The organism is uncultured Bacteroides sp. (assembly GCF_905207245.1).
Lineage (GTDB): Bacteria > Bacteroidota > Bacteroidia > Bacteroidales > Bacteroidaceae > Bacteroides.
The window spans coordinates 1-57,671 of the sequence record NZ_CAJLKP010000020.1; the positions used below are offsets into that span (position 1 = coordinate 1).

43 protein-coding genes and 2 pseudogenes are annotated in these 57,671 nt (G+C 45.7%); 15 read left to right on the top strand and 30 right to left on the bottom strand.

Translation table 11 applies throughout. The annotated features are described in order from the left end of the window. Nucleotides 1-111 precede the first annotated feature (111 nt). Nucleotides 112-1,284 (top strand): glycosyltransferase, encoded by a 1,173-nt coding sequence (locus QZ135_RS08335; protein WP_294607786.1) that lies wholly within the window; start codon nt 112-114, stop codon nt 1,282-1,284. Between the two features lie 131 nt (nt 1,285-1,415). Here the strand turns inward: QZ135_RS08335 and QZ135_RS08340 are convergent, their stop codons facing one another. Both QZ135_RS08340 and QZ135_RS08345 read right to left on the bottom strand, forming a co-directional pair. Next, nucleotides 1,416-2,660 carry an ABC transporter permease gene (locus QZ135_RS08340; protein ID WP_294607788.1) on the bottom strand — a complete coding sequence of 415 codons (1,245 nt, stop codon included), beginning with the start codon at nt 2,658-2,660 and terminating at the stop codon, nt 1,416-1,418. 96 nt (nt 2,661-2,756) lie between these two features. After that, nucleotides 2,757-3,956, bottom strand: coding sequence for a pyridoxal phosphate-dependent aminotransferase (locus QZ135_RS08345; RefSeq protein ID WP_294607791.1), 1,200 nt, complete (start codon nt 3,954-3,956; stop codon nt 2,757-2,759). Nucleotides 3,957-4,180: 224 nt separating this feature from the next. On the opposite strand from QZ135_RS08345, the gene QZ135_RS08350 reads away from it, so the two are divergent. Next, nucleotides 4,181-5,416 (top strand): fucose isomerase, encoded by a 1,236-nt coding sequence (locus tag QZ135_RS08350; protein WP_294607793.1) that lies wholly within the window; start codon nt 4,181-4,183, stop codon nt 5,414-5,416. 5 nt (nt 5,417-5,421) lie between these two features. Here QZ135_RS08350 and QZ135_RS08355 read toward each other — a convergent pair whose 3' ends face one another. The 19 genes from QZ135_RS08355 to QZ135_RS08445 form a co-directional block, all read right to left on the bottom strand. Further along, complete coding sequence (locus QZ135_RS08355; RefSeq protein ID WP_294607796.1) at nt 5,422-8,037, bottom strand: ATP-binding protein; 2,616 nt, start codon at nt 8,035-8,037, stop codon at nt 5,422-5,424. Nucleotides 8,038-8,128: 91 nt separating this feature from the next. Next, complete coding sequence (locus tag QZ135_RS08360) at nt 8,129-9,442, bottom strand: FtsX-like permease family protein (protein WP_294607799.1); 1,314 nt, start codon at nt 9,440-9,442, stop codon at nt 8,129-8,131. A gap of 33 nt (nt 9,443-9,475) precedes the next feature. Then, a complete protein-coding gene (locus QZ135_RS08365; RefSeq protein WP_294607801.1) occupies nt 9,476-10,714 on the bottom strand; it encodes an ABC transporter permease in 1,239 nt (412 codons plus the stop codon). 26 nt (nt 10,715-10,740) lie between these two features. Further along, nucleotides 10,741-12,015: an ABC transporter permease gene (locus tag QZ135_RS08370; protein WP_294607804.1), complete on the bottom strand. Its 1,275-nt coding sequence runs from the start codon at nt 12,013-12,015 to the stop codon at nt 10,741-10,743. Nucleotides 12,016-12,017: 2 nt separating this feature from the next. Next, on the bottom strand, nt 12,018-13,298 hold the full coding sequence (locus QZ135_RS08375; protein WP_294607806.1) for an ABC transporter permease: 1,281 nt from the start codon (nt 13,296-13,298) through the stop codon (nt 12,018-12,020). Between the two features lie 23 nt (nt 13,299-13,321). Further along, nucleotides 13,322-14,560: an FtsX-like permease family protein gene (locus QZ135_RS08380; RefSeq protein ID WP_294607808.1), complete on the bottom strand. Its 1,239-nt coding sequence runs from the start codon at nt 14,558-14,560 to the stop codon at nt 13,322-13,324. Between the two features lie 33 nt (nt 14,561-14,593). Then, complete coding sequence (locus tag QZ135_RS08385) at nt 14,594-15,886, bottom strand: ABC transporter permease (RefSeq protein WP_294607810.1); 1,293 nt, start codon at nt 15,884-15,886, stop codon at nt 14,594-14,596. A 31-nt stretch (nt 15,887-15,917) separates the two neighbouring features. Then, entirely contained in the window at nt 15,918-16,550 is a 633-nt protein-coding gene (locus tag QZ135_RS08390; protein ID WP_294607812.1) for a DUF2807 domain-containing protein, read from the bottom strand. Between the two features lie 26 nt (nt 16,551-16,576). Then, nucleotides 16,577-17,839, bottom strand: coding sequence for an FtsX-like permease family protein (locus QZ135_RS08395; protein WP_294607815.1), 1,263 nt, complete (start codon nt 17,837-17,839; stop codon nt 16,577-16,579). A gap of 14 nt (nt 17,840-17,853) precedes the next feature. Further along, a complete protein-coding gene (locus QZ135_RS08400) occupies nt 17,854-19,128 on the bottom strand; it encodes an ABC transporter permease (RefSeq protein ID WP_294607916.1) in 1,275 nt (424 codons plus the stop codon). A gap of 51 nt (nt 19,129-19,179) precedes the next feature. Continuing rightward, complete coding sequence (locus QZ135_RS08405) at nt 19,180-19,845, bottom strand: ABC transporter ATP-binding protein (protein WP_009132126.1); 666 nt, start codon at nt 19,843-19,845, stop codon at nt 19,180-19,182. Nucleotides 19,846-20,019: 174 nt separating this feature from the next. Then, on the bottom strand, nt 20,020-21,306 hold the full coding sequence (locus tag QZ135_RS08410; RefSeq protein ID WP_294607816.1) for an FtsX-like permease family protein: 1,287 nt from the start codon (nt 21,304-21,306) through the stop codon (nt 20,020-20,022). A gap of 6 nt (nt 21,307-21,312) precedes the next feature. Further along, nucleotides 21,313-22,602: an ABC transporter permease gene (locus QZ135_RS08415; protein WP_294607818.1), complete on the bottom strand. Its 1,290-nt coding sequence runs from the start codon at nt 22,600-22,602 to the stop codon at nt 21,313-21,315. Nucleotides 22,603-22,620: 18 nt separating this feature from the next. Then, nucleotides 22,621-23,916, bottom strand: coding sequence for an FtsX-like permease family protein (locus QZ135_RS08420; protein ID WP_294607820.1), 1,296 nt, complete (start codon nt 23,914-23,916; stop codon nt 22,621-22,623). A gap of 5 nt (nt 23,917-23,921) precedes the next feature. After that, entirely contained in the window at nt 23,922-25,238 is a 1,317-nt protein-coding gene (locus tag QZ135_RS08425; RefSeq protein ID WP_294607823.1) for an ABC transporter permease, read from the bottom strand. Between the two features lie 21 nt (nt 25,239-25,259). Then, entirely contained in the window at nt 25,260-26,519 is a 1,260-nt protein-coding gene (locus QZ135_RS08430; protein ID WP_294607826.1) for an FtsX-like permease family protein, read from the bottom strand. 3 nt (nt 26,520-26,522) lie between these two features. Beyond that, nucleotides 26,523-27,794 (bottom strand): ABC transporter permease, encoded by a 1,272-nt coding sequence (locus QZ135_RS08435; protein WP_294607828.1) that lies wholly within the window; start codon nt 27,792-27,794, stop codon nt 26,523-26,525. Between the two features lie 60 nt (nt 27,795-27,854). After that, complete coding sequence (locus tag QZ135_RS08440) at nt 27,855-29,102, bottom strand: HlyD family efflux transporter periplasmic adaptor subunit (protein ID WP_138292479.1); 1,248 nt, start codon at nt 29,100-29,102, stop codon at nt 27,855-27,857. Between the two features lie 668 nt (nt 29,103-29,770). Next, nucleotides 29,771-30,697, bottom strand: coding sequence for a glucosaminidase domain-containing protein (locus QZ135_RS08445; RefSeq protein WP_294607834.1), 927 nt, complete (start codon nt 30,695-30,697; stop codon nt 29,771-29,773). A gap of 99 nt (nt 30,698-30,796) precedes the next feature. Between QZ135_RS08445 and cdd the strand changes: the two genes are divergently transcribed. The 8 genes and pseudogenes from cdd to nudC all read left to right on the top strand — a co-directional run bounded on the left by cdd (nt 30,797) and on the right by nudC (nt 39,938). Then, nucleotides 30,797-31,276: a cytidine deaminase gene (cdd, locus tag QZ135_RS08450; RefSeq protein ID WP_294607837.1), complete on the top strand. Its 480-nt coding sequence runs from the start codon at nt 30,797-30,799 to the stop codon at nt 31,274-31,276. Between the two features lie 265 nt (nt 31,277-31,541). Further along, complete coding sequence (locus QZ135_RS08455; RefSeq protein WP_294607839.1) at nt 31,542-33,173, top strand: ABC-F family ATP-binding cassette domain-containing protein; 1,632 nt, start codon at nt 31,542-31,544, stop codon at nt 33,171-33,173. Nucleotides 33,174-33,221: 48 nt separating this feature from the next. Next, nucleotides 33,222-35,555 (top strand): carboxypeptidase-like regulatory domain-containing protein, encoded by a 2,334-nt coding sequence (locus tag QZ135_RS08460; RefSeq protein WP_294607842.1) that lies wholly within the window; start codon nt 33,222-33,224, stop codon nt 35,553-35,555. Nucleotides 35,556-35,621: 66 nt separating this feature from the next. Next, entirely contained in the window at nt 35,622-36,782 is a 1,161-nt protein-coding gene (locus QZ135_RS08465) for a histidine kinase (protein WP_294607844.1), read from the top strand. Further along, complete coding sequence (locus QZ135_RS08470) at nt 36,779-37,831, top strand: histidine kinase (protein ID WP_294607845.1); 1,053 nt, start codon at nt 36,779-36,781, stop codon at nt 37,829-37,831. The genes QZ135_RS08465 and QZ135_RS08470 overlap by 4 nt, the downstream gene beginning before the upstream one ends. Then, on the top strand, nt 37,828-38,550 hold the full coding sequence (locus tag QZ135_RS08475; RefSeq protein ID WP_294607847.1) for a LytTR family DNA-binding domain-containing protein: 723 nt from the start codon (nt 37,828-37,830) through the stop codon (nt 38,548-38,550). The genes QZ135_RS08470 and QZ135_RS08475 overlap by 4 nt, the downstream gene beginning before the upstream one ends. Nucleotides 38,551-38,720: 170 nt before the next feature. After that, nucleotides 38,721-39,059 (top strand): annotated as a pseudogene (locus QZ135_RS24910) (GNAT family N-acetyltransferase); the annotation flags it as partial. Between the two features lie 69 nt (nt 39,060-39,128). Next, nucleotides 39,129-39,938, top strand: a complete 810-nt coding sequence (gene nudC, locus QZ135_RS08480; RefSeq protein ID WP_294607919.1) for an NAD(+) diphosphatase — start codon at nt 39,129-39,131, stop codon at nt 39,936-39,938. Nucleotides 39,939-40,127: 189 nt separating this feature from the next. Here nudC and QZ135_RS08485 read toward each other — a convergent pair whose 3' ends face one another. From QZ135_RS08485 to QZ135_RS08510, 6 genes are all read right to left on the bottom strand, one after another. Beyond that, complete coding sequence (locus QZ135_RS08485) at nt 40,128-41,561, bottom strand: basic amino acid/polyamine antiporter (RefSeq protein ID WP_294607849.1); 1,434 nt, start codon at nt 41,559-41,561, stop codon at nt 40,128-40,130. Between the two features lie 5 nt (nt 41,562-41,566). Then, nucleotides 41,567-42,196, bottom strand: a complete 630-nt coding sequence (locus QZ135_RS08490; protein WP_294607851.1) for a pyruvoyl-dependent arginine decarboxylase — start codon at nt 42,194-42,196, stop codon at nt 41,567-41,569. A 41-nt stretch (nt 42,197-42,237) separates the two neighbouring features. Then, nucleotides 42,238-43,137 carry a histidine decarboxylase, pyruvoyl type gene (locus QZ135_RS08495; protein WP_294607854.1) on the bottom strand — a complete coding sequence of 300 codons (900 nt, stop codon included), beginning with the start codon at nt 43,135-43,137 and terminating at the stop codon, nt 42,238-42,240. Nucleotides 43,138-43,326: 189 nt separating this feature from the next. Beyond that, entirely contained in the window at nt 43,327-45,069 is a 1,743-nt protein-coding gene (locus tag QZ135_RS08500) for a phospho-sugar mutase (RefSeq protein ID WP_294607856.1), read from the bottom strand. 169 nt (nt 45,070-45,238) lie between these two features. Continuing rightward, entirely contained in the window at nt 45,239-46,882 is a 1,644-nt protein-coding gene (locus QZ135_RS08505; RefSeq protein WP_294607861.1) for a C69 family dipeptidase, read from the bottom strand. 170 nt (nt 46,883-47,052) lie between these two features. Then, nucleotides 47,053-48,663, bottom strand: a complete 1,611-nt coding sequence (locus tag QZ135_RS08510) for a M23 family metallopeptidase (protein ID WP_294607922.1) — start codon at nt 48,661-48,663, stop codon at nt 47,053-47,055. A gap of 201 nt (nt 48,664-48,864) precedes the next feature. Between QZ135_RS08510 and QZ135_RS08515 the strand changes: the two genes are divergently transcribed. Both QZ135_RS08515 and ald read left to right on the top strand, forming a co-directional pair. Beyond that, nucleotides 48,865-49,035, top strand: a complete 171-nt coding sequence (locus QZ135_RS08515; RefSeq protein ID WP_294607863.1) for a hypothetical protein — start codon at nt 48,865-48,867, stop codon at nt 49,033-49,035. A gap of 184 nt (nt 49,036-49,219) precedes the next feature. Continuing rightward, complete coding sequence (gene ald / locus QZ135_RS08520; RefSeq protein WP_044270181.1) at nt 49,220-50,326, top strand: alanine dehydrogenase; 1,107 nt, start codon at nt 49,220-49,222, stop codon at nt 50,324-50,326. A gap of 105 nt (nt 50,327-50,431) precedes the next feature. Here ald and QZ135_RS08525 read toward each other — a convergent pair. Both QZ135_RS08525 and QZ135_RS08530 read right to left on the bottom strand, forming a co-directional pair. Continuing rightward, nucleotides 50,432-50,626: pseudogene (locus tag QZ135_RS08525) on the bottom strand (LytTR family DNA-binding domain-containing protein); the annotation flags it as partial. Between the two features lie 99 nt (nt 50,627-50,725). Further along, complete coding sequence (locus QZ135_RS08530; protein ID WP_294607866.1) at nt 50,726-51,967, bottom strand: MFS transporter; 1,242 nt, start codon at nt 51,965-51,967, stop codon at nt 50,726-50,728. A gap of 216 nt (nt 51,968-52,183) precedes the next feature. Between QZ135_RS08530 and QZ135_RS08535 the strand changes: the two genes are divergently transcribed. Together QZ135_RS08535 and glsA are read left to right on the top strand one after the other, a co-directional pair. Next, the gene (locus QZ135_RS08535) at nt 52,184-53,620 is read left to right on the top strand and encodes a glutamate decarboxylase (RefSeq protein ID WP_294607868.1); all 1,437 of its coding nucleotides are present in this window, start codon (nt 52,184-52,186) and stop codon (nt 53,618-53,620) included. A gap of 143 nt (nt 53,621-53,763) precedes the next feature. Next, nucleotides 53,764-54,729, top strand: a complete 966-nt coding sequence (gene glsA, locus QZ135_RS08540; RefSeq protein ID WP_294607869.1) for a glutaminase A — start codon at nt 53,764-53,766, stop codon at nt 54,727-54,729. Between the two features lie 149 nt (nt 54,730-54,878). Here the strand turns inward: glsA and QZ135_RS08545 are convergent, their stop codons facing one another. After that, the gene (locus tag QZ135_RS08545) at nt 54,879-55,595 is read right to left on the bottom strand and encodes a potassium channel family protein (RefSeq protein WP_294607872.1); all 717 of its coding nucleotides are present in this window, start codon (nt 55,593-55,595) and stop codon (nt 54,879-54,881) included. Between the two features lie 179 nt (nt 55,596-55,774). Between QZ135_RS08545 and gadC the strand changes: the two genes are divergently transcribed. Next, a complete protein-coding gene (gene gadC, locus QZ135_RS08550; RefSeq protein ID WP_294607875.1) occupies nt 55,775-57,370 on the top strand; it encodes a putative glutamine/gamma-aminobutyrate antiporter GadC in 1,596 nt (531 codons plus the stop codon). The last annotated feature ends 301 nt before the right edge of the window (nt 57,371-57,671 follow it).

Genomic DNA, 57,671 nt, shown 5'->3' on the forward strand with positions numbered 1-57,671 from the left:
TGTAGCTCGTCACTTATCGCGCTTCGCGCGATAAATTATCATTTATCAAACTTATTCTTGATAATCATATTTTTTGCGTACATTTGCAACACAAAAACGTCATACGACCACATGGAAGCATTAACATTCAATACTACAGAACAGGCGCTACTTGCTGCTGTCGGTATTCTTTTCATCATCCAACTCCTCTATTACTTTTGTCTTTACAACCGTATACATACCCGTAGCCGTGCCGTAAAGCGAAGTGATATACATTTTTCACAGGAGCTGTTACCTTTATCGGTCATTATTTATGCCCGCGAAGAAGTAGAAAATCTGCGTCGTAACCTGACCGCAGTGCTGGAACAGGATTATCCGCAATTTGAAGTCATTGTCATCAACGACGGCAATATCGATGAAAGCGAGGATTATCTGACCTTACAGGGAGAAAAATATCCGAACCTCTATCACAGTTTCGTTCCAAACTCTTCCCGCTACATCAGCCGTAAAAAGCTGGCTGTAACCCTTGGCGTAAAGGCAAGCAAATATGACTGGCTTGTGTTTACCGAAGCAAACTGCCTGCCCGAAAGCAATCAATGGCTGCGCACAATGGCGCGTAACTTCACTTCACGTGCACAAATTGTATTGGGCTACAGCGGATATGAACGTGGCAAGGGTTGGCTGCATAAACGGGTATCTTTCGATAATCTATTTAATTCCATGCGCTATCTGGGCTACGCACTCGCCGGAAAGCCTTACATAGGCATCGGACGTAATATGGCATACCGCAAAGAACTGTTCTATGCTCAGAAAGGGTTCTCAGCGCATCTCAACCTACAGCGTGGAGATGATGACCTGTTTATCAATAAGACCGCCACGGCGGAGAATACCCGTGTAGAAACGGATGCAAATGCAGTTGTACGGGTGCAACCTGTTAATCGCGCCAAAGACTGGCGCGAAGAAAAAATCAATTATACAGTAACAGCACATTTCTACAAGGGGATACAACGTTATCTATCGGGATTTGAAACTACTTCCCGCTTATTATTTCATGCTGCATGGATAGCTACGCTGGTAATAGGAATATTGAATTTCCACTGGCTGGTGGCAGGCATTGCATTCCTGATATTCGCCCTGCGATATACAATGCAAGCCCTCATCATTAATAAAACGGCAAAAGATTTGGGAGAAAAGCGCCGCTACTACTTCACGCTTCCGGTATTCGATATATTGCAACCAATGCAATCTCTCCGCTGGAAGTCCCATTGCTTGTTTAGAAAGAGAAACAACTTTCTAAGGAAATAACAGCTTTCCCAATGCCACACTTGAATAAAACAAATGCCACACTTCACGGAAGATAAAGTGTGGCATTTGTTTTATTCAAGTGTGGCATTTCAGTTGTTGAAGTGTGGCATTGGGAACAACGAAGTGAGGCATTATTCGTATCTCATTGAATTGGCCGGATGAATGCGTGTAATGAGATAAGAAGGTCCTAAAAGCATCAGAACCGACGCCAGCAAAGTGCCGATATTCAATAAGAGGAAAAGCAAGATATTGAAAGACACCGGAACGGTATCCATATAATACGTCTCAGGGTTGAGTTTGAAGATACCAAACCACTTCTGCAAGAAATAGAAAGCCAGTCCGATGGCATTGCCCCACAACATTCCTTTGCCGATAAGGAAAACAGAGAACCAAAGAAATACTTTGCGAATGGTAGTATTGTTTGCACCAAGAGATTTCAATACGCCAATCATAGAGGTACGCTCAATGATGATTATCAACAAACCGGATACCATAGTGAAACCTGCCACACCGACCATCAAAATCAATATGACCCAGATATTCACATCCAGAATGCTAAGCCAAGCAAATATCTGCGGATTAAGATCTTCGATATTACGCACACAGTAGTCTTCTCCGTATTTATCGGTTATTTCGTTCATATCGACCGCAATCTGATAGGTTGTTGCTTCCAAAGCGTCATAATCATATATCTGTAGTTCTGCGCCGCTTACCTGTTCCGGCTCCCAATTATTAAGACGGTTCACGAGGTATAAGTCAGTCAGAAGGAAAAGATTATCGTATTCAGAGAAGTTAGTCTGATAGATGCCTACAATTTGCAAACGGCGTGCACGGATATCATCCTGTATATAATAGGTATCTATTTTATCCCCTAATTTCAGTCTCAGCTTCGTAGCAAGCGCTTTGGAGATTATCACGCGATTGGAAGAGGCCGTATCACTGAACTGAGGCAATTCACCTTCTATCAGATGTTCACGGAAGAAAGTAGGGTCAAACTCAGGCCCCACACCTTTCAGCACCATACCTTGAAAGTCCTCTGCAGTCTTTATCATTCCCGGTTTGGTAGAATAGCGCTGTACATGCTTCACTTCAGGATAGCTGGAAAGAACGGAAACAATACTGTCATTCACTACCACAGGACGCGTCTCATAAGAACGGGCCGCATCCGAATTGGTAATCTGAATATCCGAACCGAAACCTACGACTTTACCACGCACTTCACTCTTAAACCCGACTATCACCGACACCGTGATAATCATCACTGCCAAACCGATAGCAACACCTATCAGGGCAATGAGTACGGCAGGACGGGAAACTTGCTTTCCGGGCTCCGAATTGCGATAGATACGAAGGGCGATAAAGCGGGATAGATTCATGCTTATTATTTTTTTAGAGACGGATTACGTGGTGGTTATACGCTGATAAATACTGTGTAATCCGTGTAATCCGTGAAATCCGTCTCTAATTCAATATTACTCAGTACGTCCGGGATACGCTTCCAAAGCCTTTGACAGGACAAAGAGAGCACGGGTTAAATCCTCCTTCTTCAGCACATACGCTATGCGAACTTCGTTGCAGCCGGAACCGGGGGTAGTATAGAAACCGGAAGCAGGTGCCATGAATACGGTTTGTCCTTCGTACTCAAAGTCGGAAAGACACCAGGCACAGAACTTATCGGAATCATCCACAGGAAGTTTTGCAACTGTGTAGAAAGCTCCCATAGGAATAGGTGAATATACACCGGGAATGCGATTCAGCCCGTCTATCAGGCATTTACGGCGCTCTACATATTCGTCATAGGTATCGCGTAAGTAATCTTCATCAGCATCCAGAGAAGCTTCGGCAGCAATCTGCCCAATCAAAGGAGGGCTGAGACGTGCCTGGCAGAATTTCATCACAGCACTACGGATTTCCGCATTCTTCGTTATCAAAGCACCGATGCGGATACCGCACTCAGAGTAACGCTTGGATACGGAATCAATCAGCACCACATTATCTTCTATGCCTTCCAGATGACAGGCAGAGATATAGGGGGAACCCGTATAGATGAACTCACGATAAACCTCATCGGAGAAAAGGAACAGGTCATACTTCTTAACCAAATCACGTATCTGGTTCATCTCACGACGAGTATAGAGATAGCCCGTAGGGTTATTGGGATTACAGATAAGAATAGCCCTGGTGCGCTCATTAATCAGTTCTTCAAACTTCTCTACTTTAGGAAGCGAAAAGCCTTCTTCTATTGTAGTAGCGATAGTACGGATTTTAGCACCGGCAGAAATGGCGAATGCCATATAGTTAGCATAAGCCGGTTCGGGCACGATAATTTCATCACCCGGGTTCAGGCAAGCCAGAAAAGAGAACAACACAGCCTCCGAGCCGCCGGACGTAATGATAATATCGTCCGCCGTCAGTTTGATATTGAACTTATCATAATAGCCTACCAATTTTTCGCGGTAACTGCGGTATCCTGCACTGGGACTATACTCCAGTACTTTACGGTCGATGTTGCGTATTGCGTCAATCGCGACTTGCGGCGTGGGCAGGTCGGGCTGTCCGATATTCAGGTGAAATACATGTACTCCCCGTTGTTTTGCTGCATCAGCCAGAGGAGCCAGCTTTCTGATAGGAGATGCGGGCATCTCCATCCCACGGATAGATATTGTTGGCATGTCTAAGAAATTACAATTTGACAAATTACAGTTAACGATTGATGATATACTTTCATATCTATGCAATCAGAGGTGCAAAAGTAACACTTTTATTGATACAAAGGGAAAGCATTGGCAAAAAAGTTTAAAAACACTATCTATGACTTAAAAGATAGTGGTGGTTTCAAAAGAAATTGTACCTTTGAATATCGTAAATCGTTAAATCGTAAACCGTATATACTAGCATGGTACTAAACCTGATAACCTTCGCATCGTTGCTTCACAAGCAAGCATCCGTTCTTGGTTCCCATGAACTAATCCTAAACGAACTGGAGAAATATTTTACTGTAAACCTTGTGTATTATCAAGACATAGACAAACTCACCAAAGATGATTTCTGTCTGCTCTTTATTGCCACAGGTGGTGTGGAGCGATTGGTTATCCAGCGTTTTGAATCTCTCCCCCGCCCTGCCATACTGCTGGCGGACGGCATGCAAAATTCACTTGCTTCTGCTCTCGAAATCTCATCCTGGCTACGCGGCCGGGGCATGAAAAGCGAGATTCTGCATGGAGAACTACCCGAAATTATCAAACGTATCTTTGTTTTGTACAGCAATTTTAAAGCCCAACGGACACTATCAGGATTACGCATCGGCGTGATAGGTGCTCCTTCTTCATGGTTGGTTGCCAGTAATGTGGATTATCTCCTGTCTAAACGCCGTTGGGGAATTGAATACACGGATATTCCTCTGGAACGTGTTTATGAGCATTATAATCAAATAACAGACGATGAAGTGGGCGAAGCTTGCGCCACTTTTGCAGGCAAAGCACTGGCTTGCCGTGAAGCGACACCGGAAGATCTGATAAAGGCTATGCGGTTGTATCGCGCCATAAAAAAAATTGTAGACGAAGAGAAGCTAAGTGCCGTCACCCTGAGTTGCTTCAAGATGATAGAGCAAACCGGAACCACCGGCTGCCTTGCCCTAGCTTTATTGAATGATGAAGGCATCATAGCAGGGTGTGAAGGTGACCTGCAATCGGTATTCACCCAACTTGCCATAAAAGTACTGACTCGACAACCGTCTTTCATGGCGAACCCATCCATGATAAATGCCCGTACCAATGAAATAATACTGGCTCATTGCACCATCGGCATCGCACAGACCGAGCAATATATCATCCGTAGTCACTTTGAAACAGAAATGGGTATCGGTATCCAGGGCATTTTACCTACAGGGCACGTCACGGTTGTAAAATGTGGCGGTGAATGTCTGGACGAGTATTATCTAAGTACAGGCACATTGACGGAAAATACCAATTACATCAATATGTGCCGCACGCAGGTACGCATCAAGATGGATACACCGGCAGAGTATTTCCTCAAGAATCCATTAGGAAACCACCACGTGTTGGTACATGGAAATTACAAGGTATTGCTGGATGAATTCTTGCAGGCAAATGGATGTAAACGAATAGAATAAGGAGCTTACTCATTACTATCCGGCACGCGCACTGTAAAGCGGGTGCCTTTCCCCAATTCAGAAGTTACTGCTATCTTACCACAGAAACGTTCTACGATGGTCTGGCAGATACTCAGTCCCAAACCGGCACCTTGAGTAAAGCTGTCTACCTTATAGAAACGTTCGAATATACGTTGCTGGTTTTCTTCTGAGATACCGCTTCCGGTGTCTTCCACAAAGAAAACAGTATAACCTGGTTCATCCGTCAGATAGCCAAAAGTAATAGAACCATGGGTAGTAAACTTCTTGGCATTGTTGATGAAGTTATTAATCACCTGCTTCAGGCGGACAGAGTCTGTGATTATTGATTTACTTTCGTTTTCAGGAACTTTCATAACCAACTCCACTCCTTCGGGCATACTCAACCGTTGAGAATCGTATATTTGCTGCATAATAAAGTTCAGATTATATCCTGCAAAGCGAAAATCCATTGAACCGGACTCAATGCGCGACAGGTCGAGTATATCATTAATCAGCGCAAGTAAAAGGGTGCAATTGATATTGATAGTATCTACAAACTGTTTTACTTCTTCAGGAGTGAATGCATCTATATCCTTTAGCAAATCGGAAAAGCCGACGATGGCATTTAAAGGAGTGCGTATCTCGTGGCTCATGTTAGCCAGGAAAGCTGACTTTAATGTATCGGCCTGCAAAGCACGGTCACGGGCAGCTATCAGTTCTTCTTCCGTATTCTTATAACGTTGGATGCTCTGGCAAACACCCAATACCATATAAGGTGCTTCCGGACTCAAACCATTATAGGAAGTACTGCGGAATTCCCACCATTCATATTTTCCTTCCGCATTACGCATACGGAAATTCATACGGGTATCCAACTCATCTCCTTTAAGAATAACATTGAAATGTTCCTGTGTCTGTTCCAAATCCTCCGGATAGATGAGAAGCTCCAGTTCCTTCCGGAGAATAGTGAGCTTGCCCGGAAGTCCGAAATGGTCGAGCAACGCACCGGCAAAATGGAAGCTGGCTGTACGTATGTCATACTGCCAAGGGTATACGGAACTTGCATCGATTGCCAGATCAAAGAAGCGCTTATGCATTTCTTCCTCGGATATATTACGGCAGCAAATGGCCATACCTGTCATTTTATTCTTCGAATAGACAGGTACCACTTCACCGGAAACAGGAAAATAGGTTCCTTTGTGAATCTCCTGCATGAAAGCTTTCGCCGGAATAGGGATTACACGACGCTCAGTCCTCACCTGTTTCAACAAAGAGGATAGAATGTTTTCTCCATTACAAAAGATATGAAAAATAGAACCTGCCATCTGGCCTTCATAATACCGAGCCGTATGAACCTCCGGATCAAGCTCCAGCATAAGCATCAAAGCACGGTTAACGAAGTGTATGCGAAAATCAGTATCATAAGTTATCAATCCGTCACGGATGGAGCAGAAGATATTATCGAACTCATCACGTTGTTCCACCAAACGGTTCTGAATAAGCAAACGTGTTTGCGCATGCATACGACGTCGAGACTCATGGCGGTTAAGACGGTAAAGCCAGATGACCAAAAAGATCAATGCTCCCACGATGACAGAATAAAAAAGGATGAACCACCCACGGTAGCGTTCCATCAAAGGGGCATTCAAGATAATACCATTATCACCCACTTTATCAGCGTTTACCCTGAAAAACTCTAATTGTTTATAGTCATAAAGTATCTTACCTGATAAATCTGAAATTCCCACTACGGAAGGCATGGCTCCCTGCAACACTTGTGCAGCACATCGTCCGGCGGCATATGTACTTTCATAAGGCGCCATATCATGAACACCGAACACTCCGTTTGTCAAGGCAAGGCTTTGTCCCGCAAAAACCGGAGCTTTAGAGTTCTTTCCTATAAAAGAGAGAAAAGGAGTCCATTTGGGAGCAACGACAATACGGTTATAGGCATTATATTCATAGCAAATGGAGGAAATGACAGGATTAGGAGCTTGTGCTTGCACATTCATAGTTTTTAATGTGTACTCAGGATGTTTTTGCTGATAACCGGCCCAGACACGCTCAAATTCAGCAACTCCCTTGAGGCTCAAAAGACTGCTGTCTGAAACGCAAACAACCTCTGTGCGGTGTGGGAATATACGACGGGCGTTTTCAAGCAAATATTCGAAATCAATTTTAGAGGTATATCCACACACATTAGGCAAACTCGATATCAGTTTATCGTTAGGATACTTTATACCCGATATGACCACCGGCAACTTATAAGGCAAAGAGTCGCCACAATGCATCAAGGTATAGAAGGCTTCATCACTTGCTGTAATAATAAGGTCAGTGTTTCGCTGACGTGCCCGTTCACAAATACGTCGCATAATGACACACTCGGAAGCAAATGTCCAGTAGTCCGCATCCAAATACTCGGCAGTGACTTTCGCTTTCACACCTCCACGTGCCAGTCCATCGCGCACTCCTTCGGTCAAATCATTGTTCCAGGGCGTACGGTGATTATATGATTGGATGAAAAGGACGTTATATGTACGTTCTGCGGCTGAAAAGTGTCCGGCAAACACAATGCAGGGAAACAGGCTGATTAACATAACGAGGAGTAAGCGTCTCTTCATATCTGAATTTTCTTCTGTTTGAATAAATGTGCTTTTTCCTCGCAAATATACGCATTATATTGAAATACAGAACAGAATGTGCCTTTTCTTTTTACTCATCATGCAAAGCCTCGGCCGGATGTACCCGCATTGCCCGTGTAGCCGGGAACCAAACGCCAACTATCACCATCAACCCCATGAGGAAAAAAGTAGATAATGAAACAATGGCAAAGCGAACTCCCGTAGCATCAGCCTGTTCGGTCATCGTGGCTTCTGCCATCACCAGGTTAGCACAGATAATCAGAGCCGGAATAGCAGCCAGAACCAATAATAATAGTCCTTCGCCCAACAATTGTCCAAATATCTTCAGACGGCTGCTTCCCATCGCCATTCGTAAAGCAATCTCGCTGCGGCGGTGGCGCGTACGGAACCAGAAAGTTCCCATCAATCCTACAAAAACATTGAAACTGAAGAAAACAGCAATGAGCTGTGCACTACGGATATATGGGGTAATACCTTCGGCAGCGTCACGCTCAGCTTTCTGCTCATCATAGCTGCGGACTTCAAACAGGTAGAACGGAGCAATCTGCAACTGAGGTGTCATATCACGAAAGAAACGGGTGGCAAAATCGTCTGTGTCTGCTTCGGGACGCACGCGAATGGAAAGAAGGGGAAGAGCTTGCATCCGGTAAAACCAGTCCGGCATAGGGGCTAGAATGAAAGGTTCGTAACGGGCATAATCATCGCTTTTCTGATGGCTGCATACGGCAACCACCCGGTAGCGAAGACTGCTGCCGGAATAATAATCAAAGAATTCCTGCCCCAGCACTCCTTTGTCGGTATGGAAAAGACTGTCTGCCATGTCCGGTGTGATGACGGCAGGCAATGGAGTGTCAGCAGGATTCCACTCGTCCGAAGCAAAGGGCAGTGATGAACCGGAAGAGTACTCGAAGGCATCCATATTCCCGGCGAACTTACCGATGCCTTTTTCTATCGGAATACGCATCACTTTGAAATATTCAGGAGACACATAACGAATATTGGCCTCCATCACACTAACGCTATCCACGGTATATCCTTGGAATACAGTATTCCGGGTATAAGCATCGGAACCCAGCCAGATACTGGCGCTTTCTATGCCCGGATATTGTTTGATCCGGCGGAAAAGTTCTTCCATTGGCTTAAACCAGAAATCTTGCAAGCTGTCTTCGGACGAACAGAGCACAAGCTGCTTGGGGTTGGTGGAAAGATGGAGCTTGTATACATGTTCCATATCATAACCTTTGGACTGTTTTTCGGCGTAAGTAAAGCCGTAGAGCATATCAAGGCAATACCACAGCAACACGAACACGATTAAGAGTTCGGCAAAGAGCCAACCGTTTGCACGACGCTGGTTCCAGATTTGCGTCAGAATGGATTTTATCATAAAGAGTTTTATTTAGTTCAGGGTTTCATATTATTATTCTCCGCTGATGACTTCCGCTATCGGTCGACGAGTAGCATTCCATGCCGGAATGAATACGGACAGCAAATTGAAAAGCAAGCACACACCCACTGCGCTCAGGAGCACCGTAGGACGAAGGAAGAGCCAGATGCTGACTTCAAAGTTACCTTCCGTGTAGCCACCTGCCAACATCCAGTCTTTGCCCAGCCACAACAGCAGACATGACAACAAGAAGCCCAGCAATGCACCAATGAACGCCAGCAACATATTCTCAAGAAGCAATTGTCCTATCAAAGTAGAACGGCTGGCACCGTAAGCTTTACGTACTGCAAGTTCGGACAGGCGACGGGACATTTGTGAAGAAATCAATCCGCTGACGTTGATAGCCGGCACAATGAGCAGGATTAATCCCAGAATGATACACGTTACAACAGGGCTCAGAAAATCATCACGGAAGAACTGACGCTCCGTATAAGTGCTCAGGTCAGGAAGCGTTAATTCATATTCAGTAAGCGAAGCATTCAAACGGTCGAGCGAGCTTTCTATCTGCAACTTCATCTCTGCGGGGCTGACATCGGGCTTACACAATACCATCGCTTCAAAACCACCGCGCAAACCTTCACTTCCCCAGTCCGGATCCTTAGTATAGTAGGGTGTCCAGACTTCACCATAGGCAAAGGTGAAAAGCGAACTGACATCTTCGGTGACGCCCACTACACGTTTGGGGTAGAAGCCCACGAAGTAGTTCTTACCCAACGCTTCTTCCGCCGAACCGAAGGCTTCACGCGCCAGACGTTCAGCGATGACAACCACATCGGCACAAGCATCAAATTCCTGCTGGTCGAAAGGACGGCCTGCAAGAAAACGAATATCATACAGACGCCAGAAATTCAGATCGACACGTCTTCTTTGGCAACGGCGACCTTTCTCGGGTGAAACCCCGCAATATTCCATAGGAGAATTCCCCATATAGGTGACCAGTTCCGCGCCGGGCAAATCGCCGAAAACGCGACTGGCAGCCTGATAGGACATACCTGTGTTTGAATTACTATGATCGGCCTTGCGGAAGCTGTAGCCATAGGAGGAATAGACCATACGGTCGCGATGCGACTCAGGACGGATATTGGCTGTCTGGATGTCATAGACCATGTAAACCACCATGACAAAAGCAATGCTAACTGTTGTACCGATGATGGAAACAGCACTGAAAAAGGGATTTTGCCGTATAAGTGCAAGTATTTGTCTGAAGATCATAAGTATATCGTTTTATGAAAATAATACTACTCGTCGTGCAACGCCTCGGCAGGCTGTAATTGCATGGCTTTATAGGCGGGATACCAGATGCCGACAACAATCATCAGCGCCATTAGTAGCCAGGTAAGTACTGCTGCAATCAGGAACCGGTCGACAGTGAACTGCATTTTGCTAATGTCTACCAACTCGGCAATACCCACATTGAAAGCAATCAGCAGAGCAGGAATGGCAGCAACCGATAATAGCAACAGCCCCTCACCCATCAGGCGTAAGAACACACCGCGGCGGCTGGAGCCCATCGCCATGCGCAACGCCACTTCACGGCGCCGGTGTTGTGTACGGAACCAGAAAGTACCGATGACACCCAGAAATATATTCAGCATCAGGAAGAAGAGGATGCAAAGTTGAGTCTTCACCTCGTTCACATCTTCAAGCTCCCGGACATAACGGATGTCACTGAAAGGAAGCGCATCGAGCAAGTATACATTGCCTATCCGGTAGAGACGGTCGGCGTCCTCCATCAGCGCATCAATGAAATCATGGTCCGCATCGGGTGAAACGCGCAGGCTGACCTGGACGTAACGCACATTGCCCAAATCATTAACAAGAGCATCCCTATTCAGACTACGACCGATAAACGCCCCACCCCACTCACTCGACGTTTCAAAGTGGGAACTACGTACAGGAGCGGCAATGGCGGCAATGCGCCGATGATAACCACGGTCGGGATAGGTCAAAGAAACTTCCTTGTTGAGCAAGGAACGGGCATCATACATATTCAGTTCAGAATATCTGTCAGTGACATTGGAAGTGACAACCAGAGTCTGATCGGAAGTAGCGGCAGCGAGTTTATCCGCATCCCCACCATCAACAGTGTGATAACGGAAAACACGATAGAAATCCGGGTCAGACCAAACCTGGTGGGCAGTGACACATATAGTATCCTGTAGATAAAAATATGCTCCACTACTCCCTTCATTATATGGGAAGCAGTTTTGTGAGACAGTAACACCTTCCACACCGGGACGGTGACGTAAACGTTCAGTAATCTCAAGCAGGGCATCTACATCGTCTTCGGCTGTCAGAGCCGGATCGTATAATGCAGATTTAGGAGTCAGGCTATTGAAAGACAGATTGTAGCAATGTTCCGTATCGAACCCCATCGGAGCGTGATAGACACGTGCAGTGACCGTAACCCAGTCAACAATATACCACAGCACTGCAAAAACCAACAGTAACTCTACGAGCAGGAAAAGATTGCTCCGCCATTCATTCTTTATTTGTGTCAGCAAGTTCTTCATATCTATCTTTGATTAATAGCGTCAGTAATATTCATCCGTGAAGCACGCCATGCAGGAATACCTGCGGAAAGTATATTCATCAGAAGGCAGAATGCAAATGCTGCAATAAAAGCCCACGGTGACAGCAACATCCCCGGTGTCAGTGCAGTCTCGCCACTCAGGGAGGCGTTCATCGAATTACTGAAAAGGAAACCGTTCAGCACAAAAGTAGCCACGTAACTCAGTGCCAAGCCAACAATACCTGCCAGCAACGTCAACACCAGATTCTCAAAAAAGACCTGACGCATCAATTCGCCGCCTGTAGCGCCGAAAGCCTTACGCACTCCAATTTCAGCCATACGGCGACGCATGCGCGAAAGAGTCATACCGGACAGGTTAATCGCCGGAACAAGAAGCAGAATGATAACAACAATAGCATAACGCAGCATCACTCCCGAAACATCAGGTTCTGCATACCAACGGCGATAAAGATAAGCCAGTTGCGTATCGGGCTGTCCGCGATAAAAGACTTCGACATCTTGCAATCCGTCATTATACTTTTTACGCAATAACTCCGTTTCTTCACGAATCGCATCAAAGTCCGCAGATGAACGGGCAAGGATAATGGCATGCATGGGTCCCATTGTATCATTCTGCCAAGACATAGCTTCCGCACCCGCAGCAGTATAAGGCACCCATATCTGTGCATAAGCAGCCGTAGCAAGCATAGAGACATCAGCAACCACTCCGGCAACGGTATAGTCGACATAATTCAATTGCACAGTACGCCCCACTGCATCGGTAGTACCAAACAGCCTGCGGGCAGTGGTGGCATCCAGTACAGCACGCGGTAATCCGGCATCACAGTCAGCCTTGGTAAACGGCGCGCCACTCAGGAAACGAAAACTGAAAATCGTCCAGAATGATTCATCGGTTTGCACCATATCTGCCGTTGCCTTCGGTCCAGAAGGGACAGAAGCACGAACTTTATCAACACCACTGGCCAAAGTTACAGCTTCGGGCGTGGTCAATGCACGGAAACATTCGCGACCCGTACGCACGGACATGGAAGAATTAGCGGACTCATTATCTGATTTGCCTTTTTGTTTCACAGACATATAAGGAACATAAAGTGTACGTGAGCGATTCACTTCAGGTTCACAATCCACGAGCCGCACCTGGAAAGTAATGACAAGCACCATAATCATGCAGATTGCCATTGCCGTACCTAACACAGACACCCAGGTAATGATAGGGTTCTCGCGCAAATGGTAGAATGCCTGAAGAAAATAGAGTCGTATCATAATATTTCGTTTTATCTTAAAACTTATTCGTCATGCAAGGCTTCAGCCGGCTGTACCTTCATTGCCTTGCGTGCCGGAATACCGATGCCGATGGTAATCATCACTGCCATCAATACAAAACTAATACCCGCACAGAGCAATAACCGATCCCATTCCAGCGTCGTACCGTTACGCCACGAATTCAATTCCATGTGTGCCAGATTCCAATCAATAACCAGAGCAATAGGCGTAACAACCGCCAACAGCAACAAGCCTTCACTAAGTAGTCGGCTGAAGATGGCACGATCTGTTGCCCCGTGCGCTTTATGCAATGCAATCTCCGAACGGCGTTGCTGCGTACGGAACCAGAATGTTCCAAGCAAACCGAGGAAGATATTCAGCAGCAGAAATCCCATACCCATCACATAGTTGCGGATATTATTGGTCCATGCCTGCTGGAAATTGCGGCGTATATCGTGGAAGGAACGAATTTCCGAAATAAAGAGATTACCTACACGGAACTGGCTTTCGCTATCTTTCTTTAATTTCGTAATAAAATCGTCATCCTGCCCTTCGCGGACACGGACACAAAGTTCCAGACCTACATAGTAGAAGGACTGCTTAGCCAGGAAGCAATAGGAATAACGAGCTTGGTCGTAGTCATGATAGCGTACATCCTGCAAGGCAGCTCCCAGTTGATACGTTTTGGTCGTATCACCGAAAAGTTGAAAACGCTTACCTACAAACTCCGTCAGCTTACGGTCGTACTTTCTATAAAGGTTATCAGAAGCCAGAAACTCACCTCGTTCCAACATCTCCGCCAATTGTTCGGGTGTTTCACCACGTGTACCCTGATAACGGAAAACACGCACAAAGTCCGGAGTAACCATTCTACGGATAGTCCATCCGGGTGACTGAAGCGTATCATAACGCACCTCCCCACTACTATTGCTTCCATTATAAGGATAGGAGTTTTGCGAAAGGCTGACAGCTTCCACCTCCGGACGGCGGCGTAAGCGCTCTACCAATTCAGCAATATCCGCATGTGTGTCATCCCTACTCTTATCAGGCGTATAATCGGGACTCTTCGGTGTCAGTTCACCCAATTCAATGAGATAGCAATGCTCTATGTTGAAGCCTCGCGGTTCCAGGTAAGTGGCAGCGCGGGTATAAAGGTAGTCCACTACATACCACATCACTACGCTCACCACCAGCAGCTCCAACGCCAACCATAGGTTCGAGAGCCATTCATTCTTTATCTGTGTAAGAAGTTTCTTAGTCATTTCTTTCAGTGATTAATGTTTAGTGATGAGTGATTAATGCAGGCGTCCGCCTAATGCATTTACAATTCCTACTCTCGATGCACGCCATGCCGGAATACCTGAACTCAATAAGTTCAGTATAAAACAGAACAACAATGCCCAGCCAAAAGTGGAAGCATGTAACAATATGCTGGTATCTACTGCCGGAGGACTGAGTGTCTGACTGAACTCCTGCGCAAACAATAATGTATTACCCAAATAAGCAAATGCCACACTGAGCAATAGTCCCAGTACACCGGCCATCAGGGTCACTACAAGATTCTCAGCAATGATTTGTCCCATCAGTTCCAGCCGTGTACTGCCAAATGCACGGCGCACACCTATTTCAGCCACGCGCTGACGGAGGCGGCTCTGTGTCATACTACTCAGATTGATGGCAGGCACTATCAGCAGGATAACAAAGATTATCAGTCTTTGCCTGCGTGCCTGGTCCACGTCCGGTTCCAGATTGGCAGCAAAGGCTATTGCACTTTTCTCCTGGTCGTAGGGGCGGTTACGATAAATCAACTCGTAACCATCGGCACCAATCAATACATTATATTCCTGCCTGCGCCGCTCGGCTTCCTCGCGGATCGCATCGAAGTCATCGCGGTCATGTGCCAGGATAGTACAACTCATCATGCCCATGTGGTCATCACTCCATGTATCTTTCGTTATCTCTGTTGAGGTATAAGGCACCCATACCTGTCCGTATGCAGATGTGGCCAACGTGGAAACATCCTGCACTACTCCCACTACCTTATAGGGTGCATGGTTTAGCAGAAATTCACGTCCTTCAACATCCGTACTTTGAAACAGCTTCTTTGCCACACTTTCCGTGATAACCGCCACCGGCAATCCGGCATCGAACGTTGCCTTATCATAAGGCTTCCCACCGGTAAACGAAAAATCGAACACGCGCCAGAAAATATCATCCGTCTGCAACAGGTCGATACCTATGGAAGGTTGTCCCGGAAGGTTGACCGGAGTGGAGATCACCATACAAGTATAAATAGTCACCGCTTCAGGTGTCTTCAGAGTCTGGAAACACTCGCGCGCAGTCTTTGCACTCATAGGTCCGTTACTGCTTCCGCCCCCCCAATTTTGGTTTGTAATACTCATATAACGCACATGCAGAAAGCGGTCACGGTTATTTTCAGGAGCAAAAGGCGCTACCTTCACTTGTTGCATCATCACCACCAACATAATGAGGAAGATGGCAAGTGCCGTACCAGCTATGCTGACAGCACTGATTATCGGCTGTTGCCGTAGCTGCGCCCATGCTTGCGTAAAATATTGCTTAATCATATTATTTGCTTACAGTTTACAATGACCATTGTCACTCTCCTACTTTCAGGTTACGTGTATTCACACCACCGATACCCCCTTTTGAAATATCGGCTTGTCCGGCACGTCCGCTCAATGTAACACTACCTACACCTTCCATACTGGCACGCAAACGGTCACAATTCACATGAATATCAGCCTTGCCTACGCCTTCCATCTTTACTACAAGTGAATTGCACGTCAGATCTTCCACATTTACCTTGCCTACGCCTTCTATCTCAAACTTCACATCATCCAGTTTCAGAGCTTCATTGCAATTGAATGAACCGACACCACTGAATTTCACACTTTTCAGGTCGGGAGCAGTCAGGTAGATATTCACGCCTTTATTGCGATTGTTGTTACCATCCTTTTTATTTTTGAAACCGATAATGAGACAGTCATTCTTTACTTCTGTAGTCGTGGTGATGACATATTCTTCCCTTCCTTCTATTTTCAAAGAATAGTTATTGCCCTGCGTGAAGTACACTGTTGCTACGGACGTCACCTCAACAGAAGAGAAAGCCTCCACTTTACGAATTTCGCTAACCTGCGGGTCCTTTTCGTTAGCTGCATAAACTGTGCCGGCTACTGCGGCAAATAATAAACTCAGAGTTATAAATAAAGCCTTCATAATCTTTCTCATATTAATGATTAATACCAATTTATTTCTTATTCTTCATGTAATGCTTCGGCCGGCTGTATCTTCATCGCCTGCCGTGCCGGAAACCAAATACCAATCGTTACCATCAAAGCTACCAGCAGCCATGCTCCAAAAGAACCGAGCAGAAAGCGCAGGAAACTCCACTCTACAGGCCATGTGGAAATCAGTTCCGACCGTCCGACGGTAAACTCCGCTATACCTATATTATAGCAAATAATCATTGCGGGCAACGTTACCAATGCAAGCAGCAACAGTCCCTCGCCCATCAGCAGGCGAAATACCTGATTCTTTGTGCTACCCATAGCCAAGCGCAAAGCTATTTCACCACGGCGACGACGGGTACGGAACCAGAACGTTCCAATCAATCCCAGGAATACATTTACCAACAGGAAAAGCACTACAATTGCCTGGCTGTTCACCTTGTCCGTATCTCCGCACATGACTTCAAACTGCAACTGCTGTTCAGTATAAGGCACGGCATCGGCCACAAACAAATCGTCTACGTCCAGTCGCGGTGCAATCTCACGGACGAACTTCGCACGGTAGTCCGGGCCATCGGCAGCAGCTTTCACACGAAAAACGATTTGCGCCCAATTGTCGGCAAACCGCGTTTTAATCAGGTTTTCGTCCAGACGAAAGAAAAACCACGAGGCATCGCTTCCGTAACGATAGCTGCGGAAGGCTTCTATCTTTCCACCTTGCGTGACGACTGACGTGGTATCGCCATAGTAACTCAGCGGTGTATCCAGTGAGAAGGTCGGCATTCTCTTCTTGAAACGGTCCACAGCTGCCTGGCTCAGCATCACGTTGTTCTCCCCCGCAGGAGTCTTGGCAAAGGGGCGTTGCGGGTCGTCACTCATGCGGAAGACGTCGATATATCCGCCGGTAGTCAGGATAATGCGTGCATTCACTCCGATGGTGTCCTGCGCGGCCAGTGAGTTGTCGCTATTGTTTCCGCTCATCGGCAGGCTCCAGTAGCACAAGGCGGCCGCCTCAACGCTGGGTTCCTGCTCTAATTTCTGCAATGCACGCAGGTATCTGTCAGCATTCGTCAGGGTAGTGTCACTGGTGGCACCTCCTATAATTGTGGTAAGCTGGTAAACGTGGTCTATATTGTAGCCTAAAGGGCGGTAGAAAGTATACTTGAGGCAACCCAGCGAGTCGCAAAGGAACCACATCACGACAAACACCAGAAAGAGTTCAGCCAGCACCCAGCCGTTGCTGCGCAGGCGCGACCAAATCATGCGTAAATTATGTAATATGAATTTCATACGGTCTCCTTTTCTTATTTATCGTTCAATGCGTCCACAATCGTGCGACGGGTAGCAAGCCAGGCAGGCAAGCCCGCACTCAGCAGATTAATCACCAGGCAGAAAGCAAATGCCAGGACAAACACCGCCGGACTGAACAATGCGTCCATGCTCAGGCTGAAATCGCCCGCCGTACCAATGTTATCGCTGTTGGTAAACAACCACGTACGCATGGCATAAACAGCAAGGTAGCTGAATATCAAACCTACCACACCTCCTATCAATGTCAATACCAGATTCTCATTCAATATCTGACGGATAAGTGTACCATCCGTAGCTCCAAAAGCTTTGCGAACACCTAACTCACTGACACGTTGTTGCATGCGACTATTACTCAGCCCACACAGATTGAGCGAGGGCACCAGCAGGATAATGAACAGGGCGATTCCGTATTGCAGATAAAGCATCGGTAAGTTAGGTCCTATATTGGACCATACGTGGTTTACGTGCGCTACAATATTATCGGGTTGCTCCATAATGTCTATCTGCCTCTGCTCCAAACCGGCATTGACGTCTTTCACCCGTTTCTCGACTCCTTGTCTGATAGCTGGGAAATCATCAGGAGTACGCGCCAATACAGCAATAGTTCTGTTTCCGTTATAGCTCCACCAACCGGTCACGTTCAGTTCATTGGAATGGTACATGCTCCATACCTGCGCATAAGCATCCTTAGCCGTAACCGAAATATCTTTCACAACCCCGATGACGCGTACCACCTCCCTGTTCAACAACATCTGCCGTCCCGCCGCCTCCGTCGTTCCAAATAGCTTACGGGCAACAGAAGCGGAAATAACGACAGACATCATCTCTCCTCCCCGTTCCGCCTCCGTGAAACTTCTTCCATCAAGAAACTGTAGTTTGAAGATTTTCCAGAAATCGGGATCAGTACTCATGGCATCCACTTTCAAACGGTTGTTCCCATCAGTCAGAGATACCAGTGCCACATCTGCTGTACTGAAAGCCGTACAGGCTTCCACTTCCGGAAGCGGCTGTATACACTCCTTCATAAATGCAGCCGAAGGCTTGCCAAAGTTGTTCCAATCCTTATTCTCCTTTCCCTGTACATGCATAGCAGAGAAATAAAGACAACGGCTCCGGTTCACTTCCGGTTCCAGATCGGCATATTTCGTTTGCCAGGTAATCACGATAGCCATAATCATGGTAATGGCGAAAGCCGTACCTAATATGGATATAGTGCTCAATAACGGATTCTGCTTCAGAATCGTAAAGGCCTGACGAATCGTTTGCATCATTATATCCTTCCTTTCATTCTTTCATTTTTCATTCTTCCATTTGCTCCGTCATTCCACCTGACGACCGTCGAAGAAGCGTACTGTGCGACTTGTCTGTTTGGCCTGTTCTTCATTGTGGGTTACCATCACGATGGTGCGTCCGTCCTCCTTATTCAACTGATGCAGTAGTTCCATTACCTCAGCACCCATCTTAGAGTCCAGGTTACCGGTCGGCTCATCGGCGAGGATTATTTCAGGATTACCAATAATGGCACGGGCAACAGCTACACGCTGGCACTGACCACCGGAAAGCTGTGTCGGCATGTGGCGCATACGATGGCTCAAACCCACCTTTGCCAACACCTCTTCTGCCAAACGGCGGCGTTCTTTAGCGGATACCTTTCTATATAATAAAGGAAGTTCTACATTATCGAGTACATTCAATGAGTTAATCAAGTGGAAAGACTGGAATACAAAACCCAACTTCTTGTTACGGAAAGCAGCCAGTTCCTTATCCTTCATACCATCTGTACGGGTACCGTCAATCTCAATAATACCACTGGTAGGGGCATCCAAAAGACCTACAATATTCAACAACGTAGATTTTCCGCAACCGGAAGGCCCCATAATACTGAGGAACTCGCCTTTCTCTACTTCGAGGTTCACATTTTCCAATGCCACGGTTTCAATCTCATTCGTACGATAAATCTTGTTTATCTCAGTCAATTTAATCATAATGGTAAGTATTTAATTGTTATTAATTGATTCAATTCGCTATTTATTTGTTCTTCACATATATTAGTCAAATGATATGCCAAAAAAGACATATACTCATTATCAGCCAATTAAGTTCACAAGCATGTGTCCGAAAATGAACACCCTGTTCGTTTTCAGTTGTCCGCTCCTGTCCTATTCATCACGCAAAGCCTCAGCAGGCAATATCTTCGCTGCCCGGGTGACGGGTGCATAAGTGCCCAATAAAGCAATAATGAGCAGTATCACATAAGTCAGTATGCTGACTATTAAAAAATGCGTATACGGCTGATTTTGCCAATAAGCAGGATTTCCATTCTCAGTAGGATTGGCAAAGCCCACTGCATAAACACGATGAATTGTCAATGGCAGAGATACGATAAATGCCATCGTCACCAGCAACCATGCTTCCATAAGGAACTGATTGCAGATACCTTTTTGGGTAGCCCCCATACTTCGCATCAATCCTATGTCCTGTCTCCGCGCATTGCAACGTATCCAGAATGTGCCCACCATACCGAGGAATACACACAACAAGGCAAACCCCGCCAGTGAATATTGCAGACGCAAGGTATTCGTCACTCCACTTTCATTTTCATATTTGCGACGGATATCTGTAAAACGTCCTAACTTCGTAAAATAGAAATTACCGACGTTGAGTTGTGGAACTACTTCCGCTTTGAAACGTTTCTCAAAAGCAGCAACATCCACATTCGGCTTTAACCGAAAAGTCACCATATACATCCACTGAATCCAACTGTGACTTTCAATTTTGCCTCTTACCTGTATCAGCAAATTACCCGGTTGTTCATTAATCCGGTGTTTATAGTCCTGCAACACTCCCATCACCTCATGGAAAGTACTATCACCATATCTCACTTTCTTGCCTACTGCATCCGTGGTGCCAAAAAGCTCCTCTGCCATACGTTCGGAGACAAATACTCCCTCTCGGGCGGCACAATCTTCGGGCAAAGACATTACCTGCCCATTCTTAGCATCCTTCATGCCAAATGTGCGAAATACATCGCCACCTTCTGTCTGTATGAATTGGTAATATTGCGAATGCACCTTCAATGTGTCATTAAAGTATTGTCCGCCATTCCACGAATTACAATTTGGAAAACTTGCATTAGTCACCAAGGCAAAACTTTCCACTTCGGGACAGTTCTTCACCAGACGGGTGATGCGATACAGGTTTTCCTGTTTGATGGCAGTACTGTCCTGCGTCTTGTCATAGTTGCCATGCTGTTCGTCATAGTAGTCCATATAAAGAGCGTATGCCCGTTCCTCATCATAGCCGGGAGCAATAGCGAGATTAGACGTCAACACATAAATAGGATCAATTACCGTCCAGAGGAAAAAGCTCACGATAACCAGTTCTACAAATATCCATCCATTCTGCCGACGTTGATTCCATAGCTGGTGTCTTATTATCTTCATCATAGCATATTAACGTTTAGAGTTCAACGATTGAATAATAGTACGGCGCAATGCCCATACCGCAGGAATAAGCGCGGATATGAGATTAAGCAACACACAAAGTCCGAATGCCGTACAGAAAACCATCGGATTGAAAAGCATCTCGAATGAAAGGAAAGGAGTCTTCTCAACATCCGTATAACTGTCAAAAAGGGTCAGTATCCAATCGCTTGCCGTCAGCACAATCAGATAAGAAATCAGCAGGCCGAGCAAACCGCCGATGCAGGTAAGCAGAAGATTTTCCCACAGCACTTGTCCGATAAGACTTCCGTTAGTTGCACCATAAGTTTTGCGTACACCCAACTCAGCAAGTCGTTCATCCATACGCGAAGACATCATACCGCTCAGGTTCATGGCAGGAATGAAGAGCAGGGCAAGCAACATATAAAGATATACTCTCAACTCTGCTGCCAAGTCAGGAGCTCCGCAAGAATTCACCCGGAATGTACTGGTCCAGTAATCATCGGGTTGATCCATAAGGTCGTTCATATATTTAGGAGCTGCAAGATTAAACTTCCTGAACACCTCACGTACTTCTTCTTTCAGGGCTTCTTTATCCGTAGCAATAGGAGCCGTCATGTATATTTGCGTATTACCTACCAATTTTCCGGTATTGTCTGATACAATCCAGGAATTAAGCGTTATCGGCATCCACAAATCGCCAACGGAAGAAGGTGTAGCGGCAGAAACATCCTCAACTACACCGCAAATCCGGTATTCCTGCGCATCCATCTTAAAACGTCTGCCTACCACATCATCCGCAGCAAACAACCGCCTTGCCAAACTTACCGGAACAACCACTTCCCTGCGTTTTGCATCGACATCTGCTTGTGTGAAAGGCTTGCCGTACAGGAAACGAAATGTAAAGACCTGCCAAAATCCTGCATCCGTATAAAGCGGAGCGATACCGACAGGTTCATTGTTATCCGGAATTTCCACATAATTTTCGCGATAGTTACTTGATGTGGCACCGATAGCATCCAGGTGTGGCAAATCTTGCAACATTTTCACTACATCGTAACTGACACCGGAGCAGTTCCAACTCTTGTCATCATTCTTGGGATAAGATTTCATCATTTTCAGCACTATCATCCGGTCACGGTTATACTCCGGATATATAGCTGCAAACTTTACATAGAAGATGATAAACATTGTCATGGTGAGAGCTATTGAAAGCCCTGTACCCACCACATAGATACTGGTAAAGAGACGATGCTGCTTTATCAGCGTCCAAGCTTGTTTCAGATAAAGTTTAATCATAGTACAGTCATATTTTTATTATTCGTCACGTAATGCCTCTGTTGGTGGGATACGGCTAATCTTGCGGGCAGGAATATAAATCCCGATCAATACCACTGCCAACAGGATAAAGAAAACGATGAATGACACGATGAGGAAATGCTGCGTGAAATCCATGATCCAACATTCATCAATAACCTGACTCCAGTTGTTACCTCTTTCCAGTCCTTCTTTGACAGCATATTGCAAATAAAGCAAACAGCCTGTCAATACAGCTACAAACGTCAGCACTATTCCTTCACCCATCAACAAGCGGACAATATATCCCGGCGTACCGCCAAAGGAAAGCATAACTCCCACTTCTTCGCGGCGAGTGCGTGTCTGTAGCCAGAAAGTACCGATAACACCCAAGCAAAGATTAATTAAAAAGAATGCCGCCATTGCCAGATTACGACGATACATCGGTGTAACATCATAAGACTCATTTTTCGTTATCAATGCTTCATAAGACCGAACGTTACGGGCAAAAAGATTACCGGCCCGCAACTCTTTCACCATCCACGGTTGAAAATCATGCAAGAAACGCTTCATACTCACATTCTCTTTCAGACGAAGCAATATCCGCATATCATCGTAAGCATCTTCCATATCGATAGATATCAAAGGACGGAAAATGACAGGAGCCGGACGGGAATCGCTGGTTGCCTTAAAGTTTTCCACTACACCGATGACCGGTGAATAAATTGTATCGTTCCCCTCTTTTGACCAACAACGCTTATTACCCGCATTTTTAGTATGGAACAAATGTTCAGCCGTATTTTCAGTCATTACGATGTCATCTTCCGTATAGTCATAATCCGATAATTCCGCAGGTGTTCTGCCTTGTCCGGAGCGAAAGCCATAAGTTTCGAAGAAATTCGTATGAGGTATAAACTCCATAATCATTACCGGCAAATCCAAGGTATCACCTTCCGCACGGATAGATGTATTGGCATTCCCCGTCGAATTGGGATAAGCGAAACCCAATACCGGAGCAGCTGATTCTATGCCAGGATAGTCCTTTACCAATTGTGTCAGATTGAAGTAAGATTTCATAATCATGGCCGAATCCTCAGCCTCTTCATCATAACCGGGAGCTTGTGGCTGCAAGGTACTGAGAGTAACAAGACAAAGGCGGTCAGTATCATAACCCAAAGGAATACTACGGTCATACGTCATCACGATAACCGGATCAAGGATAATCCACGTAACAATACTGACCAGAATCAATTCCGCCAGTAACCAGCCATTGCGGCGACGGCGTGCCCACAGGTTCTTTAATATAAGTTTCAGCATAGTCTTTATCTTTTTTCATTCAATGAATACACAATCGGCTTCCGCAGTGCATACCATGCCGGAATCAATGCTGATAATAAATTCAGCAAGATACAGAACAAAAGAGCGACAGCAAATACCACCGGGGCAAACAGCACCTCACCGGAAACCATCACATTCACTCCTTCCGGAACCGGTTCGGCCCAGTCTTCCAATATCATAAATACCCACTCACGACAAGTATACAGAGCGAACCACGCCAACAATAATCCCAATACACCACCCAACAACGTCAATAAGAGATTCTCCCACATCACTTGTGAAAGCAATCCGTCACGGCCGGCACCGAATGACTTACGCACTCCCATTTCCGACAAGCGGCTTTCCATACGGCTCGCTATCATTCCGCTCAAATTCAAGGCAGGAACCAGCAGGAGCACCAGCAATATCAAAAGAAGATAGCGTATCTGTGCCCATACACCAGTAGTCATACTAGGATAAGGTTTAAACAATCGCTGCAAATGGGAAGTAGGTTGTTCCCAAAGATTCACCTGCCATTCATCCGCATGCAACAGATTTTCCTTACGGACAATTTCCTGAATTTCGGCACGCAACGCTTCGGCTTGCGCATCGTCCTTTACAAGAAAAGTAACGCCAAATGCACCTAGATAAGGTATTCCATAATTGGAGTCACGATATTTAGGAATTACACTATAAGGAATATAGACTTGCGCATAAGAATCCGAAGTCAGGTAACTTGCACTACGCACAACACCACAAACGCGATAATTGACATAATCCAAACTGAATGAGCGTCCCACCACACCTTCGGCCGTGTCAAACAGACGACGGGCCAGTTCTTCTGTTATGACAGCCGTACAGATACCGCTTTCAAGATCGGACGTAGTAAAAGGCTTACCTTCCGAAAAATAAAATGGATAGATGCGAAAGAAATTCGGGTCAACCAACTTTAAACTTACTGTAAAATCTCCACTGCGGTCGGCCGGTTGAATATAATTGTCATCTGACCTGTTATTCATGAAACCTGAAATAACCTCAGCATTCTTCAATGGATAAAACCACTCTTGCAATGCCTGATAGGAAACAGCCCATTGAAAAGTCTGCTTATTTGGCTCCACTCCTTTTTGAAATCTTGCAGAAGTCAGATAAAGCGTTTGCATGCGATTCACTTCCGGATAAACCGGGGCCACTTTGACATAGTAAATCACAGCCACAATCATAGTCATAGCAATAGCCAGACCTGTACCAACTATATAAAGGGTACTGAAAAGCGGATTCTGCTTCAACAAGACCCACGCCTGCTTCAAATAGATTTTTATCATCCCTGAATATATTACGTTTGTTTATTCGTGATGCAATGCTTCAGCCGGTTGCTCTTTCATAATCCAGCGTGCCGGCACTGCAATGCCCAACATAATCATCGCTGCCAAAATTCCCAATGAAATAGCAAATTCTACAATCCAGCGACCTGCCGTATAAGGAACTTCCGCACTCAGTAAATCCATATGGCGAAAGTTAAGTACAATAATAACTATAGGAACCAAAGCCAGCAACAGAATCAATAAGCCCTCCGCATTGAGCCAAGATACAACCCTTCCCTTTGATGCGCCGACAGCCATACGCAATCCCGTTTCCGAACGGCGTGCCTGCGTACGCATCCAGAAAGTCCCGGTAACGCCGAAAAATACATTCAACAATAGGAAGGCTACAATGAGTTGTACCATTTGCCAATCCGTTATCACATAATCTATACGGTCGGCACGCATTTCTTCGAAACCTGTTACGGCATTTACATAGATATTGCCGGACGTCAACCGTTCACCCAAAGAGGCAAGCCATTCTTCCATCTCAGCCTGTGTCATATCACGCTTCATGCGTAGCGAATATTCCAATGAAGAAGGACGATACCACTCGAAAAGCTCCTCCATCGTAGAACCGGAAGCTTTGATATAAAACGTGGGAGTAGCCGGTTCAAAATCATTCTCACGAATAGTAGGGGCAACAGCCAGCACAGGCGTCCCGTCCAATTCGCCGGTATTTACCAACCGACCACGCGGTTCCTTCCCACCGAAAAACTTCTGCGCTACCTTCTCCGTCAGGATAACCTCGTCTTTTGCTGGATTTTCCAGTTCGCGGATATGTTTTCCATTCACGTCATGAATGCCGAAAACTTCAAAGAAACCGGCATCACCCAGTTGGCGGTGCAAAGATTCCGAATAAGCATTGACGCTATCCGCACCTGCCGGTTCAACGCTCGTCCACGAATTGCCCTGACTGTATGGGCAACTGTAAAAGCTACATCCCACAGCTTCCACCTCACCGGTATTCATCAACCGCCGGGTCAGTTCCGTGATGCGTTCCCAACATTTGGCTCCACGTTCATCCTCGCCTGTATAACCTTCGTTACCGGGTTCCGTTTCCTCTAAATGAAGCCGCCAGCAACGATCAATGTTATAACCTAAAGGCTCATTATAAAGAGTATATTTGCTGTAACCGGCATCCGTAATCATAAAGATAGCCAGCAGAACCAATGTCAGTTCGGCAAATATCCAGCCATTCTGTTTGCGCTGGTTCCATATCAGGGTGATGAGATGACGTATCATGGGTTATTCTTGATTATTCAACGATTTAACAATGTTATACTTTCCGGCACGCCAGGCAGGAATACCGGCACACAGCAGGTTCAGCAGGAAGATGAAAAGCAAAGTTACCAGAAACGTTTCCGGACGTACTAGCATCTCTACATTGAATTCCGTACCCGATGGGAAAAAGATGTCGCGCGTCAGCAACAATACACCAATGGAAAGCACCAATCCGAATATGCCGCCAATAAAAGTGATAATGAGATTTTCATCGATAACCTGACGGAAAACATTACCCGCAGTTGCTCCAAATGCTTTGCGGACTCCTATCTCTGCACGCCGCTTACGAAAGTTAGTCAGCGTTATACCAATCATGTTGAGCGCCGGAAGCAATAACAGGAAAAATACGAAACTGCCTTGCCGCAAAAACCAATTGCCATAGGGGATATCATTAACAAAACCATTATTATTGGTAACCACCAAGTCCAGGTTACTCATCGGCCCGTTAAAGAAGCTGACGCCATATTCCGACGTATTCGCATTCAATTGTTTTGCGGCCTTTTCCACTTCCGCACGAATAGCGGTAAAATCGTCGGTACTATGTGCCAGCATCACAATATTAAAAGACCCCACCAGTGCCTCATAAGCATTGGCAACCGTTTCTGTGCCGGCACTGGAATTATAAGGCAACCATACATCCGAATAAGCATAACGAGCAGTGCGGGGCACATTCTTCACAACACCGCATACCGTATATTCTGTACGATTGATAAGTAGCCGTTGACCCTGCGCCTCTGTTTTCCCAAAAAGTCGGCGTGCCAGTTTCTCACTGATAACTGCTTTGCGGATGCCGCTTTCATTGTCTTCATAGGTAAAAGGAGTACCATCTAAAAATGTATAATCGAATATTTTCCAGAAGCGGTCGTCTGTATAAGTAGCCCGATATTTGGTAAAGGTACGCTTGGCAACCGAACTGACGGACACCGTGTTACGGGCATAGCCACTCACCTCCTGCGGAGTCTTCAGATTATAGAAAAGCTCGCGTACCACCCGTTTTCCCATTCCGCCATTGTTCCAGTTTCCATCATTACTCTTCATGAAAGCACGAGTTGCAATGATGTGCAACATCCGTCCGCGCTCCGTCTCCGGTGCATATTCAGCCAGACGCACCTGTATCACAAGAATAATCATCATTACAGCAGTAATGGCCAATGCCGTTCCTGCAATAGAAAGCCCGCTAACCAGCGGATTTTCTTTCAGCAGGCTCCACGCTTGCTTTAAATATATCCTTAACATATCTTTCTTATTTTCAATTACTCCGAAAGGCACTTGTTACTTGTAGCCCGTAGCTCGTAGCTAATTCAACTTCAGCTTATTCTTATTTTTATACTGGCTCATGTCGCTCACTACCACCTGGTCACCCGGCTGCAAGCCACTGATAACTTCCACAAATTCAAAGTTACTATCACCCAGTTGCACTTTACGTTTCACGATTTCTTTATCAGAGTCACGCACAAAGAGGTCATACTCGCCACGTCCTACATAATAAGAAGCATTAGCGATACGCATCACATCTTCTTTCACGGCATTCATCACATACACATCTGTCTTCAATCCCGAACGCAAACGGCGGTTATTATCCTCATTCAGTTGTACAGTGAAAGAAATCACTCCGTTCTTTGACAACGGCGTCACACTGCTCACCGTACCTTCCAGTTTATCACTGCCAATCTTCACAATTGCCTTGCCACCGGCGGCCACACGGTCACCATACGTATCTGCTATTTCACCTTCCACCTTGAAATGGCTAAGATCAGAAATCACGGCAAGCTGGCTTCCCTGAGAAACCTGTGCACCGATCTGGTTATTAATATAGGTAAGGATAGCTTTGCGCGGAGAACGAACCTGTGCATCATCCAGCGTTCGCTTCATCTCGGCAAGGCCTTTGCGGAAGATGCTGAAATCCAGCTCCTGAACTTTATATTCGGCAGCAAGCACTTCTTTCTCATTATCATATTGTTGTTTCAGTTGTTCGTATTCCAACTGGGCTACGTTATAGCTAAGTTCTGCCTGACGCACCTTATCCGTAGTTCCCGAACCCAGGCTATCAAGATATTGCTCATTACGCAACTCCACTTTCTTGCGGTTCAACTGCATGGCGGAAACTTTAATCTTCATAGACAGGTCGTTCAGTTTAGTCTGATTATTTACTCGTAGCTGATCCAATTTATAACTGCGCATCTGCTCTTCGTCTAACAATTTTTTATAGTCTGTCTCCACACTCTGCAAGTCAAGTTTCAAGATCGGCGTACCTACATCCACGCTATCGCCACCTTTCTTATATATCTCGACAATACGGGTGTTGATAGGAGAATTGATGATCTCTTCAAAAGCCGGCACCACTTTTCCCGATGCGCTCACACTGACCTCAATCGTACCTTTATCTACTGTGGAAAGCACCAGGTCTTTTGTTTTCACCCCCGTACGCATCAATGAAATGAGTACACTGATAACGACTATACTTGCCACGCCGATGCCGCCGTAACGGATAATTTTCTTGTTGCGCTCTTTGTTACGCACTGCTTTTGGTATTTCTCTGTCCATGTTGAATATTGAGTTATTTATTATTTTATCAGTTTTCAGCTCCCGTCCTCTTTTCAAAAACGAACAAGCATATTATTCACATTATTTATATATACTAAATGCGTGCCAAAAATGTAAATAGCTGATAACAAGAGGATAAATAAAAAAGAAGGGTGTCCGATATCGAACACCCTGTACATTTTCGGATAAATAAAAATACTCTCCGTAACTAACTTTATCTTTTGATAAAACTAAATATTAGCTTATACTATCTGTCATTCTGAACATAGTGAATAACCTCTTCCCTTTGTACACTAAGAGATGCTTCGACTACGCTCAGCATGACAGATACTCTTATCGCACCAATTAGGAGTGGCAACGAAACAAACTAATATCGGAGTGCCTGCAAACTAATGTCTGAGATGCAACAAACTAATATCTCGGATACTAAAAACTATTCTTACCATAAATCTATTTGTTTCTTACAACAACTATAAAAGTCTCTTACAACAATTATAGAAGTTTCTTACAACATCTGTTGTATGAATAATAATTAGGCAAGAAATTATTAGTTGACTGCGGTGCCGAGATTAGTTGGATGCGGTGCTAATGTTAGTTGGTTAGGGGAAGAGAATCTAATCTGTAATGAGTAGAATCTCTTCCCCTTTTATGCTAATCAGAATTTCCTGTTATCTCAGCCTCAACCTGTCTCCCACTTCCGGAATATATTCGGCATCTTTCCGGTTCATCTTATACAGGTTCTTTAAACGTATACCATACTTCTGAGAAATGGAATGCATGGAATCACCGTCTCTCACAATATAAACGGTATGCGGCTTGGAGGCCTTCTTCTTTTTTGCTTTCAGATAGATAATGTCACCCGCCTCCAAAGTGTAATCTTTATGCAGGTCATTATACTTCACCAGCTTCTTCCAGCTAATATCGAACTCTTTACCCAAGAAGCGGAAAGTATCGCCATCACGAGCTACGACATATGCTATATCATTGGCTATATATACCTGATGCGGATTGGCAAGCCACGGCTTTTTCTTCAATTCCTTTTCCCAATTACGGCTCTCACGTTTACTCATGCCACGGCTGTCGTACTTGTAAAGGTCATAATCTTCAATAATCGTAATCAGGCGGTTGGCATAAGAAGGATCTGTTGCATATCCGGCCTTTTTCAGACCACGCGCCCAACCTTTATAATCCGTAATCTTCAAGTCGAACAGAAAAGCATAACGAGCACCCCGTTTCAGGAATGCAGAATGATCTTCGTAAGAATCACGGGGATTGCTGTAAGCACGGAAACATTCATTACGCGCGTCGTCATCGTGACGCACTGTGCGTCCGCGCCAGTTGCTGCCGCACTTGATGCCAAAGTGATTGTTACTTTTGCGGGCCAGTGCACTCTGTCCGGCACCACTTTCCAGAAGTCCTTGTGCCAGAGTGATACTGGCAGGTATCTTGTGCTCCTTCATTTGCTGCACGGCAAGCGGAGCATACTTTTCTATATATTCCACATAACGGGCATTCCGACGTTGCGCCTGGGCAGCAACGGCACAAACAAGAAGTGCCAGGATTGCGGTAAGTCTGATAGCGTTAATTCTGTTCATAGCAGTATAAGTTGAGGACACAAAAATCTTAAAAAGAATTGGATTTACCAATCTCTTTTCTAACTTTGTAACATTAATTACAATATACCTTACTGCCTTATGAAAGATTTGACCTTACAAATTGACATTAAAATATACGAATATAATGAGTTAAGTGACGCCGACCGTGAACTGATGACTGCGGCCCTGGAGGCAACCAAACGCAGTTATGCACCCTATTCACACTTCTCCGTAGGCGCTGCCGCACGACTGGCAGACGGGAGAATCGTTACAGGTACGAACCAGGAAAATGCCGCTTACCCTTCAGGACTCTGCGCCGAACGTACCACTTTGTTTTATGCCAATTCACAATACCCCGACCAACCGGTAGAAACCCTTGCCATTGCCGCACGCAATGAAAGGGATTTCCTTGACGACCCTATTCCGCCCTGCGGCGCCTGCCGTCAGGTAATGCTCGAAACGGAAAAACGTTTCAAACAGCCTATGCGCATCCTTCTCTATGGTAAAAAGGGAATTTATGAGATGAAGAATGTAGGAGCATTATTGCCACTGTCGTTCGACGCTTCTTCTATGGAGTAAAAGGTGATTTGTGTCTTTCAAAAGAAATACCTATCTTTGCGCCCACTAACTAACTAATTAATTACTACGATGAGAATTTCCAAGTAAAGACAAACCCTTCGGTAAACATCACCTTTTATATGCTTTATTATTCAGAACGCTGAGCATCCCGAATGTAGATGTTTAGCCCATACTGTGTTTGTCTGTTCCTCCTTCCAACGACTTCCTTTACGGAAGTTTCCGAGATTTTATCCCGTTATTCACTCTCTTAACACAGTATTTTATCATGAGTATTATTATCAGAGACCTTAGCTATGTCCATTCTGACAAGGAAGTCTTGTTCCAACACTTAAACCTGACCGTTAATCCGGGAGACAAAATGGCGCTGACCGGAAACAACGGTTGCGGAAAGTCTACCCTGATGCGGATTATTGCAGGAGACTTATCGCCTGTTGCCGGAACAGTCACCCGCCCCGAACATCTTTATTATGTGCCTCAGCATTTTGGCCAATACGATAACCGGACTATCGCACAGGCTTTAAGGATAGACCATAAACTGGAAGCACTGCATGCCATCTTAAATGGAGATGTATCCGAAAAACATTTCACCACTCTGGACGATGACTGGAATATTGAAGAACGTGCCCAAGCCGCCCTGGCAGCATGGGGAATGAGCGGTACTCCTCTTTCCCGTCTGATGGACGGCCTCAGCGGTGGAGAAAAAACGCGCATCTTCCTTGCAGGTATGGAGCTGCACTCTCCTACCGCTATTCTGCTGGATGAACCCACAAACCACTTGGATATGACCGGCAGGAAACGACTATATGAGTTTGTGCAACGTACTTCTTCTGCTGTTCTTGTCATCAGCCACGACCGAACATTGCTGAACTTACTTCCCGCCATTTGCGAGTTATCTTCCAATGGACTGACACATTACGGTGGAAACTACGACTTCTTCAAGGAGCAGAAAAGCATCCAGATCAATGCCTTGCAGGAACAGTTGGAAGAGAAGCAAAAAGCCCTGCGCCTTGCCCGGAAAACAGCCCGTGAATTGGCGGAACAGAAAGCGAAACAAAATGTGCGGGGAGAAAAAGCCGCTATAAAGAAAGGTATCCCGCGAATTATGATGGGCGCTATGAAAGACAAGGCAGAAGTAAGCACTAACAAACTAAAGAACGTGCATGCCGAGAAATCGGAAAAGCTGCAACAGGAGATGCAAAGTATCCGAAGCGCCATTCCACTTGCCGAGAAGTTGAAAACCAATTTCAGTGCCTCCACCCTGCACGAAGGCAAGATACTGGTCACGGCTACAGAAATGAACTTCCAGTATCCCGATGCCGAACGTCCTATGTGGCAGGAAGCACTCAGTTTTCAATTGAAAAGCGGCGATCGCTTCTGTATTGAAGGGAACAATGGCAGTGGCAAAACAACTCTGTTGAGACTGATTTGCGGAGCACTTCCTGCCGGAAGCGGAAGTCTGGAACGGATTGATTTCAGTTTTGTTTATCTGGATCAGGAATACTCTCTTATCCGGAATGAACTTAGTATTCTGGAACAGGCAGAACTTTTTAACCGCCGTCTGTTGCCGGAACATGAATTGAAAACGATACTGAACCGTTACCTTTTTCCGGCAGACACCTGGAACAAATCCTGCTCATTGCTTAGCGGTGGAGAGAAGATGCGCCTTTCATTCTGCTGCCTGATGATTGCGGACAATACGCCGGATGCTTTTATCCTGGATGAGCCAACCAATAATCTGGATATTGAAAGCATCGAAATCATTACGGCAACTATCCGGGATTATGCAGGAACGGTTATTGCAGTATCGCATGACAGGGAATTCCTGAGAGAAATAAATTGCATGAAAAAACTGCTTTTGTCTACAAACCCATCCGGTTCGTCTCAAAAGGAGAAATAGCGTATAAGGACAATCTATCTTTGTCACAATCAATCAAAACAGATAAAGATGGATAAGATTAAAGTAGTAGCAATCATAGCATTGTTTTTTTCAGTTTGTTGTTTCGCTCAGGAACGACCGGTACAAACTCTACGTGGCGTTGTGAACGACCGGGCATCCGGACATCCCATTCCCTACGCCACCGTACGCCTGACGGATATGCCGGATTTAGGAGCAGTGTGCGACAGCCTCGGCCGTTTCACACTGCCCAAAGTTCCGGTAGGTCGCCATTCGGTAGAAAGCTCTTTCATGGGATATGAACCGGCAATCATACGCGAAATACTGGTGACCTCCGCCAAGGAAGTTTATCTGGAAATAGCTATGCGCGAAAACGTCAATGAACTGAATGAAGTCGTAGTCCGTGCCAACAACCGGGACGAAGCAATGAATAAAATGGCCGTTGCCGGAGCACGTATGCTCAGTGTAGAAGAGGCAAGCCGCTATGCAGGCGGTTTCGATGACCCTGCCCGGCTGGTGGCTTCATTTGCCGGAGTGGCACCAAGTGTTTCCAACAACGGCATATCCATTCATGGTAATGCGCCCCACCTATTGCAGTGGAGGCTGGAAGATGTGGAAATTCCCAATCCCAACCACTTTGCTGATATTGCAACCCTGGGCGGAGGAATCCTTTCATCACTCAGCGCACAGGTATTGGGTAACTCGGACTTTTTCACGGGAGCCTTTCCGGCGGAATACGGCAATGCTGTTTCCGGTGTATTCGACATGAAATTGCGCAACGGAAACAATCAGAAGAATGAAAATACCTTTCAGGTCGGCATCATGGGAATAGACTTTGCTTCCGAAGGTCCGTTAAGCAAGAAGCATAAAGCTTCCTATATCTTCAACTACCGCTACTCTACCACTGGATTACTGAACGTGGACCTGGGCGGAAAGATGGACTACCAAGACCTGAACTTCAAACTGAACTTCCCTACCCGCAGTGCCGGAACTTTCTCTGTATGGGGAACTGCCCTCATTGATAAATTCAAAAGTTCGTTCGACAGAGACCCCGGCAAATGGGACTATCTGGAAGATGCAGCGCAAGCACATTCCACACAATATATGGCAGCCGGAGGTATCACACACCGCTACTTCTTTGACGAAAACACCTTATTGAAAACTACTCTTGCCGGCACCTATTCCGACCAGGAAGCCTTTCAGTGGAGTTTCGACCGGGAACTGAACAGTTCTCCTTTCCTTGACCAGTATAGCAGAAGCACCAACCTGATACTAACCTCTTCGCTAAACCGGAAGATAAGCAACCGCTTCACCAACAAAACCGGATTCACGTATACGCAAATGTTCTATAATATGGATATGAAACTCGCCCCCTTCATTGACAAACCATTGGAATTGATATCAAAAGGAGACGGAAACACCAGCCTGCTTTCCGCTTATAACAGCTCTTCATGGGGAATGAGCGACCAGCTAAGCCTGAACTTCGGCTTATACGGACAATTACTCACCCTGAATAATCGCTGGACACTGGAACCGCGCGCAGGTCTGAAATATCAGGCTAACGCAAAAACATCTTTTGCACTGGCTTACGGTATGTACAGCCGAATGGAAAAGCTCGATGTATATTTTGTAAAAACACAAAGCACAGGTGAAGAGTCCGTGAACAAAAACCTTGATTTCACGAAAGCGCATCGCCTGATGTTATCGTTCGCCTACAAAGTGTCGAACAACATGAGTCTGAAAGTAGAGCCTTACATCCAGTTTTTGTACGATGTTCCCGTCATGCGCGACAGTTCTTTCTCCGTCCTTAACCGGAGTGACTTCTACGTAGAAAATACACTCGTAAACAAAGGTCGCGGACGAAACATAGGAATAGATATCACTTGGGAACGTGCATTAAGCAAAGGGCTTTATTATATGGTGACAGCTTCTTTATTTGATTCGCGCTACCGTGGTGGCGACGGAGTATGGCACAACACACGCTTCAACCGGAAATATGTATTGAACGGACTGATAGGCAAGGAATGGATGCTGGGACGCAACAAACAAAATATTCTTAGTGTCAACCTGAAAATGACATTGCAGGGCGGAGAAAGGTATGCCCCGATTGATGTGGAAGCAACCATGGCACATCCCGACAAAGAAGTTCAGTATGATGAAACGCGAGCATACTCCATACAGCGTTCACCAATGCTGATTGGCAACTATACGGTGAGTTATCGTATCAATAAACGTCGCGTTTCCCATGAATTCGCCATAAAAGGTATCAATTTTACAGGAGCTAAAGAGTACATCCAACACCTTTATAATATAAAAACCGAGAAGATAGAAGCCAGCGAGCAGAAAACAGGGTTAACCAATATCAGTTATAAAATAGAGTTTTAATTCCCTGGAAAGCCTTGTTTTCCATGAAATTATTTTATCTTCGTCAACTTAATTAAAAAGGTTCCAATGAAAACAATACCTATCATAGGCAACGACAGCTCTTTTCTATACCGTTTCCTGGTCAGTCCGCGCCTCCGGCCGGCCAGACATGCAACGCTCATTGTAGCACTGCTTGTCATAGCCAGCAATCTGGTATTGTTCACTCTGCGGGATGCAACGGGGGCGTTAGGAAACTGGATATACCTGCTCATATTCAATTTGTTTGTGCTGTATGGTTCCCTTTTCTATTTTAATCTGCTTCACCTGACACCCCGCTATCTACTCAAACAAAAATACCTGACGTATATCCTCTACTTGTCGGGCGGTTTAATAGTGGTGTTTATCCTACAGGCCACACAAGAATATATGGTATCATCTGTTCTGCATATACCTAATATTTTCACCGGATATCCTAAGATAGCGTTTGTGATGGATTATCTCTCTTCTTTTCCGTTGACGCTCCTCAGCATTATCGGTGGTAGTATGACCGTCCTGTTGCGGTTGTGGATACTGGAAAACCAGCGTGTAATGCAATTGGAGAAAATCAGGTTGCAGTCTGAAATCGAACATCTGAAAGAACAGGTTAGTCCTTCGATGCTGTTCCGGGTACTTCATTATTCGGGAGAACAGGCATTGGTAAATCCGGGAAAAGCTTCAAAGATGCTGATGAAGTTGAGCCAGATACTCCGTTATCAGTTGTACGACTGCAATCGGGAGAAGGTTTTGCTGAATACGGAAATCAAATTTCTCACGAATTATCTGGAACTGGAGCAGCTTGTTTCCGGCAAGTTTGACTTCCGGATCAATGCATCCGGAGATACCGGACGCACGTTTATATTTCCTTTGCTTTTTATCCCGTTCATACAGTACGCCGTAAAGCAAACAGAGACGCAGAAGGTACAACCGTGCTTCATTGAAATCAGTCTGGAAGCTGAGAATGATACTGTCCTTTTCAACTGCCAAGTCAAGAGAAGGAGACAAGAAGACGAGGAAACAAGGGAACAAGGTTCCTTGCAGCATACAACAGATATTGCACAGCCCCTTGTCTCCCCGTCTCCTTGTCCTCTTGCCAACTATCAGGAACTGGACAAAATCCGGCAACGTCTCGACCTGCAATATGGAGAGCAATATCAGTTGGAGTTAAATGACCAAAGCATCCGGCTTAAGCTAAAAGGAGGTGGAAAATGACCGGTAACCGCTTCACCAATTTCCTGCTCGCTCCCCAATATCGAGTGGCAAGGCATCTGTTCCTGCAGTTTGTGGTGTTTCTCATCACGGTGAATATTCTATGGAATGTTCCCATACGTCCGCTTTCACTGCCGCAAAGGTTACTGGGTTGGGCCATTTACTTTATTTCTATCGATGCGGTTTTCTATATCAACCTATATTGGTTGTTTCCCCGCTTCCTGCTGAAAGGCCGTCTGATGATGTATGCGTTCGGAGTGCTTTTAGTAAGTCTGGTAGTCATTGTGGCGGTAGCGGTATTCCAGATTTTCACTGTCGAGGTTACGACTACCGCAGTTCATTCCGAACTGATTCCTATCCTGATAAATGCCATATCGGGGGTGTTGGCAATGGGGTTTACCATAGCCGGAATGTCTGCCATACTCCTACTCCGCCACTGGATACTTTACAACCAACGGGTGGATGAACTGCAATCCGCTACCCTGCGCTCGGAACTGAGGTTTCTCAAGAACCAGATAAATCCGCACTTCTTATTCAATATGCTGAATAATGCCAATGTGCTCATTCGCAAAAATCCTGCCGAAGCTTCGCAAGTATTATTTAAACTTGAGGATTTATTGCACTATCAGATGAATGACAACTTCCGCGAACATGTACCTCTCCGTTCAGACATCCGTTTTCTGAATGATTATCTCAATCTGGAAAAGATACGGCGCGACCACTTCGACTACAGCATCACCGAGGAGGGAGAGATAGATGCCATACAGTTACCGGCATTGCTTTTCATACCCTTTGTAGAAAATGCCGTGAAACACAACTTTGACAGTGAGCATCCATCATACGTCCATCTCTTCTTTCAGATTGATAATGACCGTCTGGAATTCCGTTGCGAGAATTCCAAACCTGCCATCGCAATCGCCAAAAGCCGGGTAGGCGGCATCGGACTGACAAATATCCGCCGGAGACTCGAACTATTATATCCCGGCCGCTATCTTCTGGAAGTGGCGGAAACGGAAAATCAATATACAGTAACTCTAAAACTGAACTTATGAATTGTATTATCATAGACGATGAACCCTTGGCACGCGAAGCCATGGAAATGTTGGTGGAAGAAAATAAAGAACTTAGCTTACTGCGCATGTTCAACAATGCCGTGTCTGCCTCACGGTTTATGGAAGAACATTCTGTCGACCTTATTTTTCTGGATATTCAGATGCCCGGTATCACCGGCATAGAATTCGCACACACCGTCTCCAAACGAACGCTTATCATTTTCACCACCGCCTATACGGAGTATGCACTGGACAGCTATGAAGTCGATGCCATCGACTATCTGGTAAAGCCTATAGAACCGGAACGATTTCAAAAAGCTGTATTAAAAGCTCTCTCCTATCATTCGCTATTGATGAAGGAAGAGAAAGAAGCCCTTGAGACGAATGTATCTTCCGAGTATTTCTTCGTCAAGTCCGAACGGAAATACTTCAAAGTGAACTATGCCGATATTCTTTTCATCGAAGGACTGAAAGATTATGTAATCCTCCAATTGCCGGAACAGCGCATCATCACCCGCATGAATATGAAAGGTATCTCCGAACTCCTGCCCCAGGATATGTTCCTCCGGGTAAACAAGTCGTATATCGTCAACACCCGGCACATCGATTCGTTTGATAACAATGACATTTACATAGGCAATTATGAGATTGCCATAGGCAACAGTTACCGCGACACATTTTTTGAAGAATTTCTAATGAAAGGAAAAAGAAAAGAGTGATAAAGTGGTGAGACGATAGAGTGATAAATTATCATTTATCAAAATAATCATGTACTTTTGTATTCCGAAATAAGCAACTTAACAGGTTTACATATATGATACAAATTCGTCCCAGCCAGCTTTCAGACTTAGACCGCCTGATGGAGATATTCGATCATGCCCGCAACTTTATGGCATCTGTAGGAAACGGAAACCAGTGGATCAATGGTTACCCCTCGCGTGAACTGATTGCCAAAGAAATCACCGATGGGCATTGTTATGCGTGTGAAGATGAGCATCGAAAAATTGTCGGAACATTCTGTTTTGTTCCGAGTCCTGATCCTTTTTATGCTCTTATCGAAGACGGAGCCTGGCTAAATGATGAGCCCTATTACGTCATTCATCGCATTGCCTCTGATGGAAGTTATAAGGGTATCGGTGATATTTGTTTAAACTGGTGTGCCAAGCAATATCCCAGTTTACGTGCAGATACACATAAAGACAATATTATTATGCAAAACCTCCTCGAACGAAACGGATTTGTCCGTTGTGGAATTGTGTATGTTTCCAATGGAACGGCAAGAATTGCATACCAAAAGATAGAAGCTCCCAAACCTACGCAGTGGTTCGTCTTCTTTAAAGACCAACTGCTGCTGAAAAAAGAAAGAACAGACAAAGGAGAGATTAAATACAGTATACCCTATGGTACAGAACCACCATTGAAAACCGACGCAGGCATCACAATCCACGAAGTATTTCTGCCTACGGATGAAATGGTGCATGCATTCGACATCGAACAACTTGTTGAAGAAACAGAAGAATGGATAATGGTCAACTTGCGGGGTTCTTATGAATACATCACTCTGGATGAATATAAGGCGGCCGGAAAGGCTTATCAGATATTGTATTGGGATCAGCACAGTCGCTTTTGTCCGGTATGTGGCACGCCTACGGAACAACAGACAGCTATCATGAAAAAGTGTCCTTCGTGTGCCTACGAAATATATCCACCCATTTCTACCGCTATCATCGTACTGATACGCCGTGGAGAAGAACTTTTGCTGGTGCATGCACGCAATTTCCGCGGAACATTCTATGGGCTGGTAGCGGGATTTCTGGAACCCGGAGAAACGCTGGAACAATGTGTACAACGGGAAGTGATGGAAGAAACAGGATTAAAAGTGAAAAACATCACTTATTTCGGAAATCAGCCCTGGCCCTATCCCAGCGGATTAATGGTAGGTTTCATTGCCGATTACGAAGACGGAGAAATCAAACTACAGAAAGACGAACTTAGTGCCGGTGCTTTCTACTCCAAAGAGAACCTTCCGGAAATACCGCGTAAACTAAGTATCGCGCGGAAAATGATAGACTGGTGGCTAAATCAAAAAGAAGAATTAAAAAGTTAAAAGGAAGAGATAAATGAAATAAGAACAGATTGCGGAGGACACGCACTCAACAAACGAACAACTACGAATGAAACGACTCTCATTCACATCAACCAATCGCGTGCAACCGCAATCTGTATTTTATCTCTATCGGCAACTGCCTCCCGGCAGCTGACTACTTTTAACTCTTAATTCTTCAATTTTAAATTATCAGAGTCCCACCTTTCCCTCAATCAACAGTATCACCGCTATCACGGAGCAAACCGCAATGGCCAGTGCCAGCCAACGTTCAGCATGAGAGAAGATTGGTTCGCCCTGCGCCCGGTTCTGTTTGCGTGCCACTACATAGAAGTAAATACCCACCAAATAGAAAATGGACGTCACAAGCAAAAGCAACAATCCGCCTGCATAAAGCAACCAAAGGCAGAATAAAGAAGACACGATACCGATAAAGCGGTATTGACCAATCTTCTTCGGATCTGTTGTGCTCAGTTCCCCTTTCATAAAGCTGGCTTTCACCAGATAGATTCCGTAGAACAGATAAGCGGGAAGGATCATGACACCGGTAATGTCGATAGCAGCATCGTAAACCGACTTTGCCATAGCAACCATTACCATAAACACCTGCATGATGATACTGGATATCAGCAAGGCATAAATAGGTGTCGACTTCTTATTCTCACGCAGGAATGACTTCGGCAATATCTTCACCTGAGCAGCCGTATAGGGTACTTGCGCACACATCAACGTCCAGGCAATCCAACCACCAATGACAGAGACTATGACACTGAGCACCACAAAGGTATAAGCCCAGTCGCCCACCGCATGTTTCAGCACGTATGCCACGGACGGGTCATCCAACTTTGCCAGTTCAGGCTGGTGCATGATACCATAGGACAAAACGCTGATTAATGCATAAAGCACCAACGCCAGCAGAAAACCGATAACACCCGCCTTACCCACATCTCTACTGTTGCGGGCATGGGCAGACATCACCACGGCACCTTCCACTCCAATGAAGCACCAGAGGGTGACAAGCATGGTACTCTTCACCTGTGCTCCTATGGAGCCCAAGTCAGGCGTATGCCCCCAGAAATCAAAACTCAGCGCGCCTATTTTAAAGAAAATAAAGAGGATAATGACAATTAGTATCAACGCCGCGAACTTCACGATAGTGACTATTGTATTCAGGGCGGCAGCAGCTTTCACACCTCTTGCCACAATGAAATACATGGCCCAAATGAAGAACGATCCAAACACCACCGTCTGCCAGCCATGATGAAGCAGCACAGGGAGGAACTCACCGAACGAGTCATTGAGCATCACGGCAAACGCCACGTTACCCATAGCTGCACACAGCCAGTATCCCCAGGCAATGTTAAATCCCACATAATTGCCAAAACCCTCTTTTGCGTACTGATAGATACCTGCATTGAGATCAGGACGGGCATCGGCCAACACCTTGAAGTTGAGCACAAGGAACAATACTCCCACTCCCGAAATGACCCAGGAAATAAGAGTGGCCCCTAACCCCGCTCCTTGTGCCATGTTTTGCGAGATATTGAAAATACCTCCACCAATCATGGAACCGAAGACGATAGCGACGAGTCCGCCCAATCCTAATTTCTTTGAAGTATCCGCCATATCACTTATTTAGCTAATGGTGCATAACCAAAGTTCAGGAAACCGATAGCCGTCAGACAGTATGCAAACGGATTATCGGAAGGTATATTGATGAAATTGTGGAATAACTCCTTATCACCGTCCTGTTCCATGCCGCGCATGGAGAGTTCATGGTTCAACGACTTATTCAACCACATGCGTGCTTCTGCACCCGCTATTTCATCATCAATTTTTGAATCGTAATACTGCACATACTCGGCAGCAAAACCACCAACGAACTTACCGTCCTTCTTTGCCCATACGATGCCCACACCGGTAGCGATTGCCTTATGTTCGGCATAGTTGGCACCCGATCCGGCAATAATCACTTCCAATACGGCTCCGTGGTGGAACTGATTCTTGATGTCGGGACGGAAAGGCAGATAATGGAATTTCTGATTCATCTCCGGGGTGATGGTCACCAGGTTGCCACGTATTTCGGGCGGCATCACAGAGGTGTAAGGAATAACATTAAAATTTTCAATTCCGGCTTCGTGCAAGGCGAGGTCATAGGCAAAGGTTTCATAAGGCTGAGGTGGAATACCGTCATTAAAGGCGCCTGTACCACCAGTTACAAATCCGAAAATGGGATAACGTGTCCCTCTCATTTCATCCATGATAAAAATATTTATATAGTTAAAGTTTAGGTTAGGTCTTATTATTCAATCATTGTCAGGTGCTCAAGCCCCAGCTTCTTTTCCCACTCGTCGATAGGCATACCTTTCAGGTCGGCAGCTTTCATACCTTCGGGAATAGCATTCTGGGCCAGATAAATGTACGGGGCGCAAGTCAACGCGCAACCCACTTGGTTCGGTTCTACGAAAGTGTACTTGTAGCCTACATAAATGCGGTCGTACTCTACCGACTGGTCTTGTCCGCACAGCACAATGCTGTTGGTTACTTTGCGGAGTGAGCCTTCCAGGAAACCAATGATTTCGGCTTCGGTGGTGTTGTCACCGCCATACGTGTTGGCATCCTCGATGAAAAGGCAAGAACCGTCACTACGATTTTTCAAGATAGCGATGCCAATGGCCGACCATACCCACACGGGACCGCGGGCTGTCACATCCTTGTTGGCGCAGATGACGTGTGCTCCCGGCATGGGTGGGAAGCGTCGCTGGCCTTCACGTCCGAAGAGGCGTTCGCTTGCTTCCAGCAACGGGCGGGCATTATATACGGGAATAGCGGGTTTTCCGTCCGGTTGTTCCTGCATGTACATGGGTTTCTCCTTACCTGTAGCAATATCTTCGTGTACAGCAAGGTCGTATCCCCATACAGCACCGTTCTGGCCACAGAAAGAAGATACGGTCAGCATATTGATTTGTCCGATATAGGCGTCGTTCTTTTCGCAACGGTCATACGAAACAATGTTTTCGGTAACTGCGTCAAGGTCTTTTACATCGACTGTGCCCACTGAGAGTTTCATGGTAGAGATGTATCCCTGACCATTCGGAGCACCGGGATTCATGTAACCCATGCAGAATTCTTTACTTGGCCCTACGGCCTGTTCAATCACTTTAGCGGCATCATACTTAATGCCGGCAACAAGATCTTTCATAACTATTTTAGTTTAGGTTTAGATGTTGCATATAGAACGGCATTTAACAGAGAATGATTAGAGGAATGACTTAAAGAAAGTAAAAGAACCTTAATCCGGAAAGAAAGCACACACTGCCCGGCAAAAAACAAAAAAGGTGCAACCCTTCGCAGGATTACACCTTTCTTTCTGCCTTACAGCAATTTACCTTTAGATACCGAGTGACTTACGTACTGCCACCACTTTCTCTTCTGCTTCAGCATCAGCACTGGCGTAGCATTTCGGGCAACCCATTTCGCCCTTCACCTCGATATAGAACTTGATTTTCGGTTCTGTACCCGACGGACGAACAGAAATCTTTGTACCGTCTTCCGTGAAATACTGAAGAACATTTGAAGTCTCCGGCATATCCAGATCAACAGCATTTCCCTGAGCATCAATCATCTTCAATGTCTTATAATCCTTGATTAATTTGACAGGTGAACCTCCGATTTCCTTCGGCGGGTTAGCACGGAAGTTATCCATCATGGCTTTGATTTCATCCGCACCACTCTTACCGGGTTTCACTACGTTTACAGTCGTTTCTTTAGAGAAACCATACTCTACATAGATGTCCATCAGTACGTCATACAGCGTCTTGCCCTGGTCTTTTGCCCAGGCACAGATTTCAGCCAGCAGTGAACAAGCAGAAACAGCGTCTTTGTCACGAACAAAGTCTTCTGCCAGGAAGCCGTAGCTTTCTTCACCACCACCGATGTATTGTTGTTTGCCTTCGCTCAAACGGATTTCACGTGCAATCCATTTGAAACCAGTGTAGCAATCACGCATTTCAATCTTATTCTTATCAGCGACAGCCTTAATCAGTTCAGTAGTTACAATGGTCTTCACAATAAAGTCATTCGGCTGCATCTTACCCATTGCAATACGATTCTTGATAATGTAATACAAGAAGATCAGACAAGTCTGGTTACCATTGATAAGCACCCACTCACCTTTATCATCTTTGCAAGCCATACCTACACGGTCGGCATCCGGATCGCTCGCCATTACGATGTCGGCATCGAGTTTCTTAGCCAATGCGATAGCCATAGAGAGAGCTTCGGCATTTTCAGGGTTCGGAGATACTACTGTCGGGAAATTGCCATCCTTCACCATCTGCTCGGGTACGCAATTTACATTCTCAAATCCCCATTCTTTCAGAGAAGAAGGAATCAGCACACGACCTGCACCATGCAAAGGAGTATAAACAATGCTGAGATCTTTCTGACGCTTGATAACTTCCAGATCTATAGAAATAGAATGAACCATATCCAGATAGATCTTGTCTACATCAGCACCAATGATCTGAATCAACTCTTTGTTACCTTCAAACTTGATATCATCAACAGTCACCTTGTTTACTTCGTCAATGATGGCGGTATCGTGCGGAGCAAGTACCTGGGCACCGTCATCCCAATAAGCCTTGTAACCATTATATTCTCTCGGATTGTGGCTGGCAGTGATGTTGATACCACTCTGGCAACCGAAGTGACGGATAGCAAATGAAACTTCCGGTGTGGGACGCAAATCATCAAAGAGATATACCTTGATGCCATTTGCAGAGAAGATGTCGGCAGAGATTTTTGCGAATTTATCACTATTGTTACGACAGTCGTAACCTACCACTACGGAAATCTGTTCTTTATCTTTGAAGCATTGGTTCAAATAGTTGGAAAGGCCCTGTGTGGCAGCGCCTACGGTATAGATATTCATACGATTGGTTCCTGCCCCCATAATGCCGCGCAAGCCACCCGTACCGAATTCCAAATCCTTATAGAAACAATCTATCAGCTCAGTTTTGTCTTCGTTTTCCAACATGCGTTTTACTTCAGCCTGAGTTTCGGCATCATAAGCCGGGGTGAGCCACTTCTGGGCTTTCTCAGTTACCTGCTTGATAAGTTCCTGATTTTCCATACAATTATTGTTATTTTAGAGGTTAAAATATATCTGTTATTTGTAAGACACAAATGTAGGCGAATAAGTTCAATTATCCTACTTTTTCATTAAAGATTTACACTGCTTTGTACAGATTTCACAGGCTTTTTATTGTTCCTGTGAAATCAACAAAGCCTGCAACAGGTCATTATTCCGGCATTTTATAGCGGTCGCCGGTTTGCTTCACGTATTCTTCCAGGAACTCTTTCGGATATCCGGGACGAACTACACCTGCCGGTTGGCCGATAGCATTACGCTCGAATTTACCGTCTTTCATACGCTTCACTACGCCATCGTTATATTTCACGATAAGGAACTCACCAAGACGTTTCCAAGTGTCGAGTGTACTCTGTGCAGTCATATTCGTATAGTTAGTCAGGAATGCTTTGGCCTGTGCCGGGTCTTTAGAGTAGAGCTTGGATGCAGCAGACTCAATACCTTCCTGCGCATCGTTGAAGGTAGTTTCCAATTCAATTTGAGTGGCACGTACATCACCCATCATCAGGTCGTAACGGGGATAAACCATGTTTGCCACCCAGTTGAAAATCCAGAAAGAAGAATTCCAGGAGAAGGTGATATAGTCGGCACCATCTACGCGAGTGTAACATACAGGCACTTTATCGGTACAGCAATATACAGGTGTGAACACTGTCATATTAGCATCATCCGTACCGAACCACAGTACGCCACCGATAGCATCGGGCATGGTAGAGCGCATCTGAGATACGAAAACAAAACCTGACTGCTGGGTAGAGATGGGACGTTCGTTGAAATATTCCTGGTCGTTCACCTTGAAGGACAGCGGAGAAAGACGGTAAGGAGTATGATAAGGACCGGCACCGAAATCTTTGCTGATATCCAACGGAGTACCTTCATAATGGTCGCGCATGGCATTCTTCACATCCTGTACGGAGATTTTGCGGTTGGCTTTCAGATAAAGCGGCATGGGTTGGTTGGTTTTACCTTCTATATAAGGAAGAAATTCCTCACCACGATCGGTAAACATATTGAAGTAACTCCATACGCGGGCCTCGCAATAACGGCGTGCGCCGAAATCCAACGGGGCATAGGCGTCTGCAAAACTAAAGTCCTTGTTCACTCCGTTAAAATAACCCTTTTCACGGGCGAAAGAGACAACATCGGAAGAGTACATGCAATTGTTTTTATCGTTCATGTCGAACTGGTGGATACGTGATTGGTTGGCATGTGCCGAGATACAATCATCGGGGATGCGTACAGCCACCCATACGGCACCACGCACACCGGGACCTTTGCCAATCATCTCCATAATCCAGATTTCATTCGGATCGGCGATAGTGAAAGACTCGCCACTGCTATAGTAGCCGTATTCTTGCACAAGGTCAGTCATCACCTTGATAGCCTCGCGAGCGGTGCGGGCACGTTGCAGGCCGAGATAAATCAGACTTCCGTAATCAATGATACCAGTCGTATCTACCAGCTCAGGACGACCTCCGAAAGTGGTTTCAGCAATGGTAAGCTGGAATTCGTTGATATTGCCGATGACGTTATACGTCTGGCGTGCCTGCTCAATCCGTCCCAGATACTTGCCGGTGTCCCACTCGTGCACATCTATCAGTGTACCTTTCTTATGCATACCGGCAGGATAATGATATAACTCGCCGAACAACCCGTAAGAGTCGGCAGAATAAGAAACAATTGTAGAACCGTCTGTGGAGGCATTCTTACCAACAATGAGGTTGGTGCAAGCCAATGCATTCACCACTGCAACCGCCACAAATAAAACGGAAAGAGTCAGTCTTTTACTTTTCATACTTTAGCTATTTAAATTATTAATTCATGTTTCACATATATCATCTCCGTACCAGCTCCGTAGTATCTCCGTATCTGCTCCGTGTCATCTCCGTATGATCTCCGTACCTATAAGATACGGAGATGGTACGGACCAGGTACGGAGCAGACACGGAGATGGCACGGACTTGTTTACCAGACGAACGTAAACTGTTCTGTTGCCTGGTTGCCGCAACCATCCGTCACAGTGATTTCCACCATATGCTTGCCCCGTTCCACCCGTTTAGGATCAATCTCGTACACCAGGTTTCCACTGATGGAATTAGGTTTGCCAAACAAAGCATACTCCCCGTCGATGGTGCCGCGATAACTGCTTATACCGGTTTCTTTATCCTTCGCCTTGAACGTAATGCGTCCCGTGCGTCCCCACTGTTGCGGGTTCAGCGGAGTGATTTCGGGTGGCACGGTATCAATGGCAACGGTATACGTACCCAACTCCCGGATAGTCGTCTTCATGAAACCGTCTTCGTACTTGCCACCTATGCTATACTTCCCGCCCCGGGAGTTCACGCCTGCCACATAGTACTTCGTCATATCTTCCAGAGGGCGGCGACGCAAGCCGATGCTCAACTCACAACGGCCATGCAGAGGAATGCGCGTGTCATTCAACTGATAAGTAAAGGCAACATCTCCGCTATCTGCCCGCACAGCATAATTCAGATACGCATCATCATACAGCATCCCGCGAGGAATCACCAATGACAGACCAGGCTCCTGCAAATAGTTCACCTTATTCCATCGGAAAACGTACTTCTCCCGATGTTCCACGGGAGCTATCTCCGCCCGCTTTCCATGCACGGTGAAACGTACCTTCGAAGTATTTCCCAAGGCATCCTTCAAGGTGTAGACAAAGCGGTACGGACGCTCTTCATTGATATCTATCAGCCCCCGGTTAGCATTTGAAGCATGTAGCATCCTCAGCGTATTTCCCGGTTCGATAAACGATTTCATATATTGCCCGTATGTCCACGAGTTTATCATGCGGTTTTCATTCTCCGAGAAGCGGTCCACTACACTGCGGAACACTTCCACGCTGTCCACTTCCAGAATAACCGTGTGCACACCGTAACGGTTGTGCACGCCATCCATATAGTCATAGGCGCGGATACCCGCTCCTATCAGTCCCCAAGCAGTGATGGGTTGTTTGGGATTGAGTGGAAATGATTGACGCTTCTGAGTTCTGTCCACTACTCCCTTGCCAGGTTGCGGGAAAAGCATGATGCCTTCGGCACGAGGTGCAGTCGTATCTTTTACTTTCTTCTTAAAGAATGGCAGAGGGTCGATATAATCATCCGTATCCGCCTCAAACACATCAAGATGCAGGTGCGGACCGAAAGAATATCCGGTATTGCCACTCAAAGCGATTATTTGTCCTGCACGTACAGGATACTCGCCAGGTTCGGGGGTAATCTCTACTTCCCATGTCTCCTTTTCGTATTGCAGGTCTTCCACCCGGCGAGCTATGTCGCCCACAAAGGCACTGAGGTGGCGGTTGATTGTATTGTATCCATTATTATATGCCACATCGAGCACATAACCCGAACCATGAGTGACGCGGATACGCGAAATGTATCCGTCAGCCAGCGCCCGCACGGGTTTGCCGATGGTACCGCCCGTCTTGAAATCGAGTCCGCCATGGAAATGGTTGGCACGTATCTCACCGAAATTACCGGAAAAGGTAATAGGAAAATCGAAAGGAGGGGTAAAAGTAGACTCCTGTGCACGGGCAACCCCGCCAAACATGAATAAAAAAGATAAATATATTGCAGTTTGAGTATATTTGTTCATAGGTGTAATCTTAGTTTTAAACGCAGGCAAAGATAAAAAATATCCCCATCTCTACCACAACAAATGCCATCTTTGTACACAAAGATGTTTGCAGAATCCGCCTTATTCCATATCTTTGCAACACAACTAATCAAAAATATCTATTACTGGCAAACTATGAGTAATACAATTTTCATCTGCGCATGCCTCACTTTGGCGGTACTTATCGTTATAGGTTTCATCGTTGTGATTGTTGCCATCCGCCGCCTTCGCAGGACGCAAAAAGAGGTACAAAAGCGCAAAAAGACAGAAGTTCCGGAAAAGAAATATGACTGGTACAGGCATTAACCATTTCAAATTCAAACAATAGCCATCCCCAGAAAAGGATATTGAAAGCATGTGGACACTTGATGTTTTCAGATTAAAACTTGCATAAAAATACTGTTGTAAAACACCTTGCCCGCGTGAACATCGAAACTGATAATTCGTTACCTTGCGACATGTTTAACCCCCAATTAAAATTGTAAAGGTTATGATTATCGGAGTACCTAAAGAAATCAAGAACAACGAAAACCGTGTAGGTATGACCCCTGCCGGAGTAGCCGAGTTGGTGAAACAAGGTCATACAGTGTATGTACAGGCATCAGCAGGTGCAAACAGCGGTTTCGCGGATGAAGAGTACACAGCAGTGGGTGCGAAAATGCTGCCGACCATCGAAGCGACCTATGCCGCGGCGGAAATGATTGTGAAGGTGAAAGAACCTATCGCCCCCGAGTACAAACTGATTAAAAAAGGTCAGGTGGTATTTACCTACTTCCACTTTGCCGCCGATAAAATATTGACCGAAGCCATGATAGAAAGCGGTGGTATCTGCATTGCCTACGAAACCGTGGAGAAAGAAGACCGCTCGCTGCCGTTGCTCACCCCTATGAGCGAAGTGGCGGGACGCATGGCCACCCAGGTAGGCGCCCGCTTCCTCGAAAAGCCTCAAGGTGGAAAAGGAAAACTGATGGGTGGAGTGACAGGTGTACGCCCCGCACGGGTGCTTGTTCTGGGTGGTGGTATCGTAGGAACCAACGCCGCACAGATAGCTGCCGGCATGGGTGCTGAAGTCCTGATTACGGACATCAACCTCTCCCGCCTCCGCTACCTCAGCGAAGTGATGCCGAAGAACGTGAAAACGCTCTATTCCTCCATGCACAACATCAAGATGGAGCTTCCCAATATAGATCTCGTGATAGGTTCCGTCCTCATCCCGGGCGATAAAGCCCCGCACCTCATCACCAAAGAGATGCTGAAAATGATGAAACCCGGAACAGTCCTCGTAGACGTCGCCATCGACCAGGGCGGCTGCTTTGAAACCTCCCACCCGACCACGCACAGCGAACCGACGTATGTAGTGGACGGCATCGTTCATTATGCCGTTGCCAATATTCCGGGTGCCGTACCTTTCACCTCCACCATGGCACTGACAAACGCCACGCTGCCCTACACCGTGGCACTGGCAAACAAAGGCTGGCGGAAGGCATGCAAAGATGATCCTGCACTGGCATTAGGGCTGAATGTGGTAGAAGGACAGGTGACGTATAAAGCGGTGGCTGATGTGTTCGGGCTGAAGTATGAGCCGATAGAGCTGTAAAAGTTACAAGCACAGGAAGCTACGAGTGGCTGCGCTATCACGCTGCAAAGTACTTGTAGCTTGTAGCTCCTGTAGCTTGTAGCTCTTGTATTCTTCACGACATGCTCAATGTGTCTTGGAAAACCAATCCTTAAATTCTTGTACACGTGCCTTGCTTACCAGCACTTTCTCATCCGAAACCTTACAACGAAGATTAATAGACAGACGATTGTTGAACCATAAATCAATATCCTTGATAGCCTCACGGGATATCAGAAATTGCCGGTTGACACGAAAGAACAAGGATGGATCGATACATTCAAGTAAACTATCCGAATTATACACAGAATGACTGTGTGCTGAACCGGCTATTTTAGCAATTCAACCGTCGATATCAGTCATTGAAGTGAAACTACCGACTTACAGCTTATCGCCGAACAGAAAATCTTTCTTCCTCCTATACGCCCATATCAATGCAAGTATCGTAATACCAAGGTTAAAGATAAACGGAAACTCCTGCGAACGTACATGAAACAATGATTGGAAGAAATCTACGATAAACGGACAAAGCAGCACGGCCAGATAATTCATTGCCATCACAAAAGCCAATGCCAGCGTGGTTTTCTGGGGAACAGCCGTATCCACCGTTTTATCATAAATCAACGGTTGGATAACCCCATAGCCCAATCCCACCAGTATGCAGCCGGGTATAATCAGCCATTCTTTGGGAGAAATCCATATCAGTGCCAACCCCAGTGCAATACACAGCAGACTGTAAAACTTAGTCTTTTCCTTCAGATACTTTACAACATGCCCCAGAAAGAAACCGGGTGTCATGATAGCAAGGAAGAAGAGGGAAATCATCATCCCCGAGTTCCCACTGGAAAAGTGATGTTCCTCCATCAGGAACGGAAGGTTGAACGTCACGATCAATACGATATAAGTGGTAAGCCCGTAGAAAAGCATCAGTTGCAGCAGATGACGGACATGAATACCATACTTACCGGGGATAGCCGGAACAGCCGTTTCTGCCGATGAAGAAGTATCGGCAGGAGATTTATCCGATGACGTGACTTGTGCTTCACCATCCGCATTTTCGTCTTTCAGATGGATGGTGAGTATGATGGCTACCAAAGGTAGTAAATAGACCAGGAAAGGCAGATGCCAGTTCACTTCTGCCAGATAGCCGGTAACAGCAGTTGCCACCACCAGCGTAACATTTGTAATGGCGGAACTGTATCCAAACTGCTTCACCCGGTAGGTTCCCGTGAAATAACGGGATATCAATCCGGTAGAAAGCGGAATAATCAGTCCCGCACCAATTCCCAGCAGGGCGCTGACAGCTATTAATTGCCACATCTTTGTGGAAAACAGGTACAGCACCCCGCTCGCGGCGAACATCCAGAGCCCCGCGCGTAATAGACGGACAAAGTCGCGTTTCTCAGCCAACTTGCCCGCCAACAAAATAAAAGGTATGATCAATAACGACGGCAAAGAACTAAGCATCTGAATATCCAGTTCCGAAGCATCCGGAAAAGTAGTGGAAAGCTGTCCCAAAATAGGAGAAACAGCCAATCCCGGCAAAGAGGTCAATGCAGAAATAGACCAGATGCCGATCAATGTAATAAGAGGAATGGTTCCCCGTCCGGTATTGATTTTCATATTATACAATATTTATATAGTTTGAAACAATGCAAGAAGAACAATAACGGTTATAGAAAGTTCAAATAGTAGCTCGTAGCTGTTGTAGCTCGTAACTGTTTAATAAACGCCAAAATATGTAAAACCCCGGAACTTTCCTCTGCAAACGCCGTTGTTGTGGGAAATTCGACGGGGAAAATCCTCGCCGCCTAAACCTAAACTAAAACAATTAGTAAAATGGAAGATGTAAATTTCAGAAAAGGTGATGCCAAAACAGAAGTGTTTGGATCAAACAGAATGTTGCAACCCTCTCCGGTAGAGAAGATCCCTGACGGACCTACTACTCCCGAAATTGCTTATCAGATGGTAAAAGACGAAACTTTCGCTCAAACTCAACCCCGTCTGAATCTGGCTACATTCGTTACCACTTATATGGACGACTATGCCACCAAGCTGATGAACGAGGCAATCAACATCAACTACATTGACGAAACGGAATATCCCCGTATCGCCGTGATGAACGGAAAATGTATCAACATCGTAGCAAACTTGTGGAACTCTCCTGAAAAGGATACTTGGAAAACAGGTGCGCTGGCCATTGGTTCAAGTGAAGCATGTATGTTGGGCGGTGTGGCAGCTTGGCTGCGTTGGCGTAAAAAACGCCAGGCTCAGGGCAAACCATTCGATAAACCTAATTTCGTTATCTCAACCGGTTTCCAGGTAGTATGGGAAAAGTTCGCTCAGTTGTGGCAGATTGAAATGCGTGAAGTGCCTTTGACCCTTGACAAGACTACTCTTGATCCGGAAGAAGCATTAAAAATGTGTGATGAAAACACCATTTGTATCGTACCTATTCAGGGTGTGACATGGACCGGACTGAACGATGACGTAGAAGCATTGGACAAAGCTCTGGATGCTTACAACGCCAAGACCGGTTACGATATTCCTATCCATGTAGATGCTGCCAGTGGTGGTTTCATCCTGCCGTTCCTCTATCCTGAAAAGAAGTGGGACTTCCGCTTGAAGTGGGTTCTTTCTATCAGTGTCAGCGGACATAAATTCGGTCTCGTTTATCCGGGTCTGGGCTGGGTTTGCTGGAAAGGCAAAGAATATCTGCCCGAAGAAATGTCATTCAGTGTAAACTACCTCGGTGCAAACATTACTCAGGTCGGCTTGAACTTCTCCCGTCCTGCTGCTCAAATCCTGGGTCAGTACTACCAATTCATTCGCTTAGGATTCCAGGGATACAAAGAGGTGCAGTATAATTCGCTGACCATTGCGAAGTATATCCATGACGAAATCGCCAAGATGGAACCGTTCGTCAACTATTCAGAAGAAGTGGTGAACCCGTTGTTCATCTGGTACATGAAACCGGAGTACGCCAAGAATGCTAAATGGACGTTGTACGACCTTCAGGATAAACTGTCGCAACATGGTTGGATGGTACCGGCTTATACCCTGCCTTCTAAACTGGACGACTACGTCGTAATGCGTGTGGTAGTACGCCAGGGCTTCAGCCGCGACATGGCAGACATGTTGCTGGGCGACATCAAGAATGCTATCACTGAACTGGAAAAATTGGATTATCCTACTCCTACCCGCATGGCTCAGGAAAAGAACTTGCCGGTGGAAGCTAAGATGTTCAATCACGGTGGACGTAGACATAAGAAATAATTAAGTTGACGAGGAACTAGTTGACAAGGGGACAAGGGCTGCGCTATAAGATGGCGTATGGCTTATGCAGCGCAAAGCCTACATAGCGCAGCCCCTCGTTCCCTTGTCAACTTCTCCCCTTGTCAACTCAAACAAGAAAAACTATGGATAAAAAGATATCAATCTCTCAACTGAAAGAGGTTGCTCAGGAAGCTTATGAACAAGCGAAGGGCAACACAGGGGGAAAAAACGCCGATTACATCCCCTACCTTGCCAACATTGACAAGAACCTGTTCGGCATCAGCCTTTGTCTGATGAACGGACAGACTATTAACATAGGCGATACAGACTATCGTTTCGGTATAGAGTCCGTTTCAAAAGTACACACAGCTATTCTTATCCTCCGTCAGTACGGAGCACAGAAAGTGCTCGACATGATTGGTGCGGATGCTACGGGATTGCCTTTCAACTCCATCATCGCCATTTTGCTGGAGAACGACCACCCATCTACCCCGTTGGTAAATGCAGGTGCCATTTCGGCATGTTCTATGGTGACTCCGGTAGGTGATTCTGATAAGAAGTGGGAAGCCATCGTACAGAATATCACTGAATTGTGTGGTTCTGCTCCACAATTGATTGATGAGTTGTATAAGTCGGAAACAGCTACAAACTTCAATAATCGTTCCATCGCATGGTTGCTGAAGAACTATAATCGTATCTATGATAATCCGGACATGGCACTCGATTTATACACACGCCAGTGTTCACTGGGCATCACTGCACAACAACTGGGTATTGCCGCCGGAACCATCGCAAACAATGGTGTGAATCCTGTTACGAAACAGGAAGTTTTCGAGGCTTCACTGGCTCCGAAGATTACTTCCATGATTTCTACCGTAGGTTTCTACGAACACTCGGGCGACTGGATGTACACTGCCGGAATACCTGCCAAGAGCGGTGTAGGTGGTGGCGTTATGGCGGTATTGCCCGGAGTATTCGGCGCATCTGCTTTCGCACCTCCTTTGGACGAAGCAGGAAATTCTGTTAAAGCACAGCTCGCCATCAAGTTCATCATGAACAAATTAGACCTGGGCGTGTTCAATGGTGACCGTGTAACCATTGTAGAATAAAACAATCTCTCTTTTTCATAAATATAGGCGTCATCAGTCCGTTGAGGATAGATGGCGCCTTTTCCATGAATGAGTTATGAGTTACGAGCTACGAGCTACAAGTTTGCTGCGTTGTATCTGCATACTCGTAGCTTGTAGCCCGTAGCTTGTTACTGATTCAATTGCTTATAGTATTCTTCTTTCTGCTGATTGCGCTTCTGTACAAGACTGGTTACGTACACCGTAAATATCGGGAACATCATCATGCCCAGTGCAGCCAACACAACGGATAATACACGCCCGGTCACCGTTACCGCTATGATATTGGACCCTACCGTCGTCACATCCATAAAGGCCCACCACAAGGCATCTCCATAACCCGTAACCAGCGTATTCGTTCCATGCTCCATGACATAAAATGCCAGACTGGAGAAATAGACTGTGGCAAGCAGGGTGGTCAGATAAGTGACAAACAAGCCGGATGCCTTATTATACGTCAACCATCCCACAACAATCGCCATTGCATACCCGCCACGCACCAACGGAATGAAACGCAACAGATAAGTAATCTCATCAGAGAAAGTCCACCCCGCCCAGGAAATTATACTCTGATATGGGATAGCTACCAACAAGAAAATAAAGTGAGTGGCGAAATAACGTCCTTTATGCTTTGCTAAAAACCACTCTAAAATAAAGTCCAGCAAAAACAGCACGCACACCGCAAACTGAACCTTCATAAATACCGTCTGGGTATAAAAAGGAATACCCTTGAAGGTGTCTACTGAAATACTAATCACCAAAAACAGCGAGAGCAACAGAATAATAATGTGTAAGACACCATAAATTCCTTTCTCCCGCAACGAAAATTCTGAAAGAGCCATTTTCATAATAGTACTAATTTATATGTTATGAATAAAATCGAATTGACTGCCTTGAAACGCCTTACACATAGCATTTGTTTAAGTGTTAAAAAGCACACTTTCACTTTATCTCCGAAAACAACTCCCCCAAGATGTTGTTATAGAGACTGATTTTAAAACATATTTTTCACCTAAAACCTTAACTTATGGCAAATATTAAACAAACAGTGAAGCTGGGTGTGTTCACCCTCGCAATCATGAATGTGACAGCAGTAGTATCCCTACGTGGACTACCTGCCGAGGCCGTGTACGGAATGAGTTCGGCCTTCTACTACTTATTTGCAGCTATCGTATTCCTTATACCGACGTCACTTGTCGCTGCGGAATTGGCTGCGATGTTCCAGGACAAACAAGGTGGTGTATTCCGCTGGGTAGGCGAAGCCTACGGTAAGCGGTTCGGTTTCCTTGCCATCTGGGTGCAATGGATTGAAAGTACCATCTGGTATCCCACCGTATTGACTTTCGGTGCCGTATCCATCGCCTTTATCGGCATGAACGATGCACACGACATGTCCCTGGCAAGCAATAAGTATTACACACTCGCCGTTGTGCTCATCATCTACTGGCTCGCCACATTCATCTCACTGAAAGGTATGGGATGGGTAGGTAAAGTAGCCAAAGTCGGCGGTATGGTCGGTACCATTATCCCGGCAGCCCTGCTGATTATCCTGGGTATCATTTATCTGGCCAGTGGCGGACATTCCAATCTGGACTTCCACAGCAGCTTCTTCCCCGACCTGACGAACTTCGACAACGTCGTGCTCGCCGCAAGTATCTTCCTCTTTTATGCCGGTATGGAAATGGGCGGTATCCACGTAAAGGATATGGAAAACCCATCCAAAAACTATCCGAAAGCAGTATTTATCGGTGCTGCAATCACAGTTATCATTTTCGTGTTGGGTACCTTCGCACTGGGTGTCATCATCCCGGCCAAGGATATCAGTTTGACACAGAGTTTGCTGGTTGGTTTCGACAATTACTTCAAGTATATCCATGCTTCCTGGTTGTCACCGATTATTGCTATTGCATTGGCATTCGGCGTATTGGCAGGTGTATTGACATGGGTTGCCGGTCCGTCTAAAGGTATCTTTGCCGTAGGTAAAGCCGGTTACATGCCTCCGTTCTTCCAGAAGACTAATAAACTGGGTGTCCAGAAGAACATTCTGTTCGTACAAGGTGGTGCGGTAACCGTATTGAGCCTCTTATTCGTAGTTATGCCTTCCGTACAGAGTTTCTATCAGATTCTGTCACAGTTGACAGTGGTTCTTTACCTCATCATGTATATGTTGATGTTTACGGGAGCTATCGTACTGCGTTATAAGATGAAGAAGTTGAACCGTCCGTTCCGCATCGGTAAGGGTGGCAACGGTTTGATGTGGTTCATCGGCGGACTTGGTTTCTGCGGTTCTCTGTTGGCGTTCATCCTGAGCTTCATCCCGCCCAGTCAGATTTCAACAGGTAGTAATACGGTTTGGTTCTCTGTACTGATTATCGGTGCAATTGTTGTTGTGGCAGCACCGTTCATCATCTACGCATGCAAGAAACCGTCCTGGGTTGACCCAAACACTAACTTCGAGCCTTTTCACTGGGAAGTACAACCCCAAGTTGCTGCATCTGCTGCAACAACTACAGCTACTACAGCCACTGCTACTACAGCAGGAACTACAAACACAGCTACGGCAACTCCTCATGCAACTCCTACCGGTACTGCAACAAATAATTCCGATACACCTAAATCATAGGATTGTATTCGAAAACAATGAAAATGGGACTGTACATATCGCTTGTACAGCCCCATTTTTATTAATCCATTGATTATCAACAAATAGCATTTACATACAATTTACCACAGGATGTAAAAGCATTTACCGCCGTATGTAACGCTCTTTACCTCGGCATGTAACGGTCTTTACCTCGGTATGTAACGACCTTTACCCCGGCGTGTAAATGGAGTTATCATTTGGGGTAAACAAAATTCCCACGGGAGGAAACAACCGTACCCATAAGGCTATGTCATATCCGTTGACAGTAAACAAACCCATT

Excerpts from the sequence above, each read along its gene's own strand:
- QZ135_RS08445 (WP_294607834.1), bottom strand. The coding sequence starts at position 30,697 with ATGAACAGAATTAACGCTATCAGACTTACCGCAATCCTGGCACTTCTT.
- QZ135_RS08530 (WP_294607866.1), bottom strand. The coding sequence starts at position 51,967 with ATGAAAATCAATACCGGACGGGGAACCATTCCTCTTATTACATTGATC.
- ald (WP_044270181.1), top strand. The coding sequence starts at position 49,220 with ATGATTATCGGAGTACCTAAAGAAATCAAGAACAACGAAAACCGTGTA.
- QZ135_RS08535 (WP_294607868.1), top strand. The coding sequence starts at position 52,184 with ATGGAAGATGTAAATTTCAGAAAAGGTGATGCCAAAACAGAAGTGTTT.
- QZ135_RS08340 (WP_294607788.1), bottom strand. The coding sequence starts at position 2,660 with ATGAATCTATCCCGCTTTATCGCCCTTCGTATCTATCGCAATTCGGAG.
- QZ135_RS08430 (WP_294607826.1), bottom strand. The coding sequence starts at position 26,519 with ATGATACGTCATCTCATCACCCTGATATGGAACCAGCGCAAACAGAAT.
- QZ135_RS08410 (WP_294607816.1), bottom strand. The coding sequence starts at position 21,306 with ATGATGAAGATAATAAGACACCAGCTATGGAATCAACGTCGGCAGAAT.
- QZ135_RS08375 (WP_294607806.1), bottom strand. The coding sequence starts at position 13,298 with ATGATACGACTCTATTTTCTTCAGGCATTCTACCATTTGCGCGAGAAC.
- QZ135_RS08385 (WP_294607810.1), bottom strand. The coding sequence starts at position 15,886 with ATGATTAAGCAATATTTTACGCAAGCATGGGCGCAGCTACGGCAACAG.
- QZ135_RS08470 (WP_294607845.1), top strand. The coding sequence starts at position 36,779 with ATGACCGGTAACCGCTTCACCAATTTCCTGCTCGCTCCCCAATATCGA.
- QZ135_RS08440 (WP_138292479.1), bottom strand. The coding sequence starts at position 29,102 with ATGGACAGAGAAATACCAAAAGCAGTGCGTAACAAAGAGCGCAACAAG.
- QZ135_RS08490 (WP_294607851.1), bottom strand. The coding sequence starts at position 42,196 with ATGGATGAAATGAGAGGGACACGTTATCCCATTTTCGGATTTGTAACT.
- QZ135_RS08460 (WP_294607842.1), top strand. The coding sequence starts at position 33,222 with ATGGATAAGATTAAAGTAGTAGCAATCATAGCATTGTTTTTTTCAGTT.
- QZ135_RS08380 (WP_294607808.1), bottom strand. The coding sequence starts at position 14,560 with ATGACTAAGAAACTTCTTACACAGATAAAGAATGAATGGCTCTCGAAC.
- QZ135_RS08395 (WP_294607815.1), bottom strand. The coding sequence starts at position 17,839 with ATGAAATTCATATTACATAATTTACGCATGATTTGGTCGCGCCTGCGC.
- QZ135_RS08355 (WP_294607796.1), bottom strand. The coding sequence starts at position 8,037 with ATGAAGAGACGCTTACTCCTCGTTATGTTAATCAGCCTGTTTCCCTGC.
- QZ135_RS08335 (WP_294607786.1), top strand. The coding sequence starts at position 112 with ATGGAAGCATTAACATTCAATACTACAGAACAGGCGCTACTTGCTGCT.
- QZ135_RS08510 (WP_294607922.1), bottom strand. The coding sequence starts at position 48,663 with ATGTTTGGCGGGGTTGCCCGTGCACAGGAGTCTACTTTTACCCCTCCT.
- glsA (WP_294607869.1), top strand. The coding sequence starts at position 53,764 with ATGGATAAAAAGATATCAATCTCTCAACTGAAAGAGGTTGCTCAGGAA.
- QZ135_RS08545 (WP_294607872.1), bottom strand. The coding sequence starts at position 55,595 with ATGAAAATGGCTCTTTCAGAATTTTCGTTGCGGGAGAAAGGAATTTAT.
- QZ135_RS08485 (WP_294607849.1), bottom strand. The coding sequence starts at position 41,561 with ATGGCGGATACTTCAAAGAAATTAGGATTGGGCGGACTCGTCGCTATC.
- QZ135_RS08405 (WP_009132126.1), bottom strand. The coding sequence starts at position 19,845 with ATGATTAAATTGACTGAGATAAACAAGATTTATCGTACGAATGAGATT.
- gadC (WP_294607875.1), top strand. The coding sequence starts at position 55,775 with ATGGCAAATATTAAACAAACAGTGAAGCTGGGTGTGTTCACCCTCGCA.
- QZ135_RS08420 (WP_294607820.1), bottom strand. The coding sequence starts at position 23,916 with ATGCTGAAACTTATATTAAAGAACCTGTGGGCACGCCGTCGCCGCAAT.
- QZ135_RS08415 (WP_294607818.1), bottom strand. The coding sequence starts at position 22,602 with ATGATTAAACTTTATCTGAAACAAGCTTGGACGCTGATAAAGCAGCAT.
- QZ135_RS08425 (WP_294607823.1), bottom strand. The coding sequence starts at position 25,238 with ATGATAAAAATCTATTTGAAGCAGGCGTGGGTCTTGTTGAAGCAGAAT.
- QZ135_RS08390 (WP_294607812.1), bottom strand. The coding sequence starts at position 16,550 with ATGAGAAAGATTATGAAGGCTTTATTTATAACTCTGAGTTTATTATTT.
- QZ135_RS08455 (WP_294607839.1), top strand. The coding sequence starts at position 31,542 with ATGAGTATTATTATCAGAGACCTTAGCTATGTCCATTCTGACAAGGAA.
- QZ135_RS08505 (WP_294607861.1), bottom strand. The coding sequence starts at position 46,882 with ATGAAAAGTAAAAGACTGACTCTTTCCGTTTTATTTGTGGCGGTTGCA.
- QZ135_RS08435 (WP_294607828.1), bottom strand. The coding sequence starts at position 27,794 with ATGTTAAGGATATATTTAAAGCAAGCGTGGAGCCTGCTGAAAGAAAAT.
- cdd (WP_294607837.1), top strand. The coding sequence starts at position 30,797 with ATGAAAGATTTGACCTTACAAATTGACATTAAAATATACGAATATAAT.
- QZ135_RS08345 (WP_294607791.1), bottom strand. The coding sequence starts at position 3,956 with ATGCCAACAATATCTATCCGTGGGATGGAGATGCCCGCATCTCCTATC.
- QZ135_RS08515 (WP_294607863.1), top strand. The coding sequence starts at position 48,865 with ATGAGTAATACAATTTTCATCTGCGCATGCCTCACTTTGGCGGTACTT.
- QZ135_RS08475 (WP_294607847.1), top strand. The coding sequence starts at position 37,828 with ATGAATTGTATTATCATAGACGATGAACCCTTGGCACGCGAAGCCATG.
- QZ135_RS08365 (WP_294607801.1), bottom strand. The coding sequence starts at position 10,714 with ATGATCTTCAGACAAATACTTGCACTTATACGGCAAAATCCCTTTTTC.
- QZ135_RS08370 (WP_294607804.1), bottom strand. The coding sequence starts at position 12,015 with ATGAAGAACTTGCTGACACAAATAAAGAATGAATGGCGGAGCAATCTT.
- QZ135_RS08500 (WP_294607856.1), bottom strand. The coding sequence starts at position 45,069 with ATGGAAAATCAGGAACTTATCAAGCAGGTAACTGAGAAAGCCCAGAAG.
- QZ135_RS08465 (WP_294607844.1), top strand. The coding sequence starts at position 35,622 with ATGAAAACAATACCTATCATAGGCAACGACAGCTCTTTTCTATACCGT.
- QZ135_RS08495 (WP_294607854.1), bottom strand. The coding sequence starts at position 43,137 with ATGAAAGATCTTGTTGCCGGCATTAAGTATGATGCCGCTAAAGTGATT.
- QZ135_RS08350 (WP_294607793.1), top strand. The coding sequence starts at position 4,181 with ATGGTACTAAACCTGATAACCTTCGCATCGTTGCTTCACAAGCAAGCA.
- QZ135_RS08360 (WP_294607799.1), bottom strand. The coding sequence starts at position 9,442 with ATGATAAAATCCATTCTGACGCAAATCTGGAACCAGCGTCGTGCAAAC.
- QZ135_RS08400 (WP_294607916.1), bottom strand. The coding sequence starts at position 19,128 with ATGCAAACGATTCGTCAGGCCTTTACGATTCTGAAGCAGAATCCGTTA.